Genomic DNA, 56,377 nt, shown 5'->3' with positions numbered 1-56,377 from the left:
CGGCCGTCCGGCCAGGTAGGTCGCGGCGGCGGAGACGTCGCGTACCTGCTCGGCCGGGTCGCAGCGCAGCCGGACACCCTCGCTGTCGCCGAAACCGCGGTGGTCGATGGCGAGGACGGCGTACCCGCGCTGGGCGAGCCGCCCGGCGAGCGGCAGCACGCGGAAGTTCACCGCGCCGCTCCAGCCGTGGCTCGCGACGAGGGCCGGTACCGCCCCGGCCCGCTCCCTCGGCGTCACCAGGACGCCGCGCAACCGCAGGCCGTCGCTCCGGAAGTGGACGATCTCGGCGTCGACCTCGGGGCCGCCGGAGAGGTTGAGCTGGATGCCGTCGTCTGCCGACACGATCACGTGGCAGGACCCCCGTTCGGATGGTTCCGGTACTCGGCTGGTTCCGGTACTCGGCGCCACGTAACGCGACCCCCCATTACCCGCCGCGTTACGCCGTGCGCGGGTGCGACCGGGTGCTCTCGACCCGGTGTAGTGAGGGCGGGAGAAAGGAGCCCGGCATGGGCAAGGGACCGCTGCCGATCGAGGCGGACGAACTGTACGACTACCTGCTGACGCGCAAGAGCCTGCACCTGGCCACGCTGAACCCCGACGGCTCGCCGCACCTGGCCACGATGTGGTTCGGCCTGATCGACCATGACATCGTGATGTGGACCCAGCGGAGCTCGGTGAAGGCGCGCAACCTGCGGAACGACCCCCGGATCACCTGCCTGGTGGAGTCCGGCGACGACTACTCCGAGCTGAAGGGCCTGACCGTGTCGGGCCGGGTGGACCTCGTCGAGGACGACGAGTCCATGCTGCGCATCGGCGAGGCGATCATCTCGCGCAACTACCCCGAGCCCGGCAGGCCCGACTACCGGAAGATGGCGCTGTCGGGCCTGCGGGTCGGCATCGTGGTCCGCCCCGAGCACTGGTCGAGCTGGGACTTCGCCCGAACGGCGAAGCAGCGCTAGGACCGCTCGGGTGGCCGAGGTCGCCCGAGCGCGAAGCCACTCAGCCCCTCGGGGCCGGGGCCGTCGCGAGGGCGGGCAGCAACTCGCCGAGTACGGCGGCCCCGTGCCGGTCCGACTCGTCGAGCGGGTGCAGGATCAGGTCGGTGACACCCAGCCCGCCCAGTTCGGCCAGTTGCTCGGCACAGGACTCGACGTCCCCGTAGACGGTGGCCTCCCTGCCGTGCTCGGGGCTTCCGTAGAAGGCGGAGAACCAGGCGTCGACCGTCCGCTCGGCCCGGGAGCGCCGCGGTTCGACGAGCAGGTACACCCGCTTGGCCACGGCCAGGGTCTCCCTGGCCCGCCCCTCCTCGGCGAGGACCTCGTCCAGCCGGACGGCCAGCTCGGCGAACCGCGCGGTGGGCTGCCGTCCGGCCGCGACCCAGCCCGATCCGAGCCGCGCCGCCCGGCGCAGCGCGGGGACCGACCCGCCGCCGACCCAGAGCGGGGGCGGCGCGACCGGGCGCGGGCTGATCCCGACCCCGGTGAAGGGCCAGATCGGGCCTTCGTGGTCGACCTCGTCCTCGGTCCAGAGCCGGCGCACCGCGACGAGGAACTCGTCCAGCACCGCCCCGGGCCCCCGGTCGTCCAGTCGCAGCGAGGGGAACAGCCGGCGGTCGCCGCTGCCGACCCCGACGACCAACCGGCCGTCACCGCCGAGCCGGTCGAGGCTCGCCAGTTCCTTGGCCGCGGTGATCGGGTTGCGCCCGGGGGCGACCAGCACCGCGACCCCCAGCCGCACCCGTGAGGTGTGCGCCGCGGCGAAGCCGAGCATGCCGACCGGCTCCGGCGTCGGTGTCCGGCCCGCGAGCTGGTCCAGGGTCCACAGCGCGTCGACCGGCGAGGCGTCGGCCTCGCGCAGCCAGGTCGCGATCTCCTTGGGGGCGGTGCCGGCGGCGAAGCGCAGCGGCAGGTTGAGCCCGATCCGCGGTCGTGCAACGGCGGACACTCGTGCCTCCTCGGCGACGGCGTCTCGCCGTCGCGAAACGGTGGCGGCCAGCGTGTCCGGGCGCACGTTACCCCCGACGTTACGAACCGCGTCCGTAACTTCGGGGTGAACGGCGGCAGACAAAGATCACAATCACCGAGCAGGAGGGACAAGCATGGCAGTCGAACGGTTCCCGGTCGAGGGGGGCCACATCATGATGTTCGCGCGGGCCATAGGCGACCTCGACCCCGCCTACCACGGCGCGATGACCGGTACTCCCGCGATCGCCCCGCCGACCTTCGTCTGGGCGGCCGACCACTACGACCCCGACAGCGCGGTCCGCCCGAAGCCGGGCGAGCCGTGGGTCGGGTCGGGGAGCACGCCGTCGGGGACCGGCGGCCCCGAGTCGGCCGACCTCGGCCTGCACGCCGAGCAGCGGTTCGAGTATCACCGGCCTGTGCGCGAGGGCGACGTGCTGAGCGCGGTGGACCGCCCCGGCCGTACCTGGACCAAGGAGGGCCGGCGCGGCGGTGCGCTCACCTTCGCCGAGCGGGTCACCGAGTACCGCGACCAGAACGGCGAACCGGTCGTCACCTCGACCCTGGTGACGGTGCGGACCGCCCGTCCGGTCGGAGCGGGCGAATGAGCGCCGTCCCCCCCGCCGCGAACAGCGCGGCAGACGGCGCGGCGAACAGCGCGGTGGACCTCACGCTGGACGTCGCGGTGGGCCAGACCAGGGAGCTGACGCTGGTCAGGGACCTCACCCGGACCAGGATCGTCCAGTACGCGGGCGCGTCCGGCGACTTCAACCCGGTGCACACCGACGAGCGGTTCGCGGTGGAGGCCGCCGGTTACCCGTCGGTGTTCGCGCACGGCATGCTCACGATGGGGATGGCCGGCCGGGTGATCACCGAGTGGTTCGGTCCCGAGTCGCCGCTCCGGTACGAGGCACGGTTCCGCACCCCGGTCTTCCCCGGCGCGACACTGACCGCGCGGGCCGAGGTCGAGTCGGTGGACGGCTCGGCGGGAACGGCCACGGTCACGCTCGCCGTGACCGACCAGCACGGCGCGGTCGTGATGACGGGCACCGCCGTGGTACGCACATCCGCCGGTGGCGCCGGCTCCGAGGACAAGTGACGGCCGCCGCACCGCGCGCCGACGAAGGAGAGGGAACCGTCATGCCTGATGGGAACGAACTGATCGGCCGCGTCGGCTTCGGAAGCGGCACGATGATCGCGCAGGGGTACGGCGCGGTGGACGAGGAGTCCGCCCGGGGCGCCGTCGACGCCGCGTACACGGCCGGGGTGCGGTTCTTCGACACCGCGCACTTCTACGGCTCGGGCCGGTCGGAGGCGATCGTCGGCGAGATGCTGGAGGGCCGGCGCGAGGAGGTCCGGCTGTGCACCAAGGGAGGCGTGCGCTACAGCGACCCGACGAACCTGCTCACCCTGGTCTGCGACTCCTCCTACGACGCGCTGCGCCGGTTCATGGACGAGTCGCTGACCCGGCTGCGCACCGACCAGGTCGATGTGTACCTGCTGCACCAGTTCGACCCGGCGCTCACCCCCGAGCAGCAGATGGAGAACCTGCAGCGGCTCAAGGACGAGGGCCTCGTCCGCGACGTCGGCTTCTGCAACTTCGGCGCCGAGGCGAGCCGGCGGGCCCTCGCCACCGGCATCCCGTCCGCGGTCGAGTACAGCTTCAGCCTGCTCGACCACCGCTACCTGACCGAGCTGTCGGACGCCGGGGCGCGCGGCGGGCTGCGCGTCACCTACGGCTCGTACGTGCACGGTCTGCTGTCGGAGGACTTCCTCCCCGACCACGAGTTCGAGCCGGAGGACTGGCGCGGCCGCAGTCGGCGCGAGGGCCGCTCGGGGACGTCGGGCAACGTGTTCTTCGCCGGGGACGCCTTCGCCGCCAACGTCGCGATCGCCGGGCGGCTGCGGGAGCTGGCCGGGTCGCTGGGCCTCTCGCTGGCCGCGTTCACCCTCGCCCTGACCGTGCGGGAGCCGTACTCGGACATCGCGCTGTTCGGCTGCCGCAACGCGTCCGAGGTGGCGGACGGGCTGAGCGGCCTCGCGGTGGAGCTCGACGAGGAGGTGCTCGCCCGGGTGGCGGAGATCCTGTCGGCCGCCGACCGGCCCACCGAGAACCTGCTGGGTCGGTGAATCGGCCGATCCGCCCCGATTCGACCACTGCCGTCCGCGAATCGGCCAGGTCCGTCCCTAATCAACCGTTGCCGTTCGCGAATCGGCCAGGTCCGTCCTGAATCGCCGGTCGCCGTCCCCGAGTTCGTCGTGAATCGGCCGTCGCCGTCCGCGAATCGGCCAGGTCTGTCCTGATTCGACCGTTGCCGTCTGTGACCCCGCGACTCCGCCCGCCCAACGTAACGCGCACGTTAACGAGACCTCCGCAGTATCTGGTCCTGCCGGCGCTTCGCCGTCACGTCCCAGGTGGCTCCCCGCAGCGGAGCCGGCGATATGAGAGGTTCACATGCGAAAGAGCAAACTCGGAATAGCTGTTCTCGGGATAGCCATGCTGGCGACGGCGTGCGGCTCCGGCGGTGACGAGGGAAGCACCGCGCAGTCGGGCGGCCTGCCCGCCACCATCAAGATCGGTGTTCCGCTGGACGTCAGCGGCGCCGCGGGCATCGCCGGTGTGGGGACCAGCGAGCGCGACGGCGTACGACTCGCGACCAAGGAGATCAACGACACCGGTTTCCTGGGCAGCTCGAAGATCGAGCTGGTGGAGATCGACACGAAGGCGGACAAGCAGGAGGCCGTGCAGGCGGTGCTCAAGCTCGCCTCCGACCAGGTCGACGCGGTCGTCGGCTTCACCCTCACCCCGTCGTTCCTCGCCGCGGGACCGCAGCTGCAGCAGAACGGCATCCCGACCATGGCGGTCGGCCTCTCCTCGGGCGGCGTCACCGAGATCGGCGACTACATGTTCCGCCTCTATCCCGACATGGCCAACGTGATGCCCCCGGCCGACAAGGAGTTCGCCGCCGCGTTCGGCGACCTCAAGACCGCGGCGTACCTGTACCAGAGCGACTCCGAGGCGGCCAAGAACGTCATCGGCAAGCGCCAGGAGGCACTGGAGCAGGCCGGTCTCCAGACCCTGGGCACCGAGACCTTCGTCGGCACCGACACCGACGTGCGCGCCCAGCTGACCAAGCTCAAGCAGCTGAACCCCGACGTGCTGGTCACCATGCCGCTGCCCGGCATGATGAGCACGATCTACCTGCAGCTCGACGAGATCGGCTTCGACAAGCAGGTGTTCATGGCGCCGGACGTCAGCGACGCCACCATGGAGCAGGCCGGCGAGGCCATGCAGTGCTTCGTGTACGTGACGGCCTGGAACGGCCAGAGCAGTGAGGGCAACAACAGCCACTTCCTGGATTACTGGAAGCAGAACGGCGCGCAGCGCTCCGCCACCGTCTTCGAGGCGGCCGGTTACGCGTCGCTGTGGTCGATGGCGCACGCCTTCAAGAACGCCGGCAGCAACGACAAGAAGGCCGTCCGGGACGCGCTGGCGGCCCTGAGCGACCTCGACACCCCGTTCGGCAAGATCGGCTTCACCCAGAACCGGGCCGCCGACGTCAAGGGCACCAAGCTCCAGATCGTGGACAGCAAGATCACCCTGTTCGACGAGCAGAAGTCCCCCGGCTGCAAGGCCTGACCCGCGCCACCCGCCCTGACGCCCCGACCGACCCGACCGCCCAGACCGACCCGCCGCCCCGGCACGCCGCACCACGGTGTGCCGGGGCGTCGTCGTCGGCGGGTGCCCCACCACCCATCGCCCCCACCACCCATCACCCCCGCCGCCCATCACCCTCGCCCATCGCCCCTGCCGCCCATCCCGGAGGAAACCTCGCGATGACCTTCAAAATCGACCACCTCGTCCACGCCAACGTGGTCTGCAGCGACTTCGACCGATCGCTCGACTTCTACACCCGCCTGCTCGGCGCCCGGATCCTCGGGCAGCCGTTCGAGTTCGACGCCGGAGACGACTTCCGTACGATCCTGGACGTCACCGGGCCGGTCCGCTGCAAGGCGGCCCTGCTCAGCTGGAGCTCCCGGGACACCGACACCTATCTGGACCTGCTGCACTTCACCGACGACGGCGGCGCACCGGCGCCGCGCACGGCCAAGGACGCGGGGCTCGCCCGCCTGGGGCTGCGGGTCGAGGACATGGACACCACGATGGCCTGGATCACCGAGCACGGCATCCCCGTGGTCGGCGGGCCGGTCACGCTCGTCCCCATGCCGGGCCGCGAGCGGCGCGTGGTCACCATCCTCGACCCCGACGGGACGCTGCTGAACCTGATGGAGTTCTCCGGCCCCTCCGCACCCCCGGCCGGGAGCGGGCGCGGATGACCGGCGCCGCCGCCCCGCGCGGGACACCGATAACGGCCGCGACCATACCCCCGCCGGGCTCTCCCGCCCACGTAACGCCGGTGTTAACGAGGAAACGCAACGCTGGCCCCGATCTCGTCACACCGCGGACAGCCAGGGCCGGGGCCACGAGAGGGAACGGAGGACGGTGTGCAACAGACCATTAACGGCTTGGCCTTGGGGAGTACCTACGCCCTGTTGGGCGTGGGCGTCACCCTGGTCTGGGGTGTTCTCAACCTCCTCAACTTCGCCCACGCGCAGATCCTGACCTGGGGCACCTTCGCCGCCCTGGCCTCGCTGCGCCTGGGCGTCCCCGTACCGGTCGCGATCCTGGTGGGCATGGTGGCGGCCGGTGTGCTGTCGGTGCTGATCGACCTGGTCGTCCTCGCACCGCTGCGCGGTCGCAAGGCACCGGAGTTCTCCTTCGTGGTCGCGACGATCGGCGTCTCGCTGGTGCTCACCACGGTGCTGCGCACCTACACAGACGCGCAGACCGAGGCGTTCCCCCGGCAGGGTTTCCCGGTCGGCGCCTTCGAGTTCGCCGGCCAGAACGTGCCCCGGCTCCAGGTGGTCATGTTCGTGATCGCGGTGGTGGCGATGGTGGGCCTCGCGTACTGGCTGAACCGGACCAAGTCCGGCCGGTCCGTCCGCGCGGTGGCCCACGACCGGGAGACCGCCGAGCTGCTCGGTGTGAACAGCCAGCTCGTCTTCTCGATCTGTTTCTTCGTCGCCGGCGCGCTCGCCGCGGTGGCGGGCATCTTCGTCGCCGCGTCGGCGGCGCAGGTGTCGTACTCGTCCGGCGACGGGCTGCTGCTCATCGCCTTCGCGGTGATCATCCTCGGCGGCATGGGCTCGGTGAAGGGCGCGATCATCGGCGGTCTCGTCCTCGGCGTGGTCGAGGTCTACGCCACCACCTACGTCTCCAGCTCGTTCAGGGAGATCATCGCGTTCGCCGTCATCCTCGCGATGCTGGTCGCGCGGCCGTCCGGGTTCTTCGGCAAGAAGGAGGCCGCCCGTGTTTGAGTGGCTCGAACCGCTCCAGCTGTTCCGGCTGGACACCGCGCTCATCCTCACCCTGCTCGTGATCAGCGTGCACATCACGTTCCGGGTCGGCATCATGTCGCTCGCCCCGATGGGGTTCGCCGCGGTCGGCGGCTACACCGCGGCCCTCATCGCGACCAAGTCCGAGCTGCCGTTCGCGATCGGCCTGCTCGCCGCCACGGTGCTGGCGGGCATGATCGGCGCGCTGTTCGCCCCGCCGGTGCTGCGGTTGCGCGGCATCTACATGGCCCTGGGCAGCCTGGCCCTCGCCCAGGCCATCGTGGTGCTGATCCGGATCAACGACTACACCAACGGTCCGAACGGCATCGCCGGCATCCCGGTCGAGGTCAGGACCGAGCACCTGGTCGTCGCGCTGCTGGTGGCGTTCGTACTGCTTGAGCTCAGCCACCGCTCCTACTTCGGCCGGGCCGCCAAGGCGGTACGGCTGGACGAGCGCACCGCGGAGGGCATGGGGGTGAACGTGTTCCGCGTCCGGTTCGTGAGCTTCACCGCGGCCGCCGCCGTCGCCGGGTGCGCGGGTGCCCTGGAGGCGCACCGCACCACGGTGATCAGCCCCGACCAGTACGGCTTCGCCACGCTGGTCATCGTGTTCACCTACGTGCTGGTGGGCGGCAACGGGCACTGGGCGGGGCCGATCCTGGTCACCTGGGGGCTCACGATCCTGCGCGACTCGCTGCACTTCGCGGGTTCCAACTGGGAGGACGTCATCTACGGCGTACTGCTCGTCGTGATCCTGCTGGTCGCGCCGAACGGCCTGTCCGACCGCTCGCTCTACCGGGGCCTGCGGCGCCGCTGGCGCGGCAGACGGGACCAGCCCGCGCCCACCGTCCAAGATCCTGCCGAGAAGGTGGCGAGCCGATGACCGCGCTGCTGGAGTTGTCCGGAGTCAGCAAGCATTTCGGCGGCATGAAGGCCGTGAACGACGTCTCGTTCTCCGTGGGAGAGGGCGCCATCTACGGCCTGATCGGTCCCAACGGCGCGGGTAAGACCACGGTGGTCAACCTGATCAGCGGCTACCTGAAGCCCACCGCCGGGCGGATCACCCTCGCCGGGTCCGATCTCGCCGACCTGCGCCCGCACCGGCTCGCCGCCGCGGGCATCGCCCGCACCTACCAGAACCTGAAGCTCTTCGACGAGAGCACCGTCCTGGAGAACGTGCTGATCGGCCGGCATCTGTCCTTCAAGGGCCGCCGCTGGCAGCTCGGCCGGGTGCGCAGACGTGAGGAGGCCGAGCAGCACGAGGTGGCGCGGCGGCTGATCGACCGGGTCGGCCTCACCTCGGTGATCGACGTGGACGTGGCCGAGCTCTCCTACGGCATGCGGCGACGGGTCGAGATCGCCAGGGCGATGGCCACCGAGCCTCGGCTGCTGCTGCTCGACGAGCCGACCGCCGGAATGAACCGGGCCGAGTCCGACGACATCGGACGGCTCATCCAGATGATCAATGACGAGGGCGTGACCGTGCTGCTCGTCGACCACAACGTGCGGCTGGTCACCGAGGTCTGCCACCGGGTCGTCGTCCTGGACTGGGGCAGCGTGCTCACCGAGGCCGGCCCGCACGAGGTGTGGCAGGACGAGCGGGTCAAGACGGCCTACCTCGGCGTCAAGGAACGTCGCACAGCGGACACCGTGGAGGCACCGGATGCTGGTCGTTGATTCCCTGGTCACCCGTTACGGCGCCGTCGAAGCGCTGCACGGGGTGAGCCTGGAGGTCGGTGCGGGCGAGGCCGTGGCCCTGGTCGGGCCGAACGGCGCGGGCAAGACGACCCTGCTGCGCACGATCTCCGGTCTGGTACGGCCGACGGCCGGGACCGTGACGATCGACGGCAGGGCGACCGGGCGCCGCGCCGCCTACCGGGTCGCCCGGCTGGGCGTCAGCCACGTGCCCGAGGGCCGGGCGATCCTGTCCCCCCTCACCGTGAAGGACAACCTGCTCATGGGCGGCAGCCGGCTGCCCGGCTCCGAGGCCGGCGAGCGGATGGACGAGATGATCGAACTGTTCCCGGTGCTGGGACGGCGGATCGACTCCCTCGGCGGTGTGCTGTCCGGCGGCGAGCAGCAGATGCTCGCGATCGCGCGCGGGCTGATGGCCCGCCCGCGGCTGCTCATGATCGACGAGCCGTCGATGGGGCTCGCCCCGCGCATCGTGGGCGACGTGCTGGACGCGCTGCACCGGGTGGTCGCCACCGGCACCGCGGTGCTGGTGGCGGAACAGAACGTGGGCCTCGCGCTGGAGGTGGCCGACCGGGCGTACGTGATGGTGGTCGGGGACATCGTGGCGTCCGGGCGCAGCGAGGACATGGACGAGAACAGCCTGCTGGAGACCTACCTGGCCTGAGGCTTTCCCGTCTTTCCGACGTCCCGGTGGTCCGGCCTCCCCCGGCCCGGACCACCGGGGCTCTCTCTACAGTCGCTCGATGATCGTGACGTTCGCCTGGCCGCCGCCCTCGCACATCGTCTGCAGCCCGTACCTGCCGCCCGTACGCTCCAGCCGGTTGAGCATCGTCGTCATCAGCCGCGCGCCGGTCGCCCCGAGCGGGTGGCCGAGCGCGATCGCCCCGCCGTCCGGATTCACCTTGGCCGGGTCGAACCCGGTCTCCTTCAGCCAGGCGAGCACCACCGGCGCGAACGCCTCGTTGATCTCCACGGTGTCGATGTCGTCAGGGGTGAGCCCGGTCCGCTCCAGTGCCCGCCTGGTCGCCGGGATCGGCGCGGAGAGCATCATCAGCGGGTCGTCGCCCATCACCGTCATGTGGTGGACGCGCGCCCGCGGTGTCAGCCCCAGATGCCTCACCGCGCGCTCCCCGGCGATCAGCAGGGCGGCCGAGCCGTCGCTGATCTGGCTGGCGCAGGCGGCGGTGATCCGGCCGTCGGGCAGCAGGGTGGGCAGCGACCTGATCTTCTCCCAGTCGGGCTCGCGCGGGCCGTTGTCGGCGGACAGGCCGCCCAGCGGCGCGATCTCCGGCTCGAACAGCCTCTCGGCGTTCGCGCGCAGCGCACGGGTGTGCGACTCGACCGCGAACCGCTCCATTTCGTCGCGCGAGATGTCCCAGTGTGTCGCCATCATCTCGGCGCCCCGGAACTGGCTCACCTCCCCCTTCCCGAACCGGCTCGTCCACCCCTCGGAGGTGGAGAACGGGTCCTCGAACCCGAGTGCCCTGCCGGAGTCGGCCGCCGACATCAGCGGCACCATGCTCATGTTCTGTACGCCGCCGGCCACGACCAGGTCCATCGTGCCGCTCATCACGGCCTGGGCGGCGAAGTGCACGGCCTGCTGCGCCGAGCCGCACTGCCGGTCGACGGTGACCCCCGGCACGTGGGCCGGGAAGCCCGCCGCCAGCCAGCAGGTGCGGGCGATGTCGAAGGACTGCGGGCCGACCGAGTCCACGTTGCCGAACACCACGTCGTCGACGAGCGCGGGGTCCACCCCTGCTCGCTCGATCAACGCGCGGATGGCGTGCGCTCCCAGGTCTGCCGGATGGATCGTGCTCAGCGGCCCGCCGCGCCTGCTCACCGGAGTGCGGACGGCGTCGATGATGAATGCTTCAGCCATGCCGCCGACCGTACGGACGGAACGTTAACCGGCCGTGCGCCACCGGATCGGGCGGCGTTACCCCGCCCCTGTCCCCGTACGGCCGGATCGGCTGCTCGAACGTCCCGCGCCCTCGCGCGTGCGCGTCGTCGACCGCGTCACGCCCTCGTCCTCGCCCGGCCGGGCGAGGGTCAGATGACGGACCGGGCGGCGAGGTCGGCGATCTCCTCCGGCGAGCGGCCCAGCTCGGCCAGTACGTCGGCCGTGTGCCGCCCCAGCTCGGGCACCGGGTCCATCCGCGGCTCGGCCCCGTCCAGGGAGATCGGCGGCAACAGTGCCCGGATGGGGCCACCGGGTGTGCCGACGTCCCGCCATCGGTCACGCTCGCGCAGCACCGGGTGGTCCAGGAAGTCGGCCACCGTGTTCACCCCGGCGTTCGCGACCCCGGCCTGGTCGAGCAGTTCGGCGGCGTCGGCGCCGTCCAGCTCGGCGAAACGCGCGTCGACGATGGCCTCCAGCGCGTCCCGGTCGGCCACCCGCAGCGTGTTGGTGGCGAAACGCGGGTCGGTCGCGAGCTCGGGATCCTTGAGGAACACCGCGCAGAACCGGATCCACTCGGCCTCGTTCTGGATGGAGAGCAGCACGGTCCGCCCGTCGCGGGCGGTGAACGGTCCGTACGGGGCGATGGTGGCGTGCCGGGCACCGGCACGCGGCTGCTGGCGCCCGCTGCCCGCGGTGTAGTTGGCGGGCTGCCCCATCCACTCGGCGAGCGCCTCGAACAGCGACACCTCCAGCGTGGCCCCCCGCCCGGTGACCTGCCGCTGGTACAGGGCCGTCAGCACCGCGCCGAAGCCGTACATCCCGGCGGCGATGTCGGCCACCGAGACGCCGACCCTGGCGGGCTCGTCCGCCGACCCGGTCAGCGAGACCAGCCCGGCCTCGCACTGGACCAGCAGGTCGTACGCCTTGCGCCCGGCCCACGGTCCGTCACCGCCCCACCCGGTGATGCCGAGCACGATCTTGCGTGGGTCCCGCTCCCTGACGGCGGCGGCGGCGAGCCCGAGCCGGTCGGCGGCGCCGGGGCCGAGGTTCTGGACGAGCACGTCGGCCCGGTCCACCAGCTCGTGCAGGATCTCCCTGCCGTGCGGGGACTTCACGTCCAGGGTGACCGACTCCTTCGAGCGGTTCAGCCAGACGAAGTAGCTGGACTGGCCGTGCACCGACTCGTCGTAGCGACGGGCGAAGTCGCCGGAGCCCGGTCGCTCGATCTTGATCACGCGGGCGCCGAGATCGGCGAGCTGGCGGGTCGCGAACGGCGCGGCGACCGCGTGTTCCAACGTCACGACGGTGATCCCGGTCAGCGGCAGCACGGCTCCCCCTCGGTTGATCAATATAAAATATAGAGTTTTACTCTAGGGCATCAGGGTGATCAGGTTTTACTCGGGTATGCCTTCTGATCAGCCGATTCATGACCGAGGGCGTGAACGGAGAGAAAATATCCTATGAGGTCCCTGACGGGGTCTCATCGTCCGCGGCCTGCCGATCGAACTGCCTGGCCAGCAGGTCGCCGGAGTTCACGATGTGATCGTGCATCGCCCTGCGCGCGGCCTCCGCGTCCCCGGCCCGCAGCCCCGCCAGGATCCCGGCGTGGTCGTGCAGGGTCGCCTCGGGCCAGCCCTCGATCGCGGAGTAGAAGCGGGTGGGAATGTAGCGGCCGGTCAGGCCGAGCACCCAGGTGATCTTTCTGGCGCCCGCCACCAGGTTGATGTGCCGGTGAAAGGCGTGGTTCCTCTCCTCAAGCAGAGTCAGGTCCTTGCGGTGCGCAGCGGCCAGCAGCTCGTGGTGCAGCGCTTCCAACTCGGCCAGATCCTCCGGCGTCGCCCGTACCGCGGCGCGGGCCGCGAGCTCGCCCGAGATCAGCGCGTGCGCCTCGAACAGGTCGCGGACGTCCTGACCGGTGAGCGGCGCGACCTGGAAGCCGCGCCGGGGCAGCAACTGCAGGAAGCCCTCCACCCGGAGCACGTGCAGCGCCTCGCGGGCCGGCGTCGCGGAGATGCCCAGCGCCTGGCCCACCGCCTCCGGCCGGACCGAGTGGCCAGGACGCCACCGGCCCGACATGATCATGCTGCGGATGTAGGAGGCGGCCGCGTCGCTGAGCTGGGGGCGGTCCGCCTCGGAGGTCCGGGGCGCCCCGTCCGTCGGGGCCGTTCTCGCGCCCCCGGTCACTCTGCCGCTCATCGCACGACCTCTCGCCTCGATCGGGGCTTCTTCCCGGCGTCCCACCTGCGCCGACGATCCTAGGTGGATACGAAGGGCCGCGACACGGCCTCGACGAGCGGACGCTAGACGGGCCGGGGCACGGAGGCCCACGCGGGAAGGGTGAACCACCGGGGCACGGCGCGGCGCAGCGCCTCCGGCCCCTGCACCTCGACCTCGTGCAGGCGCAGCGCGTCCGGCCAGCTCAGCTCGCCGCGCCAGACCTCGACCATGCTGCGCACACCGGCGGTCACCGTCACGGTCACGGCGTGGCCGGGGTCCGTGTCGCAGACGTCCACCTCGTCACTTGTGATCACAATCCACCAGCGCCGACTTTTGGGCGGAACGTCCGGGAAGCGGAACTCGATGACCGTCCGCCCGTCGGGAACGACGCTCCGGTCGACGTTGCGGTGCATGTCCCACAGCAGCAGCTTCGGGTCGAGGTCCTCGTCGCCCAGCTCACCGATCCAGCGGATGCCCCATGCGGCGAGCGCCTCGACCACCGGTCGCAGTTCGTGGCCGGCCGGGGTGAGAACGTAGCGCACGTCGTTGTTCTTGACGTGCCTCTCCACGATGCCGGCGCGGGTGAGCTGGTGCAGCCGTCGGGAAAGCAGCGTGGGGGACATGCGCGGCAGGCCGCGGCGCAGCTCGTTGAAACGCTCGGTCCCGCACACCAGTTCCCGGATGACGAGCAGCGTCCATCGTTCGTCGAGCAGTTCGACGGCCTTGGCGACCGGGCAGAACTGGTGATACGAGGAGCCCATACCTCGGAGTCTAGATTCAGCCGTCACGAACGCCAGGGGGCGACGACGGGGGGCGGCGGGGACAGCACCGGACGGCGGTACAGATCGTGTACTGGATGGCGAATCCAGCACTCCCTACCGTCGATTCCAGTCCACCGCGGATCACGACGAGGGAGCAGTGCGATGACGCCACAGAACGACCCGACAGAGGCCGACCGTGCCCTGAAGGCCAGGCACCGCGACATGTGGGCGCTGGGTGACTATCCCGCGGTCGCCGCCGAGATCATCCCCGATCTGGGCGCGATCCTGGTCGAGGCCTGCGGGGTGGGACGCGGCGACCGTGTGCTGGACGTGGCCGCCGGATCGGGGAACGCCGCCATTCCCGCGGCGCTCGCCGGGGCGAGCGTGGTGGCCGGCGACCTCACCCCGGAACTCCTGGAGGCCGGACGCGCCCTGGCGACGCGGCGCGGCGCGGCGGTCGAGTGGCGGCAGGCCGACGCGGAGGCCCTGCCGTACGCCGACGGCGAGTTCGACACGGTCATGTCCTGTGTCGGGGTCATGTTCTCTCCCGACCACCGGGCCAGTGCGGGCGAGCTGATCCGGGTCTGCCGCCCGGGCGGCACGATCGGCCTGCTCAACTGGACGCCGCAGGGGTTCATCGGTCAGATGTTCGCGGCGATGAAGCCGTACGCGCCCCCGCCCCCGCCCGGCGCACAGCCCCCTCCGCTGTGGGGCGACGAGGATCACGTCCGCGCGCTGCTCGGCGACGCGGTCACCGACGTCGTCACGCGCCGGCGGACGGTCACGATCGACCGGTTCGCTCACCCCGGCGCGTTCGTCGACTACTTCAAGGCCAACTACGGCCCGACCATCGCCGTCTACCGAGGGCTGGCCGGGGATCCCGACCGGGCCGCCGCCCTGGACCAGGCTCTCACCGAACTGGCACGCGGCCATCTCCAGGGGGAGGAGAAAACGGTGATGGAATGGGAGTATCTCCTGCTCACCGCCCGCAAACGCCACTGACGAGCTCCCCTTCTCCGCGCGGGAATCGAACCGAGTGGGGACCGAACCGGGAGCCGACCGTCGGCGGTCAGGTCGTCGTTCTCTCCTTCGGATCGGTCAGGCCGGTCATGACCAGGTCGGCGAGTTGCCGGTACGCCTCGGCGGCGTCGAGGCCGGTGCTCGACTGGATGGTCCCGCGCTGGATCGCGCCCATGATCTCGGCCGCGACGGCCCCCACGAACGACGCGTGCACCGGGCGCAGCGCACCCGCCCGCACTCCCTCGGTCACCAGGGCCTGTACCCGCCTGGCCGCGTACCGGGTGTTCTCCTGATACACGTCGTTGGCCGGGCCGAAGTCGGCCACGTCGGCGAAGAACCTGGCCGAGGCAGGTTGGAGCTCCGAGGCGACGGCCTCCAGATAGATCACCAGTCGTCGCGCCGGGTCGTCGGAGGCCGCGACCCGGGCCTCGATGCGTTCCGCCGTGTGCTTGAAGAACGAGCGCACGGCCGCGACGACGATCTGTTCCTTGCTCGGCGCCACGGCGTACAGGGTGGTTCTCGAACACCTCAGCCGTTCCGCCAGGTCCCCGATGCCGAACGAGGAGAATCCCTCACTCAGGAACAGCTCTCGAAGCTGGACCAGCGTCTCCTCGCGGCGCATGCGAGCCTTCCCCGGAATCGGCATGAGGCCGACTCTACGGCAGAGTACCGAAACTGATACCGTGGTACTCATATCGGTTTCTGGAGGATCACATGCCCGCGTCACGTGTCATGCCCACCAGCGAGAGCGCCGACCTGATCACCCTCGTCCGAGACCTCGCCGCCAAGGAACTCCTGCCCAGGGCCGCCCAGGCCGAGGCCGACGAGGAGTTCCCTCGCGAGGTCTTCAGGACCCTCGGCGCCGTCGGCCTCCTCGGTCTCCCCTACCCCGAGGAGTACGGTGGCGCGGGTCAGCCGTACGAGGTGTACCTGCAGGTGCTCGAGGAGATCGCGGCGGTCTGGTCGAGCGTCGGTGTCGGCGTGAGCGTGCACGCCCTGTCGTGCTTCGGGCTCGTCAGGTTCGGCACCGAGGAACAGCGGCGAGAGTGGCTGCCGGACATGCTCGGCGGCGACCTGCTCGGCGCGTACAGCCTGAGCGAGGCGCACGCGGGCTCCGATCCCGCCGCGATGAGCACCCGCGCCGTACGGGACGGCGACGACTACGTGCTCGACGGCGCGAAGGCGTGGACGACCCACGGCGGGCACGCCGACTTCTACCAGGTGATGGCGCGGACCTCCGACGACCGCAAGGGCATCTCCTGCTTCCTCGTCCCCGCCGACGCCGAGGGCCTGAGCGCCGACCCGCCCGAGCGCAAGATGGGCCTGACCGGATCGGCGACCGCGACCATACGCCTGGACCACGTCCGCGTTCCCGCCGGGCGCAGGATCGGCGCGGAGGGCGACGGCCTCAAGATCGCACTGGCCGGCCTCGACTCCGGCCGGCTGGGCATCGCGGCGGTCGCCACCGGGCTGGCCCAGGGGGCGCTCGACCAGGCCGTGGCGTACGCGAAGGAGCGGCAGACCTTCGGCAAGCCGATCATCGAGCACCAGGGCCTCGCGTTCCTGCTCGCCGACATGGAGGCGGCCGTCCAGAGCGCCCGCGCGACGACGCTGCACGCCGCGCGTCTGAAGGACCGAGGGCTCCCGTTCAGCCGGGAGGCCTCCATCGCCAAGATGGTCGCCACCGACAACGCCATGAAGGTCACCACCGACGCCGTTCAGGTCCTCGGCGGCTACGGCTACACCCGGGACTTCCCGGTCGAGCGCTACATGCGCGAGGCGAAGGTCATGCAGATCTTCGAGGGCACCAACCAGATCCAGCGCCTGGTCATCGGCCGCGCGCTCGCCGGGAACCCCGGCGGAACGATCACCACCGCCGACGGGGAGCGGAGCTGAAGCAGAGCGGCGGGCCGGTCTCCCATCGGCCCGCCGCTCTTCTCTTCTCCAGTGGGTTTTCAGCGGGTGGCGGCGATTCCGCCGCCGCGGGGGAGCGGGATGGTTCACATCTCCGCGGTCGAAGCGGCCTGCTCGCCGGTCGGAGCGGCCTGCTCCCCCGTCGGGGTGGCCCTTTCCGCACTCTGCCGGATCCGCTCGATCTGCGCCTGGGTGACGTTGAGGGTGCCGAATTCCTTGACCGCCTGGTAGTAGGTCCAGGCGAGGCTGTTGCAGGTGCCCCTGGGAATGGTGGAATATCCCGCGCAGACCTGCCTCATGTCGAAGTAGAACGCGTCGTCGATGCGCGCCTTGTTCGCCGGGAACTGGCTCACCGCCTTGTAGTTGCGGTAGCCGAAGTCGTGGCGTCGGCACGACATTCTGAAGTCGAAGCCGAGCGGCTGGTCGGGGCTGGCCGAACACAGGTCGGTCGACCAGTCGAAGTTGTAGTCCGCCCAGCTTCCCTGGTTCTGCCAGGCGGAAACCCAGCTCGCGGCGCTCGCCGCCGTAGGCTGACTGAAATTGGAAAGTGCGGCGAGTTTTTGCTGCAACGTCACCGCGTAGGCGGGCAGGGTTAATCCGAGTAGTACGGCGAAGGAGAGGGAGACGGTTGCGAGGGCGCGCTTGACCATGGACTCTGCCTTTGTCCGGGGGATACCTCTCGCGGCGGGACGCCGCCACGGCCTAACAATGAGGCGAAATATCCTGTGACGCCGAGACAGATCTCCGTGAAGATCTGCGCCGATATTCGTTAACGGCGGCTCTTTACAGCTTTTACGGCGTGAAGTAAGGGCGATCGGTGCCGGGGAGTTCCTCGCCCTCGTGGCCGACCACGGCGGGCCGACGTGCCGACGACAACCACCTGTACGAGATCGGTCCGGTAGGGCCGGTTCTTCGGCCGGGCGGCTCGTTTCCGGTGGCCCTCGCTTCCGGCGATCCCTGCCGGGAGAGGCCGGCCCTCGTCGTCACGGATGATCGCCGATAGCTGAACCAAGTGAGCGAGCGTGTGGCGGTGAGCCACAATCGCCTCATGACGGCACCACTGACCGGCGCGGTCCAACTCCCCGACGGAACCTGGGTGCGCGGCCGAGGGCTGCGGAACGCCGCCCCCACCGGCCCGGCCCCCGACTTCGCGCTCTACCTCGGCTCCGCGCGCCTCCGGCAGCGCCACCAGAGCGATCTGTCATGGCCACACGAATGGATCCGCTGGCCGGACTTCCTGCTGCCCGTGGACCGGCACGCGGCCGCCCGCTCCATCGTCCACCTGCGCGACCAGGCGCGATCGGGACTCGCCGTCGAGGTCGCCTGCGACGGCGGGGTCGGCAGGACCGGCACCGTCATGGCCTGCCTCGCGACCCTCACCGGCCTGCCCCCTCGGGAGGCCGTCGAGTGGACGCGCGCGCACTATCACCGCCGCGCGGTCGAAACCCCCTGGCAACGACGGTGGGTGGCGTGGTTCTCCGCCCGGCCGGAAGCGTGATCCCACCAGGCCGCCGTACGCCCCTGAGGACGTACGGCGGCTCGCCGAAGGAGGGCTCTCCCGGAGAGCCGTGGACACCCGCTCGTCACGGACGTACCGCGACTCCCCGAGAGCGACGCCCTTCGCCCGTCACGGACGTGCCGCGCCCCCTGTCAGGTGAGAAGACCGTCCCCGATCCAGCCGTTCGGTGAGCAGCCCGGCGGGACGGCGAAGACGGCCGAGCCGATCGGGGTCGTCCACTCGTTGAGCAGGTCGGCCTCGGCCAGCCTGCGCTGGATCGGCAGGAACTGCCGGGAGACGTCGGCCTGGTAGGAGGCGAACAGCAGCCCGGAGTCGGCGTGTCCTTCCGAGGTGAGCCCCTCGTCGTAGTTGTAGACCCTGCGGAAGATCCGCAGGTTCGGGTCGGCGACATGGGCCCGGCGGATATGGGCCTGCTCGGAGATGACGGGGAAGCCGATCGCGTTGAGCTTCTCGAAGTCGGCCTCGTCGTGCTCGTCGCGCCCGGTGAGCGGGGCGCCGTTGTCCAGGCGGCGGCCCACGGTGAACTCCTTGCCGACCCGGTCGACGGCGTCCCAGGTCTCCATCTCCGCCCGGATGCGCCGCAGCACCAGCGTGGTGCCGCCGCGCAGCCACTCCGGGCCGTCGCTCACCCACACCGCCCGGTCGAACTCGGCAGTGCCGGGTACGGGGTTGACGGTCCCGTCCAGCTGGCCCATCACGTTGCGCTGGGTCAGCCCGGCGGGCTGGGTGTAGGCGCCGCGCCGGAAACCCCGCTGGATCCAGCGGACCTTCGCGAAGGAACGGGCGTCCTTGACGACCATGCGCAGGGCGTGGGCCAGGGTGAGTGCGTCGTCGGCGCAGATCTGCAGCAGCAGGTCCCCGCCGCTCCACTCCTTCCTGAGCTTGTCGATCGCGAAGGCGGGCAGCGGCGCCGCCGCCTCCGGAGCGCGGCCGGTCAGCCCGGCCGCCGTGAGGAAGCCGGGGCCGAACCCGAAGGTCACGGTGAGCCGGGCGGGCAGTACGGCCAGCTCAGGTTCGGTGTCGGCCAGGGCGGGCCTGCCCTGGGTGAGCCGCCGGGCGTCGTCGGTGAGCAGCCGCATCATCCGCGCGAGCGCCTCACGGTCGACCTCCGGCCGCAGGTCCAGTCCGACGAACACCCCGTACGTCTGGGGCGCCGTCGCGATCCCTGCCTGGTGGAGGCCGTCGAAGGGCTCCGTCGCGGCACCCGCGGAGCCTTCGGGGCCTTCGGGGCCTCCGGACGCCGGAACGACCCGGGGGCCGGTCCGGGAATCGGCCGGGAGTCCGGCCTGGGGGGCGACTGAGGGGACAGCCTGGTCGGGGGCGCACGCGGCGAGGGCGCCGACCGCGGTGGCGGCGCCTCCCGCGAGCAGTCCCCTGCGGCTGAGTCGGGGTTCTGGCATGGGCTCTTCTCCGTTTCCCGCTCAGCCGTCGCTCTCGCCCATGTGCATGTCGCCGTCGCCCTTGTCGGCCTTGTCTCCTCCCATGTCCATGCCGGGCTGGTAGTCCTCCTTGCCTCCGGCGAAGTCCTTGCCGACCGCGGTGAACTCCACGGTCCGGCCGTCCTTGAGGGTGAGGGTGAAGGGGATCTGCGCGCCGGGCCTCACCGCTTCGGTGACGCCCATCAGCATGATGTGGTCACCACCGGGCTGGAGCTGGTGGGTGCCCTTCGGAGGGATCACGATCCCGCCCTCCTTGGGACGCATGATCATCTTTCCCTTGGAGTCGACGACCTCGTGCAACTCGATCACCGGTGAGATCGGCGAGACGCCGGAGACGATCGTCACCTCGGCGTCGGTGTTGTTGACCAGGGTGCCGAACGCGGCACTCATCCCCTTCTTCGTGGTCTTCACCCACGGATCGGTGACCGTCAGCACGGAGGCGGCCGCGGAGGGGGCGGCGGCGGGCGCGGCGGTGCCGGGGGCGGCGGCCGGTTCCTGGACGCCCTGGGAACCACATCCGCCCAGGACCATCGCGACCGCGACCAGAAGTCCCGCGGGGGTGGTCCGGCGAACTCCGTTACGGGGGAATCCAGTGGTTCCGGCACGGGTGATACGACGAGCAGGCACGTTGACGCCTTTCTTCTGGCCGGATCGGCAGGCCGCGGCCGAACGCCGCCTCGATAGGGCCATGCCGGACACGCGGCCGGGATTGTCACGCTGGTACAGGTCCGCCGAGCAGCCGGGAAGGCCGCGTCGGCGCAGGACCGCGCGTACGGTGCGTACGGCGGTTGGGAACGGGTCAGGTGCCCGGATGACCCAGAGCGGTCAGCCGGTCAGCCGAAGGTGGCGGTGACGATCCGGGGTGGGCCGCGCCGGCTGACGACGTGGCGCAGCACGGCGGAGCGCAGGGCTCCCGGCTCGATCGCGCCCGCGGTGAGGAAGGACGTGTACGCCGGGGTCACGACCGCGACGAGCACCCGGCACAGCCGGACACCGAGCCGTCGCAGCAACTCCCAGAGCACCGCCTCGCCGCGCGCCAGCCACAGAGCGGTGAGCCCGACGGCCCAGCCGTGCGCCACCAGCATGCCCAGGCCGGGCAGCAGCCCCGAGTGGACGTGCCCGATCATCTGGGCCATCTCGGCGGGGGACGCGGCGTGCGCGAGGGAGAACATCACGTGCACCCCCGCCTGCACGCCCGCCAGCAGCGGCAGGATCACCGCGAGCGTCCGTTCGCGCCCTGAGACCGCGAAGGCCGAGAGGAAGGCGAGAGCCAGCGCGGCGGCCGCGCTCGGCACGGAGACCGAGCCTCCCGCCAGGACGTGCGCCAGCACGCTCAGCCCCAGGCAGACCGCGGCGAAGGCGGCCGCGCGGGCGAGGCGGAAGGGCAACGTCGCGGGCATGATGGGGAAATCATCCCACGCCACCCCGGCGGTGCGAAGTTCGAGACCCACCGGGTGATCCCCCCTCGCCACGTCCGAGATCCACAGGCGGCCCGGGGTCAGAAAAAATCTTGAAAGAAAATCCGGCCGCCGTGTCGAATCGGTCCGTGCTCGTTCGAAGCGTGGTCAAAGGCCGGAGGAACACGAGAACCGGCCGTCCCGTTCGAAAACAAGATCAAGGAGAGACACGATGCGATACATGATCACCCTCAAGGTCACCCACCGGCCCGACACCCCGCCGCCCGCCGAGCTGATGGAGGCGATCATGAAGCTCGGCGAGGAGGGCACCGGAGCGGGCGTGTTGCTCGACAACGGCGGGCTGGCTCCGAGCGTCGAGGGGGCGCGGGTCGAGCTCACCGAAGGCAGGATAAGCGTCACGGACGGTCCGTTCGCCGAGGCGAAGGAACTGATCAGTTACGCCCTCTACCAGGTCCGGTCCAAGGAGGAGGCCGTCGAGTGGGCCTCCCGCTTCATGAAGCTCCACCGCGACCACTGGGAGGGCTGGGAGGGCGAGGCCGACATCCACCGCGTCTTCGGCCCCGAGGACTTCGCCGCCCCCGCGTGAGACCGTCCTCGACGACGCCCCGGTGAGAGTTTCCACGAGAGGACTCTCACCGGGGCGTCGGACGAGGTGGTTGGATCGGGGGCATGACGGTTGGAGATCCCCACCGGGTCATCGAGGCGGTCTGGCGGATCGAATCCGCGAGGGTGATCGCGGGACTCGCCCGGATGGTGCACGATGTCGGCCTGGCGGAGGAGCTCGCACAGGACGCCCTGGTCATCGCGCTGGAGCAGTGGCCCACGGCCGGTGTGCCCGACAATCCCGGCGCCTGGCTCATGCTCACCGCCAAGCACCGGGCGATCGACCTGCTGCGCCGCAGGAACCGGTACGAGCGCAAGCTCGAAGAGGTCGGCCGGGACATGGAGATCCGCCAGGAGTCGGCGGAGGCCGAGCTGGACGACGCCCTCGACGACCACATCGGCGACGACGTGCTGCGTCTCCTCTTCACGGCCTGCCATCCCGTACTGTCCACGGAAGGGCGAGTGGCGCTCACCCTCCGCCTGCTCGGCGGCCTGACGACGGAGGAGATCGCCCGCGCCTTCCTGGTGCCCGAGCCGACCGTCGGGCAGAGGATCTTCCGGGCCAAGCGCGTCCTCGCCGACAGGCGGGTACGGATCGAGATGCCCACCCCGGCCGAGCTGGGCGACCGGCTCTCGTCGGTCCTGGAGGTCGTCTACCTCGTCTTCAACGAGGGATACTCGGCGACCGCCGGTGACGACTGGATGCGCCCCTCGCTCTGCGAGGAGGCGCTGCGCCTGGGCCGGATCCTGGCGGGTCTCATGCCCGAGGAGTCCGAGGTGCACGGCCTCGTCGCCCTGATGGAGATCCAGGCGTCCCGCACGCGCGCCAGGACGGGCCCCGGCGGCGAGCCGGTCCTCCTCCTCGACCAGGACCGGGGCCGGTGGGACCGGCTGCTCATCCGCCGCGGGCTGGACTCGCTCGCCCGAGCCGAGGCGCTCGGCACACTCGGCCCGTACGGTCTGCAGGCCGCGATCGCCGCCTGCCACGCCCGCGCGCTGTCCCCCGGCGACACGGACTGGGAGCGGATGGCCGCCCTCTACCGGGTGCTCGCCCACGTCGCCCCCTCGCCCGTGGTGGAGCTGAACCGCGCCGTCGCGGTGGACATGGCGTACGGCCCCGAACGCGGTCTGGAGATCGTGGACGGGCTGGTGGCGGAGCGCGCGCTCAGGAACTATCCGCTGCTGGCGGCGGTACGGGGTGATCTGCTCGCGAAGCTGGGCCGCCTCGACGAGGCGCGCGCGGAGTTCGAGCGGGCCGCCGCGCTCACCGGAAACGAGCGCGAACGGACCCTCTTCCTCGCCCGCGCGACCGCCGAGCACTGACCGCGGATTCCGCACCCCACGCGATGTGACGAGCGCCGGCCACCGATTCCGCGCCCGCTCGGCCTCGCGGGCGGCTGAGGGCGCGGGCCGCGGGGGATGCCCGACACCGTGAACCGGAGCCCCCCCCTGTCGAGAGTTCCAGCTGTCGTACTCACCAGTAACTAAGTAGCGGCGCTCACGACCCGGGAACCGATCGTCCCGAAGATGATGTGCATGACACGACCGGTGAAAAACACGACGACGTCCGCTTTCTACGCGCAGGCCGTCATCTCCTTCGGACTGTCGGTGGCGGCCCTGGGGATCGGCATCGCCTACCTGCCGGTGAACACCTGGGTCCGGTCCTTCATGGGACTCGGGCTGCTCTATGTGGTGACCTCGACCTTCACGCTCGCCAAGTGCGTCCGGGACCGGAACGAGGAGGCCGCCGTGGTCAGCCGCGTCGACCAGGCCAGGCTGGACAAGCTGCTGGCCGAGCACGACCCCTTCAAGAACGACTGACGGCGACGCCGTTCGCGGTGCCCTCGCACGTTTCAGTGCCCGTACCGTTCCGCGCGCACCCGGTCGGGCGAGGTGGCCGGAGGCTCCGCCCCCGGACCGGGGAGCACGTCGACATCCGCGGCGTTCATCGGCCGGTCGCACACCGCGCAGCGCAGTTCGACGTGGCCGATCTCGCCGCAGGCGTGGTGGCGGTAGAGAACCGGCGGGCCGGCCTCGCCCGCCGTCCACCGGTCGCCCCAGCGCACCATCACCAGGAGCAGGTCGCACAGCTCCAGGCCCTTGGTCGTGAGCGCGTACTCGTGGCGAGGCGGTCGGCTCGAATACTCGCGCCGCTCCAGCACACCGTTCTCGACCAGCCACCTGAGCCGCTCGGCGAGCACCTTGCGGGAGATGTCCAGGCTCTGCTGGATCTGGTCGAAGCGGTTGATGCCCACGTAGACGTTCCGCAGGATCAGCGGTGACCACGGCTCACCGATGACGTCCAGCGTGCGGGCGATCGAGCAGGCCATATCACCGAATCGGGTTCGCTGCATGGGGGCAGTCTAGGCGAGAGGGTTCCCTGAGGAAACGGTCTCCTGCTACCGTTCCCCTGTTAGTTCCTTGAGGGAACCCAATGGAGGGGGAGCATCATGGACCGTCCTCAGGTCGTCTCGGCCCAGGATTGGCAGGCCGCGCGGGAAGCGCTGCTGGCGAGGGAGAAGGAGCTCACCCGCGCGCAGGACGCGCTCGCCGCCGAAAGACGCAGGATGCCGATGGTCCGGATCGGGGGCGAGAACGGCGGGGGGTACGTGTTCGAGGGTCCGGACGGGCAGGCGAGCCTGCTCGACCTGTTCGAGGGACGGCGCCAGCTCATCGTCTACAGCTTCATGTGGCTGGGGGCCGACACCTTCTGTTCGGGGTGTTCGATGTTCACCGACAACATCGGGCACCTGAGCCATCTCCACGCCCGCGACACCACGGTGGCGCTGGTCTCCCGTGGCCCGATGGCCGAGATCACACCGTTCAAGGAGCGCATGGGCTGGACGATCCCATGGTTCTCCTCGCTGGGCAACGACTTCAACGACGACATGGGAGCCGGTGACGGGTTCGCGCTGAACGTCTTCCTGCGCGACGGCGACACCGTCTACCGCACCTACCTCACCACGGGGCGGGGAGTCGAGCGGCTCGGCAGCGGCTGGACCTTCCTCGACCTGACACCGTTCGGCCGACAGGAGACCTGGGAGGACTCCCCGGAAGGCCGGCCGCAGACCTCGCCCTACATGTGGTGGCGCCTGCACGACGAGTACGAGGTCTGAGCATCATCCGGTCGACGCACCCGCTCGTGCCCTGCCCGTCGCCCGCGCGAGTAGTTCTTGATCGCCCGGAGCCGGCCCGGCGGAGGCGACTCGTCGGAGGCCCGCACAAGTCTCCACCTGTCGTCGAACCGGTCGCTCTCCCCGTGCCGATACCCTTGGCCCGAGCCCAAGGACGCCCGCGCGTACGGGAGACCCGGCGCCAGGACAGGAGAGAACAACAGGTGGCGAGGCCGTCCGACACCAAGGCGCGCATCCAGGCGGTCGCACGAGAACTGTTCGCCGAGAAGGGCGTGCAACAGACGAGCCTGCGGGACATCGCCCACCGGCTCGGGATCACCAAACCCGCGCTCTACTACCACTTCACCTCGCGGGAGGACCTGCTCCGCAGCATCGTCCAGCCGCTGATCGACGATGTGGACGACTTCCTGGCCGACATCGAGGCGAACGCCCCGCAGAGCCCTCGCGACCTTCTCCAGGGCTACTTCGACATCACCTTCAGACACCGGGAGGTGACCGTGATGGTGGTACGCGATCTGTCCACCCTGGCCCACCTCGATCTGGGGTCTCGCATGGGCCACTGGCGTCGGCGGCTCATCGCCCTGCTGCTCGGCCCGGACCCCGACCTGGCCGCTCGCGCCCGCGCGGTCGTGGCCATCGGCGGACTCTCGGACTGCACCGTGGAGTTCGCCGACGTGCCGGCCGCGACACTCGGCCCTCCGGCGGTGGCTGCCGCGCTGGCGGCACTCGGGGCCGCCCCGTCGGCAGCCGGATGAGACCCGCTCCCCTCAGGACGCCAGGGATCCGCGAATCTCGGCCAGAGAGATCCTCATGGCGTCGGCGGCACGCGTGAACCAGTCGGAGATGGCGGCCAGTTCGTCCGGGCCATAGCTCTCGAAAAGCTCGGTGAGCCGCCGATAGGTGGGCTCGTACGCCGTCGCGACACGGGCGGCCGAGCTCTCTTCCGGGACGATCCGGACGCGGCGGCGGTCACGGGGGTCGGCGACGCGCCGGGCGTAGCCCGCGCTCTCCAGGCGGTTGACCACCCCGGTGACGGCCCCGGTGGTGAGACCGGCCAGCTCGGCGAGGCGTCCCGCGGTGAGCGCCTCCTCTCCCGCACCGAGGATGAAGCCGAGACACGTCAGATCCGTGACGTTGACCCCGAGGCGCTCGGCGATCGTGTGCTGCCCCACGAGGCTCAACGCGATCAATTGGTCCATCCGGGCGAGGACCTCCGGCGGCGAGACGACGGCTTCGGATTTGCCTTCCACCACAAAACCCCCTTACTATCTAAGAAGCTTAGCTCGTGAGATAAATTGTACGGGCCGACCCAACCTAGCGCCCGCCGTCCCCGCGATCCGCCGCGACCCCCCGGGGACGGTGCTTTTCGATGGAGGAGACGTGGGGATCAGGAAAGACCTCGCGGAATTGGCCGCGATCCACGAAGAGCACGACATGGGACACACCGTGGCGGGCTGGACCGGCTCGATCGTCTGCATCATCGGATTCGCGATCTCCGGGGTGGCGATGACGGCCGCCGGCGTCCTCTTCTTCTGGATCGGCGCGGGGGTTGTGATCCTGGGCGGTGCGCTGGGATGGCTCCTCCACCAGCTGGGCTTCGGCAAGGAGATCGGGCCGCGACCGATGTCGGAGCGCGGCATGCGCCGCCGCCCGGCACCGAGGACACCCGAGGTGGAGGAGGTTCCCGGAGAAGCGGCACGATCCCGTACGGAACCTCACACCTCCGCCCGCCCGGCTCAGCCCGCGACGACGGCCCAGACCGCATCGGGCACGCCCCTCGGCCTCTGATCGGGCCGTCCCCCTATCCGAGCCGGCAGGCCGGTCCCTCGAACGAGGGACCGGCCTGCCGGTTTTTCAAACCTCTTCAGGGCCTCTTCCATCCTGCCCCGGTCCGCTCACCCGGTTTCCGGCCTCCCCGGCTCACCCGCATCCGGGCCGGTCAAGTTCGCGAGGAAAGGCGCCCGTCCGAGCGAGGGACCGACCGGCCAGGGCGTCGGGCACTCATCCCACATCCGCCAGATGGGACGAAAGCGTGCAACTATAGTGTAATTCTCCTACCGGGGCCGCCCAGGCCACATACCTGGTAAGACGGAGGGAACGCCCGCCCTGTGAACTGCGGGTCTAAGGAGTCTTTCCATGTCACCCGAAGGTGTGAACACGCTCTCGATCTTGGCCGACGTACGCGGAAACGCCATCGTGGTCCGTCTGATCGGCGAGCTTGACTATGACTACGCGCCGATCTTGCGGAGGGAACTCACCCAGGCCTGGAGCCTGGGAACCGGCAACCTGTCATCCAGGCTTACACCGCCCGCGGCACCCGGCACACTATCGGAGCTTCCAGCGTCCCAGACCCCCGACGCGTCGTCCGACCTCGCGGCCCCCTCGTTACTCGACACACCACCGGGGTTGCCGGCACCCTCGGCACCCGGCACGCCCTCCGAACTCGCGGCGCCCCCGTCACTCGACGCACCGTCCGGGTTGCCGGCACCCTCGGCACCGATGGACGCGCCCTCCGAACTTCCAGCGCCTCCGGCACCGCTTCTCCCCGAGACACCGCTTTCCCCCGAGGCGTCACTCCTCTCGGGATCGCCCTTCCTCCCCGAGACACCACTCCTCCCGGAAACCCCCTTCTTCCCGGAGAAACCACTCTTTTCGGAGTCCCCTCTCCTCCCGGAGACACCACTGCTCGCGGAGACGTCACTCCTCTCGGAAGGCCCGCTCACCCCGAAAGATCCGCACCCCTCGGGCCCGCCTCCACCGCTGTCGCCCGAACCTCCCTCACCGTTCTTCCCCGGGAGCCCGCCTCCCCCCGCCCCGGGAAGCCCGCCACCGATCTTCCCCGAGGAGCCCTCTCCCCTCCCCCCGGACACGCCACCGGCGGACGGGCCGTCATCGGCCCCCACGATGACCTCGCCTTTCTCCCCGCCACCGGCCTTCCCCGCCCCGGCGGCGGGAGCCGAGGGCGCGCCCTGGCTCATCCTCGATCTGGAAGGGCTCACCTTCTGTGACTCCACCGGGCTCGCGGAGCTGCTGTGGGTCATGCGCAAGAGCCAGGAGACGCGGACCCGCCTGGTGCTGGCCGGAGCGAGCCGGACACTGCGTCACATGATGGCCGTCACCGGGCTCCTCGCTCACTTCACGCTGGCCACCTCCGTGGAGACGGCCCTCGCGGGAGAGGAACTCGGGGCGGCGGAAGAATCCTGACATCGGGGGTGGCTCCGGGGCACCCCGCAGCCACGCCCGCAAAAGGCACGCCCCGGGAGGGGCCTCCACGGACATCAGAAGTCTGAGACGTATATCGTTAAAAAGCGCTCATTCGCCTGACAAATAAGTCAACATCTTCATACGGGAAAATCCACTATCCCTCGAAAGTGGGGTCCCGATGCGGAGGATGTCACCGCGGATGACCGCGGAAGCACTACCCGAGACCATGGACGGGCTCCCCGTCAAACCCGGGGAATTCCTCGCCCTCGTGTCCGTGGACTTCACCGGGACCTACCAGGTCTACCTGGCGGCCAAGGACGAGCGGATCAAGATGACCCGGCTGTCCATGAGCCTGCTCGCCGCCCCGTTCGCCGCCGCGGTCGCCCTGGCCGGCGCGAAGGTGGTCAGCCCGGCGATGCTCACCACCTGGCACAGCGTGCCCTGGTATCTGTTCGCGATGACCGCCGCGTTCGGGCTGCTCAGCGTGCTGCCCTTCCTCCGGCTGATCGAGGCGGTCAACGCGCACATGAGGACCGCGCGGGCGCTCAACAACTTCCGTCTGCTCTACACGGTCCACCTCAAGGACCAGTTCGCCGCCCTCGGCTGGACTCCCAACCTGCCGGTGGATCCCCGCTACCCGGAGACGTACGCGCCGCTCGCCTGGCCGGGGATCAACGTGATGATGCTCGCCCTGGTCAACAGTTCCTACATCGCGGTCGGCGTGCTCGGGATGATCGGGGCCGCGCCGGCCGTCGCCCTGCTCCTGGTGGTCATCGGACTGCTCGCGCTGGTCCACTATTTCGTCTACTACGTCCGCGCCAATGTTTCCCGGCAACGCCGGCTCCCACACAATCCCTTCCATTTCCCCAACGTGGAGACCTGAATGCCCGACCTCCTCAGATTCGCGTCTTGTGGGGAGACGTGGATCTGGCTGATGCGACACGTGACACACAACGGCGGGCCCGCCCTGGACGACCGCGGCCCGATCATCGAGGCTCCGGCGGTGCTCTTCGAGGTCACCAGCCTGGCCTGGGACGATCCCGTCCTGAAAAGCTACGGCGAGGCCGGAAAGATCCCGCTGTACTCCAGCAAGTTCAGCGAACGCTCGATCGTCCCGCCGTTCAAATACAGTTACGGAGGGCGACTCCGCCAGTTTCTCGGCGTCGACCAGCTCGGCTGGATCACCGACGTGCTGCGCGCCAAGCCGTACACCAAGAGCGGCTGGATCTCGCTCACCGCCCCCGGCGAGTCTCCCGACGCGGTGCCCTGCCTGACCAGCCTCGCCTTCAGGCTCCGTGCCGGGCGGCTGGTCATGACCGCCGCCTTCCGGTCGCAGAACGTCTACACGTCCTATCTGAACTACGTACCGCTGCGCGGCATCCAGCACGAGGTCGCGGACGGCCTCACCGTGGGCTGCGGATCGATGCGGGTCTTCGTCGACGTGCCGCACATCTACGCCGCGGACGAGGCGACGGTCGGGGAGATCCTCCGGCTCTCGGAGGGTGACGGGCCCGGCGAGAGAGCACCGGGCCCCGATCATCGGATCTGCCCCGTTCCCTGATCGCCCCACGAGCGTGTCCCGGCAGGCTGCCGGGACACGCTCGTGATTCCCTTCATCTCACCTGAAGCGGCGCAGTCGCAGGCTGTTGCTCACCACGAACACCGAGGAGAGCGCCATCGCACCCCCGGCGATCATCGGGGTGAGCAGACCGAACGCGGCCAGCGGGATGGCGGCGACGTTGTAGGCGAAGGCCCAGAACAGGTTGCCCCTGATCGTGCGCAGCGTGCGGCGGGACAGTCTGATCGCGTCGGCGGCCACCCGCAGGTCGCCCCTGACCAGGGTGAGGTCGGATGCCTCGATCGCGACGTCGGTGCCGGTGCCCATCGCCATGCCGAGATCGGCCTGGGCGAGCGCGGCGGCGTCGTTCACCCCGTCGCCGATCATGGCCACGGTGCGGCCCTCGGACTGAAGCCGCTTGACGACCTCCACCTTGTCGGCGGGCAGCACGTCGGCGATCACGTCCTCGACGCCGACGGCCTCGGCGACCGTACGGGCCACCGTCTCGTTGTCGCCGGTGAGCAGGATCGGACGCAGGCCGAGCGCGCGCAACGCGGCGACCGCCTCGGCCGAGCTGGGCTTGATCGCGTCGGCGACGGTGAGCACCGCGCGGGCCTTCCCGTCCCAGCCGACCGCGACGGCCGTCTCCCCGCGCGCCCGTGCCCCCTCCAGTTTCTCCTCCAGCTCCGGCGGCAGGTGCTGCGACCAGTCGGCGAGCAGCTGGGGACGCCCGACGAGGACGGCGTGCCCGTCGACGACGCCCTGGACGCCGAGGCCCTCGATGTTCGCGAAGTCCTCGACCTTGGCGGTGGAGTCCGCCGCGCGGGCGACGGCGCGGGCCACGGGGTGCTCGGAGGCGCCCTCCAGGGCTCCGGCCAGCCTGAGCACCTCCTCGCGCTCCTCACCGGCGGCGGGGAAGACGTCCTTGAGGGTCATCGTGCCCGACGTCACGGTGCCGGTCTTGTCCAGGACCACGGTGTCGATGCCGTGGGTCGACTCCAGCGCCTCCGGACCCTTGATCAGGATTCCCAGCTGGGCGCCCCGGCCGGTGCCGACCATCAGCGCGGTCGGTGTGGCGAGGCCCAGAGCGCAGGGGCAGGCGATGATCAGTACCGCCACGGCGGCGGTGAAGGCCGCGGCGGCGCCTGAACCGGTCCCGAGCCAGAAGCCCAGGGTGGCCACGGACAGCGCGATCACGATCGGCACGAACACCGCGGAGATCCGGTCGGCCAGCCGCTGCACGGCGGCCTTGCCGTTCTGCGCGTCCTCCACCAGCCTGGCCATCTGGGCGAGCTGGGTGTCCGAGCCGACCCTGGTGGCCCTGACCACGAGCCGCCCTCCGGCGTTCACGGTGGCGCCGACCACCGCGTCACCCGGCCGTACCTCGACGGGGACCGACTCGCCGGTCAGCATGGACGTGTCCACGGCCGAGGAGCCCTCCTCGACCACGCCGTCCGTCGCGACCTTCTCCCCCGGCCGTACGACGAAGAGGTCGCCCGCCTTGAGCGCACCGACGGGGACGAGTTCCCCCGAGGCGAGCGTGACCTCCTTGGCGCCCATCGACATCAGCGCGCGAAGCGCGGCACCGGCTCGGCGCTTGGAACGCGCCTCGAAGTAGCGGCCCGCGAGGATGAAGGTGGTCACCCCGGCCGCGGCCTCGAAGTAGATGTTTCCCGAGCCGTCGCCCCTGGACAGGGTGAACTCGAAGCCGTGTCGCATGCCCGGCATGCCCGCCGTGCCGAAGAACAGGGCCCAGAGGGACCAGGAGAAGGCGGCGATCGTCCCCATCGAGACCAGCGTGTCCATGGTCGCGGCGCCGTGCCGCAGGTTGGTCCAGGCCGCCCGGTGGAAGGGCCACCCTCCGTAGACCACGACGGGACCGGCCAGGGCGAGGGAGAGCCACTGCCAGTTGTCGAACTGAAGCACCGGGATCATCGCCATCGCGATGACCGGCACCGAGAGCACGACGGAGGTGATCAGGCGCTGCCTGAGCGGGGTGAGCACGTCACGCTCCCCCTCCTCCTCACCGTCCGCCCCTTCCGTCTCCCCGGACTCCCCCGACGCCGGCGGCGCGGGCGGCTCGGCGGTGTATCCGGCCTTCTCCACCTCCGCGACGAGGTCGTCGGGGGTGATGGCCGCGGGGTAGGTGACCTTCGCCTTCTCGGTGGCGTAGTTGACGGTCGCGGTCACGCCGTCCAGCTTGTTGAGCTTGCGCTCGATGCGGGCCGCGCAGGAGGCGCAGGTCATACCGCCGATGGCGAGCTCGATCTCGCCGCGGGCGGATGCTTCGCCGGTGGTCATGGACATCACGACCTCTCCTCGTCCCTTGCCTCGTGTCCCGGTCGTCGTGCGTGGTCCGGGGTCGTCACCGGACGGCCCGCCGGGGCGAAAACCTCACCGTCCGGGAGCGGGCCCGTCCACCGTCCCGGCACGTGATGGGTGTGCCCAGACATATGTCTCTCCTCGTTATGAGAACACGTAACCCCTATGGGGTATTTCACGGTTGGTGGCTGTGCCCGTGGCCGTCACCCGAGGAGGCTCCGCCACCCTCGGGGTCCGGGCTGGTGGCGGCGGTGAACGCGGCGGTGCGCACGGTCCCGCCGTGCTTGAAGTCCAGGTAGAGGCCGTAGGTCCCCGCGCTCGGCACCTCGGCGTAGAAGGTGATGTTCGGGCCGGGCGTGGTGCGCCCGTCACCGGGCTCGCCGTCGGGGTGCACGTGCAGATAGGCCAGGTCGCCGTCACGCAGCGCGACCAGGTGCCCGTACGCGGCCAGATAGGGCTCCAGGTCGGTGACCGGCTCGCCGTCCTTGGCGACCGAGAGCGTGAGCATGCTCGTCCGGCCGGGGATGAGATCGCCCTTCAGGGTGACGGTGTAGTCGCCCACGGTGGCGGTCTCGGCCGGGACCGCGAGCGGCTCGGGCCGGTAGTCGCCCGCCACCGACAGGTCCATGCCGAGCGTCAGCGGCGCCGCCCCCTCGGGGGCGAAGTCGGCGAACGCGCGGTACTCCCCCGCGGCGGGAAGCTTGAGCGGGACCGACCACACCCCGCCTCCCAGCAGGGTGGGATGCAGGTGCTGGAAGCCCGTCAGGTCGCGGCGCACCACGATGAGGTGCAGCTTCTTGTCGTGCTGCGTGGTGAACCCGGTGACGGGAGCGCCGTCGGGGCCGATCACCGTGAAGCGGAAGTCGGTCCGCTCGCCCACCTTGACCTCGTCGGTCTCCGGCATGAGCATGTATCCGCCCTGGGAGACCTGGAGTCCTGCCGGAACGGCCGGCGCCTTCGCGGCCGTCGCGTGCTGATGCGCTCCACCCTCCGCGCCCCCGCCCTCGCCGTGCTCCGCGCCGGCGCCCTGAGCGCTCTGGGCCTCCGCGTCTCCGATCGGACCGGCCATCCGGCCCGCCCCCAGGGCGCCACCGAACACCACGGCCAGCACCAGCGCGTACGCACCCACCTTGAGCGCGCCGTTCATCGCGATCACCCCTCTCGGATACCCATAGGGGGTATCCTTTCGCTCGCCTACAGTGCCACACCACCACCCTTTTCAGCAACCCCTGGGGGGTATATCTGACGCCGGTCTCCAGGTCACAGGATGACCGATGCGCAGGAGGATGAAGGGACTTACCGGAATTCTGAGAACGGCAGACGCCGGACACGCTCCGAGGACGGGTCGTAGAGAGGTTCAGCGGTGACGGCGGCGCCCACCCAGGTCCCGGTGACGCCGACCTCGACCCGGTCGCCGGGGGCGGTGCCCTCGGGCAGGTAGGCATAGGCGATCGAGCGGTCGACGCGGTGGCCGTACCCGCCACTCGTCACCCGCGAGGCGGGCAGCCCACCGACGCGGACCGGTTCCCCGCCGAGGCAGACCTGGCGGGGGTCGTCGAGGACCAGGCAGAACAGACGTCGCGCGGTACGAGCGCCGGCCGCTCGGTCGACGGTCGAATGGTCGACCGTCGAGTGGTCGTCGGCGGGACGGGCATCGGCCGGGCTGTCCGCAGCGAGACGATCGCCGGACGAGCGGTCGTCTACTGGGCGATCGCCGGACGAGCGGTCGTCTGCTCGACGGTCGCCGGTGAGACGGCGGGCGGATTCCAGGGCCGCGCGGCCGACGAAGTCCTTGTCGCGGGCGACCGCGAACCCCAGACCGGCCTCGTAGGGGGTGGTCTCCGGGGTGATGTCCATGCCCCAGACGCGGTAGCCCTTCTCCAGGCGCATCGAGTCGATCGCGCGGTACCCGGCAGGCCGCATACCGTACGGCGCTCCGGCCTCCATGAGCGTGTCCCACAGCGTCAGCCCGTACTCCGACGGGCAGTACAGCTCCCAGCCGAACTCGCCCACGAACGTCACCCGCTGGGCCAGCACCGGGACGTTCCCCACGCTGATCTCCCTCGCCTTCATGTAGCCGAAGGTGAGGTCGTCGCCGGACACGGAACCGAGGATGTCGAGCGCCCGCGGCCCCCACAGGCAGTAGCAGGCGTGGGCCGAGGTGACGTCTCGGACGTCGAGACCCCGGCCCCGGAGCCAGGCGGCGTCGTGAACGCCGAAGGCGGTGCCGGTGACCAGACGGAAACGGTCGTCCGCCAGGCGGGTGACGGTCAGGTCGGCCTCGATGCCGCCGCGCCCGTTGAGGAGCTGGGTGTAGACGATCGAGCCCACGGGCCTGTCGAGCTGCCCGGCGCAGGCCCGCTGCAACCCCTCCAGAGCTCCGGGCCCCGAGACCTCCAGCTTGGAGAACGAGGTCTGGTCGAACAGGCCCGCGGCGTCGCGGGTGGCCAGGCACTCCTCGCGTACGGCGGGCGACCAGATCCGGCCCGCCCAGCCGTGCGGGCGAGGGCTGCGGCCGTCCGGGGGGACGTCACCGTCCGGGGGGACGTCACGGACGTCCGGGGACACCTCGCGAACGTCCGGGGAGACACCGTGGCCGGCCGGAGCGACCTCGTGGGCCTCGCGGACGTCCGGGGAGACCTCGCGGACGCCCGGTTCCGGATCCCGGGTGACCGGGGCGTCCACGGGAGGAGTCTCACCCGCCCCGACCGGGCGCCCGCCGGGTTCGTACCAGTTGACCCGTTCCCAGCCGGACTTCTCGCCGAACGCCGCCCCCAGCTCCACATGCCGCACCCAGGCGGGAGAGCGGCGGAGCGGGCGGGCGGCGGTACGCTCCTCGCCGGGGTAGACGATGTCGTAGTACTTCGAGTACGAGTCCAGGGCCTTGGCGCGGGTCCACGATGCGGAACGGGCATGGGATCCGAAACGCCTCAGATCCATACCAAACATGTCGTACTCCGGCGAACCATCCACGATCCATTCGGCCATCACCTTGCCCACGCCGCCGGCGGCCGCCAGGCCGTGCACACAGAATCCGGCCGCCGCCCACAGCCCGCGGACCGGGGTCTCACCGAGCAGGAACTCCCCGTCGGGGGTGAACGCCTCGGGGCCGTGGACGACCTTTGTGATCTCGGCATTGGCCAGGTCGGGAACCCTCCGCACCGCCGATTCCCACGATTCTTGAAATTTCGGCATATCAGGGGGAAAGAGAGTCCGAGGCTCCTCCAGTGGAGCAGCCGTGTCCCATATCTCGGGGTTCCTGATATATCCGCCTACCAAAATGCCGGCATTCTCCTCCCGGAAATAGACAATGTTGTCCGGATCCCGCACCGTAGGCATGGACGAAGGAACCCCGAATGGTTCGGTGACTACATATTGATGTTTTATCGGCACAACCGGAATGTCCACCCCGGCCATCCGCCCGACCCGCCCGCTCGCCGCGCCCGCCGCGACGACCACGGTCTCCGCCTGGACCGACCACTCCTCGGCGTCGCCGGAGCCCTCGGCCCCCGACGCGAGCCGCACCCCGGCGACCGTGCCGTTCTTCACGTCGATTCCCGTCACCCGGGTGCCGGTGTATATCCGCACGCCCAGCTTCCGCGCCCCCGCCGCCAGTGCCCTGGCCAGCAGCGCCGGGTCCAGCCAGCCGTCCCCCGGCAGCCAGAGCGCGGCCCGCACGTCGTCGGCGCGCAGCAGCGGGAGCATCTCCTTCGCCTCGGCACCGGAGATCGTCTCCAGGCCGAGCCCGTAGGTCTCCCCGGCCCCGGCGAGCCGCAGCGACTCCTCCACCCGCTCGGGCGTGGTCGCCAGGCGGAGGCCGCCGACCCCGCGCCATCCCGGGTCCAGCCCGGTGAGCTCGGCCAGTTCGGGGTAGAGACCGGCCGAGTACATGATCATCTTGGTCTGCGTGACGGTCGAGCGGAGCTGGCCCACGAAACCGGCCGAGTGCCAGGTGGTGCCCTCGGTGAGCTCGTGCCGCTCGACGAGGATCACCTCGCTCCAGCCGAGCCTCGCGAGATGGTAGGCCACGCTGCAACCGGCCACTCCACCGCCGATCACGACGGCTCGCGCGGATCCGGGAAGTTTCACGGCAGGGAACCCCTCTGTAACAACTAGTCCACAGAATCGGATCAATGGTATGAAGGTAGGCCAAAGGAGGGCGGCATGCCAGATCCTCGAGCGGACGTCCGAAAATGGGCTGGTCAGCCCATAACCGAGACCCCGATCAAGGGTGGCCTCAGCCACCGGATCTCGCGGCTCACCACGGCCGACGGGCAGCGCTGGTTGCTGCGCGTGCTGGATCCCCGGGTGTCGGAGGCCGGCCTGGGCATACCTCTCGACCAGGAGATCGCCAACACGGTCCACGCGGCGGACGCCGGGGTCGGCCCCAGGGTGCTGCACCGGCTGCCGGACGCGCTGGTGCTGGAGTATCTCGACGGTGTCACCCTGGACGCCCACGCCGTACGGACGATTCCCGGCCCCATCGCCGCGGCCTGTCGCCGGCTGCACGCCGGACCTCGGTTCGTCAACGACTTCTCCATCTTCCGCAAGCTCGACGAGTTTCTCGCCCTCTGCCGTACCCACGAACTGAGCACACCCGACGGCTACCGGGACCGCCTTCCCGCGGCGGCGGAGATCGAAAGGGCGCTCGCCGCCGATCCGCTGCCCACGGTGCCGTGTCACAACGACCTGCTGCCGGAGAACTTCATCCGCTGCGGCGGTGAGGTGCGGATCGTCGACTACCAGCTCTCGGGGAACAACGACCCGGCCTTCGAACTGGGCGACATCGCCGCCGAGGCGGACTACGACCCGGACCTGACCGCCCGGCTCGCCCGCGCCTACTTCGGCACCGACGACCGGCGGCTCACCTCCAGGGTCCGGCTCAACCTGATCATGTCCAACCTGACCTGGACGCTCTGGTTCTCCGTACACCACGGGCTGCTCAAGGAGCAGGCCGCCGACGCCGACTTCGACTACGAGGCCGAGGCCGCCGACAAGTTCTCGCAAGCCGTGCGGGACCTGGACGACCCGGGGTTCGGACGGCTCGTCGACGACGTCCGGGGCGCGAGCTCCGGATTTCCACCCCCCGCATAACCCCCCCAAGGAGGCTTGAGTGACCAAGCCAACGTCGGTCGACGAGGACGCGAAGCGTCTCGCCGAACTCGGTTACAAGCAGGAGCTCTCCAGGACCTGGAGCGGCTTCTCCAACTTCGCCATCTCCTTCTCGATCATCTCCATCCTGGCCGGCTGCTTCACCACGTTCGGTCAGGCGTGGAACAACGGTGGACCCATCGCCATCTCGTGGGGGTGGCCGCTGATCTCGATCTTCATCCTGATCATCGGGCTGTGCATGTCGGAACTGGTCTCGGCCTATCCGACCGCCGGTGGCATCTACTGGTGGGCCGCCAAGATGGGCAGGCCGATCCACGGCTGGTTCACCGGGTGGTTCAACCTCGTCGGCCTGATCGCCGTGACGGCCTCGGTCGACTACGGCTGCGCGACCTTCCTGAACATCACCCTCAACCGGTTCTTCCCCGCCTGGGACCCCAGCCTGACCAACGCGTTCATCCTGTTCGCGGTCATCCTCACCCTGCACGGCCTGATCAACATCTTCAGTCACCGGCTGATCTCGACGCTGCAGAACGTCTCGGTGTGGTGGCACGTCTTCGGCGCGGCGGTCGTCGTACTGATCCTGATCTTCGGCCCCGACTCGCACCAGTCGATGTCGTTCGTCTTCACCGAGACGATCAACAACTCCGGCTTCTCCGACTCGTCGTACTGGTTCTACGTGCTGCCGCTCGGCTTCCTGCTCACCCAGTACACGATCACCGGGTTCGACGCGTGCGCCCACGTGTCGGAGGAGACCCAGGGCGCCTCCACCGCCGCCGCCCGAGGGCTGTGGCAGTCGATCTTCTACTCGGCGATCGGCGGCTGGATCCTGCTGCTCGCCTTCCTGTTCGCCGCGACCGACGTGGACGCGGTGAACGAGGCGGGCGGCTTCGTCGGCGCCATCTTCGACAGCGCGCTCCCCGGCAACCTGGCCACCGCGATCTTCACGATCTCCACCATCGGCCAGTTCTTCTGCGGGATGAGCTGCGTGACCTCGATGTCCCGGATGACCTACGCCTTCTCCCGCGACGGCGCCATCCCCGGCTGGCGCCTGTGGTCGAAGGTGGACGCCAACCGGACCCCCGTCAACGCGATCGTCTTCGGCTGCGCGGCCGCGCTCGTCCTCACCCTGCCCGCGTTGTACGAGGCCCCCGGCGGTCTGCCGCTCGCCTTCTACGCGGTCGTGTCGGTGGCGGTCATCGGCCTCTACATCGCCTTCGCGATCCCGATCTGGCTGCGGCTGCGGATGGGTGACCGGTTCGAGCCCGGCCCCTGGACGCTGGGGTCGAAGTACAAGGTCATGTGCTGGATCGCGATCGTCGAGATCGTCGTCGTCTCGATCTACTTCATCATGCCGCTCGTCCCGGCCGCCGTGCCGTTCAGCGACGACTTCACCTGGACCGCGGTCAACTACGCGCCGATCGTGGTCGGCGTGATGGTGCTGGCCGTGGGCCTGTGGTGGGTGCTGTCGGCGAGGCACTGGTTCACCGGCCCGCGCCGCACGATCGACATGAACGAGGCGTTCGACCCGGCCGGCACGGCCGGCGGGGAACCGACCGGCTGACCGCCCCGCGGGACCTCCCCGCCGACCGTTCCCCGAAAAGACCGGGAAACGAGCCCCTGAGAAGACCGGCAAACGAGCCCCGCACCGCCTACCGTTCCCGGAGAGGGCCGGGAAACGAGCCGACCGGCCCTGGAGAGGGCCGGTCAGCTCGCCTCGAAGGCCTCCGCCACCGCCGCACGGACCCGATCCATCGCCGTGGCGGCGGGGGCTCCGCCGAACATCGTGAACGTCGTCCCCCCGGCGGCCGGGGCCTCCCGTCCCACGGACGTCATGTCCACATCCGGCATGCCGCAGGCCACGGCCCAGTTCCACGGGGTCAGGTCGCCGTCGACGTTGAGGGCGAACCCGTGACTGGTGACACCGCGGCTCTGCCGCATGCCGATCGAGACGATCTTGCGTCCCGTCTCGGCCGTCCACACGCCGGTGAGCAGTTCCGAGCCCGGCGGGGTGTCGCGGCGCTCGGCCGGGACACCCAGCGCGCCGAGCGCGCCGACGAGCCTCAGCTCGACCTCGCGGACGTAGTCGACGATCCCCTCGCCCTCGCCGAGCTTGACGATCAGGTATCCGACCAGCTGGCCGGGGCCGTGGTAGGTGAGCTGCCCGCCACGACCCGTGCTCACGACCGGGATGCCGTGAGCGGGGTCGGGCAGGTGCTGCTCAGGGGTTCGCCTGCCCACGGTGTACACCTGCGGGTGGCTGAGCAACCAGAGCGTGTCGGAGCGCTCGTCGCGCTGCCGTTGACCGACCATGTCGGTCATCCGCTCCATCGCCTTCTCGTAGTCGACCAGGTCGTCCTGGACCAGGGACAGTGGGCGTCGCCTCATGCCCCCAGCTTAATTTCACCGGGACGCGTCGCGACCTGGGGGCCGGAACACCGGCCCTCGTCCTAGTAGCGGGCCGCGGGCGCCTTGGGGACGAAGATCCACATCAGCACGTAGGCGACCCACAGGGGCCCTGGAATGAGCGAGAGCAACAGCCAGAACACCCGGACAAGGGTGGGCGGCATGTTGAGACTGTCCGCGATCCCGCCGCAGACTCCGGCGATTATCTTGTGATTTCTCGAACGGTACACGTTGCCTCTCTCGAATCGATGTTCTTCGTCCTTTCAAACGAACGACCGGAACCCATCCGTTCCCGAGACACCCCTGAGAAAACCCTGTCAGGGTCGGCTTGATAACTTTTTTCGCACCCGAACGTCGGCACATCTAGGCGAAACCGGTTGATCACGGTACGTTCCGCCATGTACCTAATAGGGGATTCCCCTCCGTTCCACCCCGAGGAGCGCTATGCGCCTGAGGTTACGACGCAGCCTGGCCCAGACCGCCGCCCTGGTCACGGCCCTCGCCCTCCCTCTCGCCCTCACCGCACCGGCGAGCGCGACCACGTCCACGGACGTCACCGACGTCCTCGCGAACGTGTTCGCGACGCAGATCAAGGGCAGCAACGTCAAGAAGCACCTTGACAAGTTCCAGCAGATCGCGACCGCCAACGGCGGCAACCGCGCCGCCGGCTCTCCCGGTTACGACGCCTCCCTCGCCTACGTGCAGGACAAGCTGCGCAAGGCCGGATACAAGACCTCCACGACCGACGTCGAGTTCCCGCTGGACTGGGAGGAGGCGAGCCCCTCCGTCCTGCAGCAGACCGCTCCCGTGGCGAAGACCTACGCCAACCCCGCCGACTTCGTCACCGTCATCTCCTCCAGCCGAGGCGACGTCACCGCGCAGGTGCAGGTCGTCGACGCGGTCCTCCCGCCGCCCCCGGTCGCGAACACCTCGACCGCGGGTTGCGAGGCCTCGGACTTCGCCGGGTTCGTCCCCGGCCGGATCGCGCTGCTCCAGCGCGGCACCTGCCCGTTCATCGACAAGGCCACCAACGCCAAGGCGGCCGGCGCGGCCGGTGTGATCTTCTTCAACGAGGGCCAGCCCGGCAGGACCGACCCGCTCGTCTTCGACATCCGCGAGTGGCGCTTCGGCTTCCCCATCGTGATGACGAGCACGGCCGTCGGCCTTGAGCTGGCCGCCGCCCCGAACACCACCGTCCGTCTCAAGGTCGACGCCGAGACCGAGGTCGGCCGTACCAAGAACCTGATCGCCGACTCCCGCTGGGGCAAGTCCGGCGAGATCGTCGCGGTCGGCGCCCACCTCGACAGCGTGCCCGAGGGCGCGGGCATCAACGACAACGGCTCCGGCAGCGCCGCCATCCTGGAGACCGCGCTGAAGCTGGCCTACGTGCCGACCAAGTACAAGGTGCGCTTCGCCTGGTGGGGCGCGGAAGAGCTCGGCCTGCTCGGCTCTGACCAGTACGTCGCGGGCCTGTCCCAGGCGGAGAAGGACAAGATCAGGCTCTACCTGAACTTCGACATGATCGCCTCGCCCAACGACGTCACCTTCCTGTACGACGGTGACGACTCCGACGGCGAGGGCGCCCCGGCGGGTCCTGCCGGTTCCGCCCAGGTCGAGAAGCGCCTTGAGTCGTTCTACAACAAGCGCAAGCTGCCGTTCGAGGGCACCGACTTCGACGGCCGCTCCGACTACGGCGCGTTCATCGCCAACGGCATCCCGGCCGGCGGTATCTTCACCGGCGCCGAAGGCATCAAGACCCCCGAGCAGGCCGCCAGGTTCGGCGGAACCGCGGGCGTCGCCTACGACCCCTGCTACCACGCCGCCTGCGACGGCATCAACAACATCAGCGCCGCCGCGCTCGACCGCAACTCCAAGGCCGTCGGCTACGCCACCGCGTACTTCGCCTACGACCTGAAGGGCATTCCCGACCGCAACGCCGCGACCAAGGCACTCTCCAGGTCCGCGGCGCCGGCCGCGGCGGACCACCACCACGGTGAGGCCGCCCGCTAGGGATTCGCTCCGCAAGCGCACCACCACGCTGTACGGCGCGCACCCGCCACGGGTGCGCGCCGCTCGGGGACCCCCCACACCCCTCAAACCCGAGGAGCATGATGCGCAGTCTGTGGACCATGGGCATGGCGGCGATCCTGGCCATCCCGTTGGCGTTCACCGCACCATCGGCGTCGGCCGCCGTCCCACCGGACATCTCGCTGACCGCCGTGAAGGCACACCTCACACAGCTCCAGTCCATCGCAGGCGCCAACGGCGGCAACCGCGCCCACGGCCGCCCCGGCTACCTCGCCTCGGCGAACTACGTCAGGGGCCTGCTGGACGGCGCGGGATTCACCACCTCCCTGCAGTCGTTCACCTACAACGGCGCGACCGGGTACAACGTCATCGCCGACTGGCCCGGTGGCGACCCGAACGACATCCTCATGGTCGGCGCCCACCTCGACAGCGTGACCGCCGGACCCGGCATCAACGACAACGGCTCCGGCAGCGCCGCCATCCTGGAGACCGCCCTCGAGGTCTCCCGCCAGTCGCTGGCGCCCACCAAGCACCTCCGCTTCGCCTGGTGGGGCGCGGAGGAGCTGGGCCTGCGCGGCTCCCAGTACTACGTGAACAACCTCTCGGCCACCGAGCGCGCCAAGATCAAGGGCTACTACAACTTCGACATGGTCGGCTCGCCCAACGCCGGTTACTTCATCTACGACGGCGACAACTCCGACGGCGTCGGCTCGGGCCCCGGCCCGGCGGGTTCCGCGCAGCTGGAGGCGACGCTCCAGGCGTACTTCACCTCGATCGGCGTCGCCACCCGGGGCACCGACTTCGACGGCCGCTCCGACTACGGGCCCTTCATCGCCGTCGGCATCCCCGCGGGCGGCACCTTCACCGGCGCCGAGGGCGTCAAGTCCAGCGCCCAGGCCACCCTCTGGGGCGGTACGGCGGGGCAGGCGTTCGACCCCTGCTACCACCGGGCGTGCGACACGACGTCCAACATCAGTGACACCGCGCTGAACCGCAACGCCGACGCCATCGCCTACGCGGTGTGGACGACCGCGACCGCCGTACCTCCGACGGTCGTCTGGCAGGACACCTTCGAGACCTCGACCGGCTGGACGACCAACCCGTCGGGGACCGACACCGCCACCTCGGGCCAGTGGGAGCGCGGCGTCCCGCAGGCCACCAACTCCAGTGGCGCCAAGCAGCTCGGCACCACCGTGAGCGGCACCAACGACCTGGTCACCGGCAGGCTCGCGGGTTCCGCGGCCGGCGACTACGACGTCGACGGAGGCATCACCAGCGTCCGCTCCCCGGCCGTCGCCCTGCCGTCGACCGGGACGCTCAAGCTCGCCTTCTCCTGGTATCTCGCGCACGGCTCCAACTCCTCAAGCGCCGACTACCTGCGCGTGAAGGTCGTCGGCTCCACCACCACCCAGGTGTTCCAGCAGCTCGGTGCGGCCTCCAACCGCAACGGCGCCTGGGGTACGGCGGACGTCGACATCTCCGCCTTCGCGGGGCAGAGCGTCCGGATCCTGGTCGAGGCCGCCGACGCCTCGGGCGCCTCCCTGGTGGAGGCCGGGGTGGACGACGTCAAGGTGACCCGCCAGTGAGCGGGGCGGTGACCCGGCGGCAGTAGACGAGACCGGGTGCGGCCCGCGCCTTCCCCCTCCACGGGCCGTCCGGATCGCCTCCGGACGGCCCGCCACGCGGGTCGCACCCCTCCCGGGTCTCGTGGACGACCTCTCGCGGCCCCTTTCGAACGAACCGCCCTCGAACGAATCGCCTTCCGACGAACCTCGAACGAACCGCCCTCGAACGAACCGACCTCGAACGAACCGGCGTCCGCGGGCGGGAAACCCGCGTTCCGGGGCGAACCCCCGTCAGTCCGAATCGTCGAGCCGGGGTTTCTCGTGCGCGGTGCCCTTGAGCTCGTGGAAGCCCGGGGTTCCCGCCACGAGCAGCGTCCCGTCCCACAGGCGGCCCGCCTGCTCGCCGACGGGAATCCGGGAGATCACGGGGCCGAAGAACACGACGCGCCCGCCACCGGTGGCGGGGCCGGTGGCGGCGACCACCGGGGTGCCGACGTGCTCGCCGATCAGGCCGATGCCCTCCGCGTGCGAGGCGCGCACCGCCTCGTCGTAGGCCGTCGACATCCCGGCCTCGGCCAGTTCCGGCGGCAGGCCCGCGGCGGCGAGGGAGTCGTGCAGGGCGCCGGCCCAGTCCTGCCCACGAGCGCGGCCGACGGTCCACATCGCGGTGTACAGCCTCCCGAGCGCCTCCTGCCCGTACTCCTGTCGTACGGCCTCGCAGACGCGCACGGGAACCCAGAGGTATCCCTCCGTGTCGCCCTCGGGATCCTCGTCACGGCCCTCGTTGAGCACCGCCAGGCTCATCACGTGCCGGCGCACCTCGACCGGCCGCACCCTCTCCACCTCCACCAGCCACCGGGAGGTGATCCAGGTGTACGGGCAGGAGGGGTCGAACCAGAAGTCCGCGATCGTCTTGATCGTCATTCCCAGCCCTCCGATCGTCGTCCTCGGACGACGCCCGAGTACTGTGCCACCCTCGCCGAACGGCGCTCAGGAGCCAACTCGACTCGCCATGTGATCTTCGTTGGCCCCCCACTCGGCAGTGCCCTGAACGACCCGTGTCACACCGGCCCCGCTGCTCCGCTAGCCTCGCGTAGGTTACCCACGCGCAGGCACGGAAGGTGCTTCAAGTGATCAGCTGGTTCGAAGCGGTGGTCCTCGGGCTGATTCAGGGATTGACGGAGTTTCTGCCGATCTCCTCCAGTGCCCACATCAGGGTCGCGTCGGCGTTCTTCGGCTGGCCGGACCCGGGGGCCGCGTTCACCGCGGTCATCCAGCTCGGCACCGAGGCCGCGGTGCTGATCTACTTCCGCAAGGAGATCTGGGAGATCATCTCCACCTGGACGCGCTCCCTGTGGACCCCCGGCCTGCGCGGCCACCACTCCGCCCGGATGGGCTGGTACGTCATCGTGGGCACCATCCCGATCGTGGTGCTCGGCCTGCTCTTCAAGGACTCCATCGAGGGTGCCTTCCGCGACCTGCGGCTGATCGGCACGACGCTGATCGTCTTCGGCCTGGTCCTGTGGTTCGCCGACCACACCGCCCGCAACAAGCTCACCCTGGAGCGGAACCTCAGCTTCACCCACGCCATGATCTACGGCTTCGCCCAGTCGCTCGCTCTCATCCCCGGGGTGTCCCGCTCCGGCGGCACGATCAGCGCCGGGCTGCTGCTGGACTACCGCAGGGAGGAGGCCGCGAAGTACTCCTTCCTGCTGGCCATCCCGGCCGTGCTGGGCTCGGGCTTCCTGGAGCTGTTCAAGATCGGCGACGGCAGCGCCCCCGACTGGGGGCCCACGATCCTGGCCACCGTGATCTCGTTCGTCGTGGGCTATCTGGCGGTCTCGTGGTTCCTGAAGTACATCAGCACCCACCGCTTCACCGGCTTCGTGATCTACCGGATCGCCCTCGGGATCATCATCATCGCCCTGGTGAGCTTCGGAATCCTCGACCCGTCGGCCTAGCGGCCCGAAGGCGACCCCCGGGGAGTCGCCTTCGGTCTCCCCTCGTCCCGCGGCTCGCCAGCACTCGTTGTCGGCGACGACCCAGTGGCCACCGGTCCGCCTGAGGCCGTGCGTGACGAGGACGTTCCACAGGCCCAACGCGTCGTCGGACCCGTTGGCGTAGGTGGGGCGGCCTGACCGATGGCGGACTCGGGGACACTGGACGGGTGCGTTCCGACTCCTCCGGCCTGCCCGTACGTCACGTCCTGCCCGAGTTGCTCGCGGCGCTGGACGGGCGGGGCGTCGCCGTGCTCACCGCTCCCCCTGGCACAGGCAAGACCACGCTCGTCCCGCTCGCGCTCGCCGGGCTCCTCGACGGCTCGGGACCGAAGCGGGTGATCGTGGCCGAGCCGAGGCGGATGGCGGTGCGGGCGGCGGCGAAGCGGATGGCGTGGCTGCTGGAGTCCGAGGTGGGCGCGGAGGTCGGGTTCTCGATACGCGGCGAGCGCAGAACCGGTCCGAGGACGGTCGTCGAGGTCGTCACCACCGGAGTGCTGTTGCAGCGGCTCCAGCGCGACCCCGACCTCGAGGGCGTGCATACGGTCCTGCTGGACGAGTGCCACGAGCGCCACCTGGACGCCGACACCGCGCTGGCGTTCCTCCTCGACGTCCGTGCCACGCTCCGCCCCGACCTGCGGATCGTCGCCACCTCCGCCACCGCCGACGCCGCCCCCTGGGCCCGCCTCCTCGGCTCCCCCGGCGCTCTCCCACCGTCCGGCGGCACCGATGGCCCCCACCCGTCCGATACCCCGGGCGACCCCGCCGGCTCCGACGCCTCCCGCGACCCCGGCGACCTCGGCGGCCCCGACACCTTCCGCGACCTGGGCGGTCCCGGCGATCCCGCGCCGATCGTGCACGCCTCCGGGACCATGCATCCGGTCACGCCCGTCTGGGTGCCGCCCACCGGGACCGTCGCACCGCCCCACGGCATGCGGGTGGACCCGGCGTTCCTCACCCATGTCGCGGCCGTCGTACGGCGTGCGCTGGCAGAGCACGAGGGTGACGTGCTCTGCTTCCTGCCCGGTGTCGGCGAGATCGGCCGGGTGGCCGCGATGCTCCCCGGCGTCGACGTCCTCCAGGTGCACGGTCAGGCCCCGGCCCGGGTCCAGGACGCGGTCCTGTCCCCGGGGGACGGCAGAAGAGTGGTGCTCGCCACCTCGGTCGCCGAGTCGAGCCTCACCGTGCCGGGCGTGCGGATCGTGGTCGACTCCGGCCTGGCGAGGGAGCCCCGCACCGATCATGCCCGCGGTCTCGGTTCGCTCACCACCGTCCGCGCCTCCAGGGCCTCGGCCACCCAGCGGGCGGGGCGGGCGGGCCGTGAGGCGCCCGGCGTGGTCTACCGGTGCTGGTCGCGGGCCGAGCACGACCGGCTGCCCGAGCACGCGCGGCCCGAGATCGCACTCGCCGACCTGACCGGCTTCGCCCTCCAGGTCGCCTGCTGGGGCGACCCCTCGGCCACCGGCCTCGCCCTGCTCGACCCGCCACCGCCCGCCGCGATGGACGCCGCCCGCCGCACCCTGTACGCCCTGGGCGCGCTGGACTCCCCCGCCACCCCGCGGACGCCGGGCGGGCCGGAGCGCTCTTCGGGCCCCCCTCCCGGCGGCCGGGTGACCGACCGGGGACGACGAATGGCCGGGGTCGGGGTCCACCCGCGCCTGGCACGTGCCCTGATCGACGCGGGGACGGACACCGGCGCGGACGGTATCGACGCCGGCCCCCGGGCCGCCGAGGTCGTGGCACTGCTGTCGGAGCAGCTGCCGAGGGACGCGGGCGACGACCTGGTGGCGATCTGGCGCTCCGCGCGCCAGGGCGGCGACGGCTTCTCCGCCCGGTGGCGCCAGGAGGCGAGTCGCCTGGCCCGAGCCGTACCCGCCACCGACCGGCACCGGGGGCGAAAACCCGCCGACGCCGGTGCCGTCCGGCCGGGAAAAGGCGATGCCGCGGGAAGACCCGCGAGAAGCGGCGGCGCCGAGGCGGCCCGCGCCGGCAGCGCCACATCCACCGGCGCCACGTCCACAAGCGGCACATTCACCGGCGCCACGTTCACGGGTGCCACGTCCAAGGGCACCACGTTCACGGGTGCTCCGACGGCCGGGGGCGACGACGCCGTGGCCGGGATCGTCGTGGCGCTCGCCTACCCGGAGCGGGTGGCGCGGCGGCGCGGCGGGTCGTACCTGATGGCCTCGGGAACGGCCGCCGAACTGCCGCGCGGGTCACGGCTGGGGACGGCGGAGTGGCTCGCGGTCGCGGTCGCGGACCGGCCCGCCGGAGCGGCGTCGGCGAGGATCAGGCAGGCGGTGGTGATCGACGAGGAGATCGCCAGGCTCGCCGCGGCCTCCCTGTACGTCTCCGGCGAGGAGATCACCTGGCATGTGCCGCCGGGAGAGCGGCGCGGAGACGTGTCGGCGCGCCGGGTGGAACGACTGGGCGCGATCGAGCTGTCCAGCGGCGCGCTCCGCGACGCCGACGTGCGGCCCGCCGTCCTGGAGGGCCTGCGCTCCGAGGGCCTGTCGATACTGCGCTGGACTCCCGAGGCCGTGGCCCTGCGCGAGCGGCTCGCCTTCTGCCGCCGTACGCTCGGCGACCCCTGGCCCGCGACGGACGACGACGCGCTGATCGAGGCGGCCGATCGCTGGCTGGAGCCCGAGCTGTCGCGGGCCCGCCGCCGGTCCGACCTGGAGCGTCTCGACGTGGTCTCCGCCCTGCACCGCCTGGTCCCGTGGAACGCACGGCTGGCGGAGACGGCCCCCGAGCGGGTCGAGGTGCCGAGCGGGTCACGGATCAGGATCGACTACTCGGGAGAGCGGCCGGTGCTCGCGGCCAAGCTGCAGGAGTTGTTCGGCTGGACCGAGACCCCGCGCGTCGCGGGAGTCCCGCTCGTGATCCACCTGCTCTCCCCCGCGGGCCGCCCGGCCGCCGTCACCGCCGACCTCGCCTCGTTCTGGCGCGAGGGCTACCGCGCGGTCCGTGCCGAGCTCCGCGGCCGTTATCCCCGGCATCCCTGGCCGGACGACCCCATGTCGGCCACCGCCACCCGCCGCACCAACCCGCGACGCTGACACGGCGCCGACCCGGAGCAGCGGGCACGATCGCCCGGCACACGCCTCCTCACCTCCCGTACCGGCCGGGCAACCGCTCCCGGCGCTCCCGGCGGCAAGCCGGAAACCTCGCCCGGCGACCCGCGCGGACGGCCTTCGTGAGCTATCGTAGTGATATCACTTCGATAGCAAAGGTGGCGTACATGGAACGACGTGCTTTCCGGGCGAGCGGATTCGGCGTCCTGATCGGGCTCCTGGCGCTCGGGGCCGTCCTGGCCTGGGCCGGGTGGGCGGCGGGGGAAACGGGGCTGATCGCCGCGGCGACCGGGTGGGGGGTCGTCGCGATGGTCGTGGCCACCGGATTCACGGTGATCAACCCGAACGAGGCGAAGGTCGTGCAGTTCTTCGGCCGTTACGTCGGGACCGTGAACCAGGCCGGGTTCCAGTGGGTGCTGCCGTTCACCAGCAAGGCACGTGTCACCCTCCGGGTGCGCAACTTCGAGACGACCAAGCTCAAGGTGAACGACGCCGACGGCAACCCCGTGGAGATCGCCGCCGTCGTCGTCTACAAGGTCTCCGACACCGCCAAGGCGACGTTCTCCGTGGACGACTACGAGCAGTACGTGGCGATCCAGTCCGAGGCCGCCGTCAGGCACCTGGCCACCAGTCACCCGTACGACGCCCACGAGGAGGGCCGTACCAGCCTGCGCGACGGCGCCGAGGTGGCCGCCGAGCTCACCACCGAGCTGAGCGACCGCACACAGCTCGCCGGGGTGGAGGTGCTGGAGGCGCGGATCACCCACCTCGCCTACGCTCCGGAGATCGCCCAGGCGATGCTGGTCCGGCAGCAGGCCGCCCAGGTGGTCGCGGCGCGCACCCACATCGTCGCCGGCGCGGTCGGCATGGTCCAGCTCGCACTGACCAAACTACGGGAGGATGAGGTGGTGGAACTCGACGAGGAGCGCAAGGCGCAGATGGTCTCCAACCTGCTGGTCGTCCTCTGTGGTGACAAGGCGACGCAGCCGGTGGTCAATGCCGGCAGCCTCTATGGCTGAGCGCAAGAAGATCCTGCTGAGGCTCGACCCGGCCGTCTACGAGGTGATCGCCAAATGGGCGGCCGACGACCTGCGAAGCGTCAACGCCCAACTGGAGTACGCACTCCGGTTGGCGCTCAAGGCGGCGGGGCGCGAGCCCCGGCGGGGCGAGCGGAATAACACCGACGAGCCGGACAAGTCATCTGATTGAGATGTAGGACGCTTCCCCTGGCGGACTCGCCGGACCACACTCGGTGCATGTCGTGGGTGGGAAGTTCCGCAGTGGAGATCGCGGATGCCGTGCGACGGGGGAAGGTCACGGCACCCGTGGTGGTCGCCGAGCACCTCGACGCCATCGCCGAGCGTGACGGACGCGTCGGGGCGTTCCGCGTGGTCCTCGCCGAACGGGCGCTGGCCGAGGCACGGGTCCTGCAGGAGCGGGAGGACCTCGCCGGGCTGCCGCTCGCCGGGGTGCCGATCGCGGTCAAGGACAACGTCGCGGTCGGGGGTGAGACGTCGCGCAACGGTTCCGCGGCGACGCCCGACGTGGCCGCGCAGGAGGATCATCCGGTGGTCGCCAGGCTCAGGGCGGCGGGCGCGGTGGTCGTCGGCATCACCAACGTGCCCGAGCTGTGCCTGGCCGGGGTCACCGACAGCGTGTACGGCGTCACGCGCAACCCGTGGGACCTGAGGCGCACCCCCGGCGGCTCCTCGGGAGGCAGCGCGGCGGCCGTGGCCGCGGGGATGGTCCCGCTCGCCCACGGCGCCGACGGGCTGGGCTCGCTGCGCATCCCGGCCGCCTGCTGCGGCCTGGTCTCGATCAAGCCCGGGCAGGGGGTGGTCCCACCGCCCGAGCACAACTGGTACCGGATGTCGGAGAACGGGCCGATGGCCACGACCGTCGCCGACCTCGCCCTCGCCCTCGCCGTCATGGCGGGTGACATGTCGCTGGCGACGCCCGACGAGAGCGAGGCCCTCGGCGTGGGCCGCGCCATCGACGACTATCCGGGCGGGCTCACCCTGTCGGATCCGCCACGGCTGCGGATCGCGGTCGCGCCGATGCCGCTGCCGCCGGGTTTCTCGGTGGACGCCGAGTTCCAGCGGGCGGTGACCGGGGCGGCGGAGGTCCTGGGCGCGGCGGGGCACACCGTGGTGGAACACACCGAACGGATGTCCCTGCGGCTCGGTGCCGCCGCAGTGACCACCTGGTTCGCGTGCGCCGCCGGCGACGTCGAAGGGCTCGAACCGCGCGGACTGGAGCGGCGCACCCGGTCCCTGGCGAGGGCCGGCCGGCTGCTCTCCAAGGTCGGGGCGGACGGCGCGACGGGCCGCGACCGCTGGCGCGCCTACGGGGCGGACCAGTGGTTCGGCAACGCCGACGTGCTCGTCACCCCGACACTCGCCGCCGTACCGCCGCCCGCCGAGCGCTGGGGCCGCCGAGGGCTCCTCGCCAACGCCCGCGTCAACCTCGTGTACGCGCCCGCCACGGCGGCGTGGAACATGGCCGGCTGGCCCGCCATGAGCGTCCCGTACGGCAGGCACTCCACCGGCACGCCGATCGGTGTCCAGCTCGTCGCGGCCCCCGGCGGCGAGGCGCAACTCCTCGCCCTGGCCGGGCAGCTCGAGGCCGCCCGGCCGTGGACCCGCCACGCCCCGCTCACCTGAGAGCCCTGGAACCTCTCGCCTCACGCCCCTTCACGTGACAGCGGCTCGTCTGACGTCCCTTCACGTGACAGCGGCTCGCTTGACGGCTCCTCGCCGGGCGGCAGCCCCTCTGACGGCCGCTCGTCCCCGTCGGCGAGCCCTCCGGACGGACTCCTCGCCCGATGACGGCTCGCCGACGGCGATCAGACTCCGGTGGGGTGCCAGACCGTCTTGGTCTCCAGGAAGGCCGTGAGGCGCCTGGTGCCGGGGTCGGCGGACCAGTCGGTCGCGGCGGGGCGGAAGACGCGCTTGAGGTTCTCCGCCGCCGCCTCCTCGCACGCGACCGCGAGGCTCTCGTCGGCGACCCCGGTGAGGTCGAGGGCGTTCACGTCCATGTGCGCGGCCAGCCAGGGGGCGATCTCGGCGACCGAGCCGGTGAGGATGTTCACCACCCCGCCGGGCAGGTCCGAGGTGGCCAGCACCTCGGCCAGGGTGATCGAGGGCAGCGGGGCGCGCTCGCTCGCGATCACCACGCAGGTGTTGCCCGTGACGATCACCGGGGCGATCACCGAGACGAGCCCGAGCAGCGGCTCGTCGGGGGCGACCACCGCGACCACGCCGGTCGGCTCGGGCGAGGAGAGGTTGAAGTAGGGCCCGGCGACCGGGTTGGCGGACCCGGCTATCGCAGCGATCTTGTCGGACCATCCCGCGTACCAGACCAGCCGGTCGACGGCCGCGTCCACGACCTCCCCGGCCTTCTTCGTCCCGGTCTCCGCCAGCTCCGCGACGAACTGGGCCCGGCGGCCCTCCAGCATCTCGGCGACGCGGTAGAGGATCTGCCCCCGGTTGTACGCCGTCGCGCCCGACCAGCCGCCGAACGCCTTGCGCGCTGCCGTCACCGCGTCGCGGGCGTCCTTGCGCGAGGCCTTGGACGCGTTGGCGAGGAAGTCGCCCCTTGAGGAGGCCACGGCGTAGGACCTTCCGCTCTCGGAGCGCGGGAACGCCCCGCCGATGTACAGCTTGTACGTCTTGCGCACGGCGAGCCGTGCGGGCCCGCCGCCCTCGCCCGCACGGGAGGAAGCCGTGCGCTCTCCTGTGGCGTCACCCGCGCGCTCTTCCGCGGCGTCACCCGCCCGCTTGCCGGCCCGTGCCCGGCTCGGCCTCTCCGCCTTACTCATTTCCCAGCCCTCTCCACGTGCTCTCCTGCTGTGCCAGCCGGGCCGGCACGAAGATCTGACCGCAGCGGCTCACCCCGCACCGGTGGGCGAACCAGCCACGCGGCTCCGGCCGTCCCGCGCGGGCGAAGCCGTGGCCTCTGGTGCTCTGGACACGCCGGCGGCGACGCCTGCCCCGGTGATGTTCACACATCGAGATACGCCTCCAGCCCGTGCCGGCCGCCCTCGCGTCCGTACCCGGACTCCTTGTAGCCGCCGAACGGCGAGGTGGGGTCGAAGCGGTTGAAGGTGTTGGACCAGACGACGCCGGCGCGCAGCCTGCTCGCCATCCACAGGATGCGCGACCCCTTCTCCGTCCACACCCCCGCCGACAGGCCGAACGGGGTGTTGTTCGCCTTCTCCACCGCCTCCGCCGGGGTACGGAAGGTCAGCACGGACAGTACGGGGCCGAAGACCTCCTCGCGGGCGATCCGGTGCGACTGCGCGACACCGGTGAAGATGGTCGGCGGGAACCAGAAGCCCTTGTCGGGCAGCGAGCAGGCCGGGGACCAGCGTTCCGCGCCCTCCGCCTCCCCGAGGTCGGACAGCTCACGGATCTTGGCGAGCTGGGCCGCGGAGTTGATCGCGCCGATGTCGGTGTTCTTGTCGAGCGGGTCGCCCAGCCGCAGGGTGCCGAGCCGCCGCTTCAGCGCGTCGAGCAGCTCCGTCTCGATCGACTCCTGCACCAGCAGGCGGGAGCCCGCGCAGCAGACGTGGCCCTGGTTGAAGAAGATCCCGTTCACGATGCCCTCGACGGCCTGGTCGAGCGCGGCGTCCTCGAACACGATGTTCGCGGCCTTGCCTCCGAGCTCCAGCGTGACCTTCTTGCCGGTGCCCGCGACCGACCTCGCGATCTGGCGGCCGACCTCGGTGGAGCCGGTGAAGGCCACCTTGTCGACGTCGGGGTGGTTCACCAGGGCGGCGCCGGTCTCGCCCGCGCCGGTCACGATGTTGACCACGCCGGGCGGCAGGTCGGCCTGCGCGCAGATCTCCGCGAACAGCAGCGCGGTCAGCGGGGTGGTCTCCGCGGGCTTGAGGACGACGGTGTTGCCGCAGGCGAGCGCGGGGGCGATCTTCCACGCGAGCATGAGCAGCGGGAAGTTCCACGGGATGACCTGGCCGGCCACCCCGAGCGGGCGCGGTCCTGGGCCGTACCCGGCGTAGTCGAGCTTGTCGGCCCAGCCCGCGTAGTAGAAGAAGTGGGCCGCGACGAGGGGCAGGTCCACGTCGCGGGACTCGCGGATCGGCTTGCCGTTGTCCAGCGACTCCAGCACGGCCAGCTCGCGCGAGCGCTCCTGGATGATCCGCGCGATCCTGAACAGATACTTGGCCCGCTCGGAGCCGGGCATCGCCGACCAGACGCCGAACGCCTTGCGCGCGGCCTGGACCGCCCGGTCGACATCGGCCTCCGTGGCCCAGGCGACCTCCGCGAGGACCTCCTCGGAGGCGGGGTTGACGGTCTTGTTGCGGTTCTCGCCCTGGGAGTCGACCCACTCGCCGCCGATGAACAGGCCGTAGGACGGCCTGATGTCGACGACGCCACGCGACTCGGGCGCCGGTGCGTACTCAAACATGTGAACGCCTTAGTCGAGGGTGAAGTAGTCGGGACCCGCGTATCTGCCGGTGGTCATCTTCTGGCGCTGCATCAACAGGTCGTTGAGGACGCTGGAGGCGCCGAGCCGGAACCAGTCGGGGCTGAGCCAGCCGTCGCCGACGGTCTCGTTGACCAGGACGAGCATCTTGATCGCGTCCTTGGTGGTCTTGATGCCGCCCGCGGGCTTCACCCCGACCTTGCGGCCGGTCGCGGCGAGGAAGTCGCGGACCGCCTCCAGCATGATCAGCGTCACCGGGAGGGTCGCGGCGGGCTGGACCTTTCCCGTGGAGGTCTTGATGAAGTCGCCCCCGGCCAGCATGGCCAGCCAGGACGCGCGGCGCACGTTGTCGTACGTGGACAGCTCGCCGGTCTCCAGGATCACCTTCAGGTGGGCGGTGCCGCACGCGGCCTTGATCGCGACGATCTCCTCAAAGACCTTGAGGTAGTCGCCCGCGAGGAACGCGCCCCGGTCGATGACCATGTCGATCTCGTCGGCACCGGCCGCCACCGCGAGGGTGGTGTCGGCGATCTTGACGTCGAGCGAGGAACGCCCGCTGGGGAAGGCGGTCGCGACGCTGGCCACCTTGACGCCGGAGCCCTTCAGCGCCGCCACCGCCCCGGCGACCATGTCGGGGTAGACGCACACCGCGGCCACCTTGGGCACGGAGGGGTCGGCCGGGTCGGGGTGGACGGCCTTGGCGCACATCGCGCGGACCTTACCCGGGGTGTCGGCCCCCTCCAGGGTCGTCAGGTCCACCATGCCGATGGCGAGGTCGATGGCCTGGGCCTTGGCGGTGGTCTTGATGGATCGGGTGCCGAGCATCGCGGCGCGCTGGTCGGCGCCCACGCGGTCGACGCCGGGCAGGCCGTGCAGGAAGCTTCGCAGCGTGACGTTGGACGCGGCCACGTCGTTGAGCGAGGTCGTCATAGTTGACACCTCTCCAGCATGCCTACTGGTGTGATTACTTCCAAACTGGACCCTGCCCAGCGGCCTTGTCGGTTTTCGTCAACTTCCGCCGACCGGCCCGCACGAGAGCCGGCACCGCCGCCCCTCCCCGCCCCGCGAACCCCTGATGGCTTTAGCCAAATTTGTCCTATGTCATGACATAGATCTTGGACTTCCGCTTTCGTGCCTGTATGCAGGTGAACAGGCAAACATGGCGGGGGATTCGTTTATGTGGCCCTTTGGGGGCGATTGCTCGATCCGGGCGCGCTTCACAGTCCTTGCAGCGGTGGTGTCCCTGATCGTCTTCACCGTGATCGCGGTAGGTCTCGACATCATGATCCGTAATGAGATCCGCGACGACATATTCCGCGAGACGCAGCGGGTGGCGATCGAGTGGATCGCGTCGATGAAGCCTGGCCTTCCTCCGGCCGCGGTACCGAGCACCGAGGTCAATCTCCTGCAGCTCGTCGACTCACGTGGCCGGGTGGTGTCGGCCAGTCCCGCCGCCGCGGGGAGGCCGCCGCTCAGCACCGTCCGGCCGCCCCACGACGACCGCATCCTCCACCTCACCGAGTGCTCCCCCACCGGCTGCGTCCTGGTCACCGCCACCCGGGTCTCCCCACAGGAGGCCCGCTTCGTGTGGAACGGCGACTCTCACGTCGTCTACGCGGGAGTGGCCGAGCCTCCCGCGCTGGCCACGCACATCCTGGAGATCGGCACACTGACCGCGGCCCTGCTCACCACCGCCTTCACCACCTGGATGGTCTGGGCACTGGTCGGGCGGACACTACGGCCGGTGGAGGCGATCCGCGAGAGAACGTCGGAGATCGGCGTCGGCGACCTGAGCATGCGGGTGCCGGAACCGCCCTACGACGACGAGATCGCCCGGCTGGCGCGCACGGTCAACGAGACCCTGGCCCGGCTGGAGAAGGCGGTGGGACAGCAGCGGCACTTCGCCTCCATCGTCTCCCACGAGCTCAAAACCCCGGTGGCCGGCCTTCGGATACAGCTCGAAGAGGCCGTGCTGTACCCGGACCGCGTCGATCAGGGCGAGGTGATCCAAGCGGGCCTTGCGACGACGGAACGGCTCCGAGCCCTGATCGACGACATCCTGATCTTCGCCCGGATCCGCACGGTCGCTCCCGCCCCTCCCGAACCGGTCGACCTCGGGACGCTGGTGTACGAGGAACTGATCACCACGACACGGCCTGTGCCGGTGCGCACCCGGGTGAGGAACGAGGTGACGGTCCTCGGCAACCGCGTCCAACTCGGCGAGATTCTCAACAACCTGGTCGTCAACGCCCAACGGCATGCCAGAACCGGCGTCGAGGTCAGCGCCGAGCGCAGGGGTGACCAGGCGGTGGTCACGGTGAGCGACGACGGGGACGGCATCGCCCCGGAGGCCCGCGAACGGGTCTTCCAGCCCTTCGTACGACTGAGCGACGGGCGGCACAGGGATCCCACCGGCAGTGGGCTCGGCCTCGCCATCTCTCGCGCGATCGCCGCCGACCACCACGGGACACTGGAGATCGAGGACAGCCCGCGAGGCGCGCGCTTCGTCCTCCGGCTGCCGCTGCTCGGGCGTGACGTCACAGAGTGACTCCGGCTGCCGCCGCTCCAGCCTGGCGTCACAGCCTGAAACCCTCCGGTCACAGCACTAGGCAGTATCGGCACGGGACGGGCCCCATCTAGGTAGTGCCGCGGCGAGAAGTGCCCGGGAGATAGGACATCCTCCCG

Annotated in this window: 54 protein-coding genes (1 of these 54 running past the window's edge); 32 read left to right on the top strand and 22 right to left on the bottom strand. The window is 70.5% G+C overall.

Annotation, left to right across the window (positions count from 1 at the left end):
* Window positions 1–342 carry the beginning of an alpha/beta fold hydrolase gene (locus AB0B90_RS20925; RefSeq protein WP_350942947.1) on the bottom strand. It extends 702 nt beyond the left edge of the window, so only the first 342 of its 1,044 coding nucleotides appear in the window; the start codon lies at window positions 340–342; its stop codon lies off the left edge, out of view.
* Window positions 343–506: 164 nt separating this feature from the next.
* Here AB0B90_RS20925 and AB0B90_RS20920 point away from each other — a divergent pair, with 164 nt between their 5' ends.
* Complete coding sequence (locus tag AB0B90_RS20920; protein WP_350942945.1) at window positions 507–959, top strand: PPOX class F420-dependent oxidoreductase; 453 nt, start codon at window positions 507–509, stop codon at window positions 957–959.
* A 40-nt stretch (window positions 960–999) separates the two neighbouring features.
* Here AB0B90_RS20920 and AB0B90_RS20915 read toward each other — a convergent pair whose 3' ends face one another.
* Window positions 1,000–1,944, bottom strand: a complete 945-nt coding sequence (locus AB0B90_RS20915) for an LLM class flavin-dependent oxidoreductase (RefSeq protein ID WP_362924138.1) — start codon at window positions 1,942–1,944, stop codon at window positions 1,000–1,002.
* Between the two features lie 154 nt (window positions 1,945–2,098).
* Between AB0B90_RS20915 and AB0B90_RS20910 the strand changes: the two genes are divergently transcribed.
* The 9 genes from AB0B90_RS20910 to AB0B90_RS20870 all read left to right on the top strand — a co-directional run bounded on the left by AB0B90_RS20910 (window position 2,099) and on the right by AB0B90_RS20870 (window position 9,717).
* Window positions 2,099–2,569: a MaoC family dehydratase N-terminal domain-containing protein gene (locus AB0B90_RS20910; protein WP_350942942.1), complete on the top strand. Its 471-nt coding sequence runs from the start codon at window positions 2,099–2,101 to the stop codon at window positions 2,567–2,569.
* Window positions 2,566–3,060 (top strand): MaoC/PaaZ C-terminal domain-containing protein, encoded by a 495-nt coding sequence (locus AB0B90_RS20905; protein ID WP_362924136.1) that lies wholly within the window; start codon window positions 2,566–2,568, stop codon window positions 3,058–3,060. Before AB0B90_RS20910 ends, AB0B90_RS20905 begins: the two co-directional genes overlap by 4 nt.
* A 41-nt stretch (window positions 3,061–3,101) precedes the next feature.
* On the top strand, window positions 3,102–4,091 hold the full coding sequence (locus AB0B90_RS20900) for an aldo/keto reductase (protein WP_362924134.1): 990 nt from the start codon (window positions 3,102–3,104) through the stop codon (window positions 4,089–4,091).
* 325 nt (window positions 4,092–4,416) lie between these two features.
* Window positions 4,417–5,601, top strand: coding sequence for an ABC transporter substrate-binding protein (locus AB0B90_RS20895; RefSeq protein ID WP_350942937.1), 1,185 nt, complete (start codon window positions 4,417–4,419; stop codon window positions 5,599–5,601).
* Window positions 5,602–5,798: 197 nt separating this feature from the next.
* Window positions 5,799–6,299, top strand: a complete 501-nt coding sequence (locus AB0B90_RS20890) for a VOC family protein (RefSeq protein WP_350942935.1) — start codon at window positions 5,799–5,801, stop codon at window positions 6,297–6,299.
* 189 nt (window positions 6,300–6,488) lie between these two features.
* Window positions 6,489–7,340: a branched-chain amino acid ABC transporter permease gene (locus AB0B90_RS20885; RefSeq protein WP_350942934.1), complete on the top strand. Its 852-nt coding sequence runs from the start codon at window positions 6,489–6,491 to the stop codon at window positions 7,338–7,340.
* Complete coding sequence (locus AB0B90_RS20880) at window positions 7,333–8,241, top strand: branched-chain amino acid ABC transporter permease (protein WP_350942933.1); 909 nt, start codon at window positions 7,333–7,335, stop codon at window positions 8,239–8,241. The genes AB0B90_RS20885 and AB0B90_RS20880 overlap by 8 nt, the downstream gene beginning before the upstream one ends.
* A complete protein-coding gene (locus AB0B90_RS20875) occupies window positions 8,238–9,035 on the top strand; it encodes an ABC transporter ATP-binding protein (protein ID WP_350942932.1) in 798 nt (265 codons plus the stop codon). Before AB0B90_RS20880 ends, AB0B90_RS20875 begins: the two co-directional genes overlap by 4 nt.
* The gene (locus tag AB0B90_RS20870; RefSeq protein WP_350942931.1) at window positions 9,022–9,717 is read left to right on the top strand and encodes an ABC transporter ATP-binding protein; all 696 of its coding nucleotides are present in this window, start codon (window positions 9,022–9,024) and stop codon (window positions 9,715–9,717) included. Before AB0B90_RS20875 ends, AB0B90_RS20870 begins: the two co-directional genes overlap by 14 nt.
* Before the next feature lie 66 nt (window positions 9,718–9,783).
* Here AB0B90_RS20870 and AB0B90_RS20865 read toward each other — a convergent pair whose 3' ends face one another.
* The 4 genes from AB0B90_RS20865 to AB0B90_RS20850 form a co-directional block, all read right to left on the bottom strand.
* Window positions 9,784–10,932, bottom strand: coding sequence for an acetyl-CoA C-acetyltransferase (locus AB0B90_RS20865; protein ID WP_350942929.1), 1,149 nt, complete (start codon window positions 10,930–10,932; stop codon window positions 9,784–9,786).
* Window positions 10,933–11,102: 170 nt separating this feature from the next.
* The gene (locus AB0B90_RS20860) at window positions 11,103–12,281 is read right to left on the bottom strand and encodes a CaiB/BaiF CoA-transferase family protein (RefSeq protein WP_350942927.1); all 1,179 of its coding nucleotides are present in this window, start codon (window positions 12,279–12,281) and stop codon (window positions 11,103–11,105) included.
* Window positions 12,282–12,411: 130 nt separating this feature from the next.
* On the bottom strand, window positions 12,412–13,149 hold the full coding sequence (locus tag AB0B90_RS20855; protein ID WP_350942926.1) for a GntR family transcriptional regulator: 738 nt from the start codon (window positions 13,147–13,149) through the stop codon (window positions 12,412–12,414).
* A gap of 104 nt (window positions 13,150–13,253) precedes the next feature.
* The gene (locus AB0B90_RS20850) at window positions 13,254–13,931 is read right to left on the bottom strand and encodes a helix-turn-helix domain-containing protein (RefSeq protein ID WP_350942925.1); all 678 of its coding nucleotides are present in this window, start codon (window positions 13,929–13,931) and stop codon (window positions 13,254–13,256) included.
* 162 nt (window positions 13,932–14,093) lie between these two features.
* On the opposite strand from AB0B90_RS20850, the gene AB0B90_RS20845 reads away from it, so the two are divergent.
* Window positions 14,094–14,933, top strand: coding sequence for a class I SAM-dependent methyltransferase (locus AB0B90_RS20845; RefSeq protein WP_350942924.1), 840 nt, complete (start codon window positions 14,094–14,096; stop codon window positions 14,931–14,933).
* A 67-nt stretch (window positions 14,934–15,000) separates the two neighbouring features.
* Here AB0B90_RS20845 and AB0B90_RS20840 read toward each other — a convergent pair whose 3' ends face one another.
* Window positions 15,001–15,597: a TetR/AcrR family transcriptional regulator gene (locus AB0B90_RS20840; protein ID WP_350942923.1), complete on the bottom strand. Its 597-nt coding sequence runs from the start codon at window positions 15,595–15,597 to the stop codon at window positions 15,001–15,003.
* A gap of 68 nt (window positions 15,598–15,665) precedes the next feature.
* On the opposite strand from AB0B90_RS20840, the gene AB0B90_RS20835 reads away from it, so the two are divergent.
* On the top strand, window positions 15,666–16,847 hold the full coding sequence (locus tag AB0B90_RS20835; RefSeq protein WP_362896543.1) for an acyl-CoA dehydrogenase family protein: 1,182 nt from the start codon (window positions 15,666–15,668) through the stop codon (window positions 16,845–16,847).
* A gap of 104 nt (window positions 16,848–16,951) precedes the next feature.
* On the opposite strand, the gene AB0B90_RS20830 is transcribed toward AB0B90_RS20835, so the two are convergent.
* Window positions 16,952–17,515: a phospholipase gene (locus tag AB0B90_RS20830; protein WP_350942921.1), complete on the bottom strand. Its 564-nt coding sequence runs from the start codon at window positions 17,513–17,515 to the stop codon at window positions 16,952–16,954.
* Window positions 17,516–17,913: 398 nt separating this feature from the next.
* On the opposite strand from AB0B90_RS20830, the gene AB0B90_RS20825 reads away from it, so the two are divergent.
* Window positions 17,914–18,363, top strand: coding sequence for a protein-tyrosine phosphatase family protein (locus tag AB0B90_RS20825; RefSeq protein ID WP_350942920.1), 450 nt, complete (start codon window positions 17,914–17,916; stop codon window positions 18,361–18,363).
* A gap of 152 nt (window positions 18,364–18,515) precedes the next feature.
* Here AB0B90_RS20825 and AB0B90_RS20820 read toward each other — a convergent pair whose 3' ends face one another.
* The 3 genes from AB0B90_RS20820 to AB0B90_RS20810 form a co-directional block, all read right to left on the bottom strand.
* Complete coding sequence (locus tag AB0B90_RS20820; protein WP_362924129.1) at window positions 18,516–19,784, bottom strand: Dyp-type peroxidase; 1,269 nt, start codon at window positions 19,782–19,784, stop codon at window positions 18,516–18,518.
* 21 nt (window positions 19,785–19,805) lie between these two features.
* Window positions 19,806–20,450: a copper chaperone PCu(A)C gene (locus AB0B90_RS20815; RefSeq protein ID WP_362924127.1), complete on the bottom strand. Its 645-nt coding sequence runs from the start codon at window positions 20,448–20,450 to the stop codon at window positions 19,806–19,808.
* Window positions 20,451–20,656: 206 nt separating this feature from the next.
* The gene (locus AB0B90_RS20810) at window positions 20,657–21,274 is read right to left on the bottom strand and encodes an MFS transporter (protein ID WP_362924125.1); all 618 of its coding nucleotides are present in this window, start codon (window positions 21,272–21,274) and stop codon (window positions 20,657–20,659) included.
* Window positions 21,275–21,452: 178 nt separating this feature from the next.
* Here AB0B90_RS20810 and AB0B90_RS20805 point away from each other — a divergent pair, with 178 nt between their 5' ends.
* The 3 genes from AB0B90_RS20805 to AB0B90_RS20795 all read left to right on the top strand — a co-directional run bounded on the left by AB0B90_RS20805 (window position 21,453) and on the right by AB0B90_RS20795 (window position 23,665).
* Window positions 21,453–21,827 carry a YciI family protein gene (locus tag AB0B90_RS20805; RefSeq protein ID WP_350942916.1) on the top strand — a complete coding sequence of 125 codons (375 nt, stop codon included), beginning with the start codon at window positions 21,453–21,455 and terminating at the stop codon, window positions 21,825–21,827.
* An 83-nt stretch (window positions 21,828–21,910) separates the two neighbouring features.
* Window positions 21,911–23,167, top strand: coding sequence for an RNA polymerase sigma factor (locus AB0B90_RS20800; protein ID WP_350942914.1), 1,257 nt, complete (start codon window positions 21,911–21,913; stop codon window positions 23,165–23,167).
* A 213-nt stretch (window positions 23,168–23,380) separates the two neighbouring features.
* On the top strand, window positions 23,381–23,665 hold the full coding sequence (locus AB0B90_RS20795) for a YiaA/YiaB family inner membrane protein (protein WP_350942913.1): 285 nt from the start codon (window positions 23,381–23,383) through the stop codon (window positions 23,663–23,665).
* Between the two features lie 32 nt (window positions 23,666–23,697).
* Here the strand turns inward: AB0B90_RS20795 and AB0B90_RS20790 are convergent, their stop codons facing one another.
* Complete coding sequence (locus AB0B90_RS20790; RefSeq protein WP_350942911.1) at window positions 23,698–24,198, bottom strand: helix-turn-helix domain-containing protein; 501 nt, start codon at window positions 24,196–24,198, stop codon at window positions 23,698–23,700.
* 96 nt (window positions 24,199–24,294) lie between these two features.
* Here AB0B90_RS20790 and AB0B90_RS20785 point away from each other — a divergent pair, with 96 nt between their 5' ends.
* Both AB0B90_RS20785 and AB0B90_RS20780 read left to right on the top strand, forming a co-directional pair.
* Window positions 24,295–24,960 (top strand): DUF899 domain-containing protein, encoded by a 666-nt coding sequence (locus AB0B90_RS20785; protein WP_362924122.1) that lies wholly within the window; start codon window positions 24,295–24,297, stop codon window positions 24,958–24,960.
* Window positions 24,961–25,181: 221 nt separating this feature from the next.
* On the top strand, window positions 25,182–25,733 hold the full coding sequence (locus AB0B90_RS20780) for a TetR/AcrR family transcriptional regulator (protein WP_350942908.1): 552 nt from the start codon (window positions 25,182–25,184) through the stop codon (window positions 25,731–25,733).
* 12 nt (window positions 25,734–25,745) lie between these two features.
* On the opposite strand, the gene AB0B90_RS20775 is transcribed toward AB0B90_RS20780, so the two are convergent.
* Window positions 25,746–26,228, bottom strand: a complete 483-nt coding sequence (locus tag AB0B90_RS20775; protein WP_362924120.1) for a MarR family transcriptional regulator — start codon at window positions 26,226–26,228, stop codon at window positions 25,746–25,748.
* A 130-nt stretch (window positions 26,229–26,358) separates the two neighbouring features.
* On the opposite strand from AB0B90_RS20775, the gene AB0B90_RS20770 reads away from it, so the two are divergent.
* From AB0B90_RS20770 to AB0B90_RS20755, 4 genes are all read left to right on the top strand, one after another.
* Entirely contained in the window at window positions 26,359–26,766 is a 408-nt protein-coding gene (locus tag AB0B90_RS20770) for an HGxxPAAW family protein (protein WP_350942905.1), read from the top strand.
* 1,116 nt (window positions 26,767–27,882) lie between these two features.
* Window positions 27,883–28,182, top strand: coding sequence for an STAS domain-containing protein (locus tag AB0B90_RS20765; RefSeq protein WP_350942904.1), 300 nt, complete (start codon window positions 27,883–27,885; stop codon window positions 28,180–28,182).
* 199 nt (window positions 28,183–28,381) lie between these two features.
* A complete protein-coding gene (locus AB0B90_RS20760) occupies window positions 28,382–29,065 on the top strand; it encodes a hypothetical protein (protein WP_350942902.1) in 684 nt (227 codons plus the stop codon).
* Window positions 29,066–29,116: 51 nt separating this feature from the next.
* On the top strand, window positions 29,117–29,743 hold the full coding sequence (locus AB0B90_RS20755) for a hypothetical protein (RefSeq protein ID WP_350942901.1): 627 nt from the start codon (window positions 29,117–29,119) through the stop codon (window positions 29,741–29,743).
* Between the two features lie 57 nt (window positions 29,744–29,800).
* On the opposite strand, the gene AB0B90_RS20750 is transcribed toward AB0B90_RS20755, so the two are convergent.
* The 3 genes from AB0B90_RS20750 to AB0B90_RS20740 form a co-directional block, all read right to left on the bottom strand.
* A complete protein-coding gene (locus AB0B90_RS20750; protein ID WP_350943560.1) occupies window positions 29,801–32,041 on the bottom strand; it encodes a heavy metal translocating P-type ATPase in 2,241 nt (746 codons plus the stop codon).
* A gap of 196 nt (window positions 32,042–32,237) precedes the next feature.
* Window positions 32,238–33,209, bottom strand: coding sequence for a hypothetical protein (locus tag AB0B90_RS20745; RefSeq protein WP_362924205.1), 972 nt, complete (start codon window positions 33,207–33,209; stop codon window positions 32,238–32,240).
* Between the two features lie 149 nt (window positions 33,210–33,358).
* Entirely contained in the window at window positions 33,359–36,121 is a 2,763-nt protein-coding gene (locus AB0B90_RS20740) for an FAD-dependent oxidoreductase (protein ID WP_362924203.1), read from the bottom strand.
* 105 nt (window positions 36,122–36,226) lie between these two features.
* Here AB0B90_RS20740 and AB0B90_RS20735 point away from each other — a divergent pair, with 105 nt between their 5' ends.
* Both AB0B90_RS20735 and AB0B90_RS20730 read left to right on the top strand, forming a co-directional pair.
* Entirely contained in the window at window positions 36,227–37,156 is a 930-nt protein-coding gene (locus tag AB0B90_RS20735; protein ID WP_362896572.1) for a phosphotransferase, read from the top strand.
* Window positions 37,157–37,175: 19 nt separating this feature from the next.
* The gene (locus tag AB0B90_RS20730; protein ID WP_362924117.1) at window positions 37,176–38,735 is read left to right on the top strand and encodes an amino acid permease; all 1,560 of its coding nucleotides are present in this window, start codon (window positions 37,176–37,178) and stop codon (window positions 38,733–38,735) included.
* A gap of 143 nt (window positions 38,736–38,878) precedes the next feature.
* Here the strand turns inward: AB0B90_RS20730 and lipB are convergent, their stop codons facing one another.
* Entirely contained in the window at window positions 38,879–39,559 is a 681-nt protein-coding gene (gene lipB, locus AB0B90_RS20725) for a lipoyl(octanoyl) transferase LipB (RefSeq protein WP_350942897.1), read from the bottom strand.
* Between the two features lie 62 nt (window positions 39,560–39,621).
* Complete coding sequence (locus AB0B90_RS20720; protein WP_350942895.1) at window positions 39,622–39,807, bottom strand: PspC domain-containing protein; 186 nt, start codon at window positions 39,805–39,807, stop codon at window positions 39,622–39,624.
* Window positions 39,808–40,021: 214 nt separating this feature from the next.
* Between AB0B90_RS20720 and AB0B90_RS20715 the strand changes: the two genes are divergently transcribed.
* Both AB0B90_RS20715 and AB0B90_RS20710 read left to right on the top strand, forming a co-directional pair.
* A complete protein-coding gene (locus AB0B90_RS20715; RefSeq protein WP_350942894.1) occupies window positions 40,022–41,587 on the top strand; it encodes a M28 family metallopeptidase in 1,566 nt (521 codons plus the stop codon).
* Window positions 41,588–41,688: 101 nt separating this feature from the next.
* A complete protein-coding gene (locus tag AB0B90_RS20710) occupies window positions 41,689–43,191 on the top strand; it encodes a M28 family metallopeptidase (protein ID WP_362924115.1) in 1,503 nt (500 codons plus the stop codon).
* 270 nt (window positions 43,192–43,461) lie between these two features.
* Here the strand turns inward: AB0B90_RS20710 and AB0B90_RS20705 are convergent, their stop codons facing one another.
* Window positions 43,462–44,094: a disulfide bond formation protein DsbA gene (locus AB0B90_RS20705; RefSeq protein WP_350942891.1), complete on the bottom strand. Its 633-nt coding sequence runs from the start codon at window positions 44,092–44,094 to the stop codon at window positions 43,462–43,464.
* 206 nt (window positions 44,095–44,300) lie between these two features.
* Between AB0B90_RS20705 and AB0B90_RS20700 the strand changes: the two genes are divergently transcribed.
* The 5 genes from AB0B90_RS20700 (at window position 44,301) to AB0B90_RS20680 (ending at window position 50,907) form a co-directional block, all read left to right on the top strand.
* The gene (locus tag AB0B90_RS20700) at window positions 44,301–45,131 is read left to right on the top strand and encodes an undecaprenyl-diphosphate phosphatase (protein WP_350942890.1); all 831 of its coding nucleotides are present in this window, start codon (window positions 44,301–44,303) and stop codon (window positions 45,129–45,131) included.
* A gap of 206 nt (window positions 45,132–45,337) precedes the next feature.
* Entirely contained in the window at window positions 45,338–48,229 is a 2,892-nt protein-coding gene (locus AB0B90_RS20695; RefSeq protein ID WP_362924112.1) for an ATP-dependent helicase C-terminal domain-containing protein, read from the top strand.
* A gap of 182 nt (window positions 48,230–48,411) precedes the next feature.
* Window positions 48,412–49,263, top strand: a complete 852-nt coding sequence (locus AB0B90_RS20690; RefSeq protein WP_362924110.1) for an SPFH domain-containing protein — start codon at window positions 48,412–48,414, stop codon at window positions 49,261–49,263.
* Entirely contained in the window at window positions 49,256–49,453 is a 198-nt protein-coding gene (locus AB0B90_RS20685) for a hypothetical protein (RefSeq protein WP_326635151.1), read from the top strand. Before AB0B90_RS20690 ends, AB0B90_RS20685 begins: the two co-directional genes overlap by 8 nt.
* Before the next feature lie 47 nt (window positions 49,454–49,500).
* Complete coding sequence (locus AB0B90_RS20680) at window positions 49,501–50,907, top strand: amidase (RefSeq protein ID WP_362924108.1); 1,407 nt, start codon at window positions 49,501–49,503, stop codon at window positions 50,905–50,907.
* A 182-nt stretch (window positions 50,908–51,089) separates the two neighbouring features.
* Here the strand turns inward: AB0B90_RS20680 and AB0B90_RS20675 are convergent, their stop codons facing one another.
* From AB0B90_RS20675 to deoC, 3 genes are all read right to left on the bottom strand, one after another.
* Complete coding sequence (locus tag AB0B90_RS20675) at window positions 51,090–52,064, bottom strand: aldehyde dehydrogenase family protein (protein WP_350942886.1); 975 nt, start codon at window positions 52,062–52,064, stop codon at window positions 51,090–51,092.
* 182 nt (window positions 52,065–52,246) lie between these two features.
* Complete coding sequence (locus tag AB0B90_RS20670) at window positions 52,247–53,674, bottom strand: aldehyde dehydrogenase family protein (protein WP_350942885.1); 1,428 nt, start codon at window positions 53,672–53,674, stop codon at window positions 52,247–52,249.
* 9 nt (window positions 53,675–53,683) lie between these two features.
* Entirely contained in the window at window positions 53,684–54,622 is a 939-nt protein-coding gene (gene deoC, locus AB0B90_RS20665) for a deoxyribose-phosphate aldolase (RefSeq protein ID WP_350942884.1), read from the bottom strand.
* Window positions 54,623–54,929: 307 nt separating this feature from the next.
* Here deoC and AB0B90_RS20660 point away from each other — a divergent pair, with 307 nt between their 5' ends.
* A complete protein-coding gene (locus tag AB0B90_RS20660) occupies window positions 54,930–56,240 on the top strand; it encodes a HAMP domain-containing sensor histidine kinase (protein ID WP_362924106.1) in 1,311 nt (436 codons plus the stop codon).
* The last annotated feature ends 137 nt before the right edge of the window (window positions 56,241–56,377 follow it).

This window comes from Streptosporangium sp. NPDC049078 (genome assembly GCF_040648855.1).
Lineage (GTDB): Bacteria > Actinomycetota > Actinomycetes > Streptosporangiales > Streptosporangiaceae > Streptosporangium.
The sequence above is the reverse complement of the archived record's forward strand: the minus strand, read 5'-3'. Positions and strand labels throughout refer to the sequence as shown.

Coding starts and splice junctions, on each gene's coding strand:
- AB0B90_RS20735 (WP_362896572.1), top strand. CDS start 36,227: ATGCCAGATCCTCGAGCGGACGTCCGAAAATGGGCTGGTCAGCCCATA.
- AB0B90_RS20835 (WP_362896543.1), top strand. CDS start 15,666: ATGCCCGCGTCACGTGTCATGCCCACCAGCGAGAGCGCCGACCTGATC.
- AB0B90_RS20800 (WP_350942914.1), top strand. CDS start 21,911: ATGACGGTTGGAGATCCCCACCGGGTCATCGAGGCGGTCTGGCGGATC.
- AB0B90_RS20790 (WP_350942911.1), bottom strand. CDS start 24,198: ATGCAGCGAACCCGATTCGGTGATATGGCCTGCTCGATCGCCCGCACG.
- AB0B90_RS20910 (WP_350942942.1), top strand. CDS start 2,099: ATGGCAGTCGAACGGTTCCCGGTCGAGGGGGGCCACATCATGATGTTC.
- AB0B90_RS20745 (WP_362924205.1), bottom strand. CDS start 33,209: ATGAACGGCGCGCTCAAGGTGGGTGCGTACGCGCTGGTGCTGGCCGTG.
- AB0B90_RS20890 (WP_350942935.1), top strand. CDS start 5,799: ATGACCTTCAAAATCGACCACCTCGTCCACGCCAACGTGGTCTGCAGC.
- AB0B90_RS20875 (WP_350942932.1), top strand. CDS start 8,238: ATGACCGCGCTGCTGGAGTTGTCCGGAGTCAGCAAGCATTTCGGCGGC.
- AB0B90_RS20805 (WP_350942916.1), top strand. CDS start 21,453: ATGCGATACATGATCACCCTCAAGGTCACCCACCGGCCCGACACCCCG.
- AB0B90_RS20685 (WP_326635151.1), top strand. CDS start 49,256: ATGGCTGAGCGCAAGAAGATCCTGCTGAGGCTCGACCCGGCCGTCTAC.
- AB0B90_RS20750 (WP_350943560.1), bottom strand. CDS start 32,041: ATGACCACCGGCGAAGCATCCGCCCGCGGCGAGATCGAGCTCGCCATC.
- AB0B90_RS20710 (WP_362924115.1), top strand. CDS start 41,689: ATGCGCAGTCTGTGGACCATGGGCATGGCGGCGATCCTGGCCATCCCG.
- AB0B90_RS20675 (WP_350942886.1), bottom strand. CDS start 52,064: ATGAGTAAGGCGGAGAGGCCGAGCCGGGCACGGGCCGGCAAGCGGGCG.
- AB0B90_RS20865 (WP_350942929.1), bottom strand. CDS start 10,932: ATGGCTGAAGCATTCATCATCGACGCCGTCCGCACTCCGGTGAGCAGG.
- AB0B90_RS20845 (WP_350942924.1), top strand. CDS start 14,094: ATGACGCCACAGAACGACCCGACAGAGGCCGACCGTGCCCTGAAGGCC.
- AB0B90_RS20670 (WP_350942885.1), bottom strand. CDS start 53,674: ATGTTTGAGTACGCACCGGCGCCCGAGTCGCGTGGCGTCGTCGACATC.
- AB0B90_RS20765 (WP_350942904.1), top strand. CDS start 27,883: ATGACCTCGCCTTTCTCCCCGCCACCGGCCTTCCCCGCCCCGGCGGCG.
- AB0B90_RS20680 (WP_362924108.1), top strand. CDS start 49,501: ATGTCGTGGGTGGGAAGTTCCGCAGTGGAGATCGCGGATGCCGTGCGA.
- AB0B90_RS20920 (WP_350942945.1), top strand. CDS start 507: ATGGGCAAGGGACCGCTGCCGATCGAGGCGGACGAACTGTACGACTAC.
- AB0B90_RS20895 (WP_350942937.1), top strand. CDS start 4,417: ATGCGAAAGAGCAAACTCGGAATAGCTGTTCTCGGGATAGCCATGCTG.
- AB0B90_RS20830 (WP_350942921.1), bottom strand. CDS start 17,515: ATGGTCAAGCGCGCCCTCGCAACCGTCTCCCTCTCCTTCGCCGTACTA.
- AB0B90_RS20820 (WP_362924129.1), bottom strand. CDS start 19,784: ATGCCAGAACCCCGACTCAGCCGCAGGGGACTGCTCGCGGGAGGCGCC.
- AB0B90_RS20855 (WP_350942926.1), bottom strand. CDS start 13,149: ATGAGCGGCAGAGTGACCGGGGGCGCGAGAACGGCCCCGACGGACGGG.
- AB0B90_RS20825 (WP_350942920.1), top strand. CDS start 17,914: ATGACGGCACCACTGACCGGCGCGGTCCAACTCCCCGACGGAACCTGG.
- AB0B90_RS20900 (WP_362924134.1), top strand. CDS start 3,102: ATGCCTGATGGGAACGAACTGATCGGCCGCGTCGGCTTCGGAAGCGGC.
- AB0B90_RS20870 (WP_350942931.1), top strand. CDS start 9,022: ATGCTGGTCGTTGATTCCCTGGTCACCCGTTACGGCGCCGTCGAAGCG.
- AB0B90_RS20850 (WP_350942925.1), bottom strand. CDS start 13,931: ATGGGCTCCTCGTATCACCAGTTCTGCCCGGTCGCCAAGGCCGTCGAA.
- AB0B90_RS20755 (WP_350942901.1), top strand. CDS start 29,117: ATGCGACACGTGACACACAACGGCGGGCCCGCCCTGGACGACCGCGGC.
- AB0B90_RS20690 (WP_362924110.1), top strand. CDS start 48,412: ATGGAACGACGTGCTTTCCGGGCGAGCGGATTCGGCGTCCTGATCGGG.
- AB0B90_RS20705 (WP_350942891.1), bottom strand. CDS start 44,094: ATGACGATCAAGACGATCGCGGACTTCTGGTTCGACCCCTCCTGCCCG.
- deoC (WP_350942884.1), bottom strand. CDS start 54,622: ATGACGACCTCGCTCAACGACGTGGCCGCGTCCAACGTCACGCTGCGA.
- AB0B90_RS20905 (WP_362924136.1), top strand. CDS start 2,566: ATGAGCGCCGTCCCCCCCGCCGCGAACAGCGCGGCAGACGGCGCGGCG.
- AB0B90_RS20795 (WP_350942913.1), top strand. CDS start 23,381: ATGACACGACCGGTGAAAAACACGACGACGTCCGCTTTCTACGCGCAG.
- AB0B90_RS20840 (WP_350942923.1), bottom strand. CDS start 15,597: ATGCCGATTCCGGGGAAGGCTCGCATGCGCCGCGAGGAGACGCTGGTC.
- AB0B90_RS20715 (WP_350942894.1), top strand. CDS start 40,022: ATGCGCCTGAGGTTACGACGCAGCCTGGCCCAGACCGCCGCCCTGGTC.
- AB0B90_RS20760 (WP_350942902.1), top strand. CDS start 28,382: ATGACCGCGGAAGCACTACCCGAGACCATGGACGGGCTCCCCGTCAAA.
- lipB (WP_350942897.1), bottom strand. CDS start 39,559: ATGAGGCGACGCCCACTGTCCCTGGTCCAGGACGACCTGGTCGACTAC.
- AB0B90_RS20785 (WP_362924122.1), top strand. CDS start 24,295: ATGGACCGTCCTCAGGTCGTCTCGGCCCAGGATTGGCAGGCCGCGCGG.